Source organism: Ruminococcus sp. FC2018 (genome assembly GCF_000621805.1).
GTDB lineage: Bacteria > Bacillota > Clostridia > Oscillospirales > Ruminococcaceae > Hominimerdicola.
Map to the genome: position 1 here is coordinate 1 of NZ_JHXH01000007.1, position 57,671 is coordinate 57,671.

The following is a 57,671-nucleotide window of genomic DNA, read 5'->3' on the forward strand; positions in this document are numbered from 1 at the left end:
CTTTGTAGGACGGCCTGTCGACTTGCGTCCTCGGCGTTCAACATAAAAACCTTCTTTGCCTTCTTCAAGATAGATGCGCTCCCAGTCTGAGACTCTATTATGATTACTCACATCGAATTCCCGTGCTGCTTCCCTGTGGCTCAACTTTTCTTTGTGCATCGTTTCAACAACCTTGATTTTGAATTCCGGTGTGTATCTCTTATTTGGTATTCCTTTAGGCATAAAAATGCCCCCTTCCGTTAGATTTCTAATTGGTATATTTTTATTATACCACATTGTCTAACAAAAGGGGAGCATTTCAAGATCCGGTCTGCATAAACCTTATTGTGTCAGAGTACGCCGGCTATGTAAAGCAGGAACAGCAGCAATATTACCAGGAAGAGAATAAATACGAATTTGATCATCGCAACGCTTCTCTTCTTTTCCTTAGCCTTGTGGCTCTGATACTCGTAAACAGCATCCTGCTTGAACTGCTGAGTAAACTTTGTGGGAGAGATAGGATTGAGCATATCGTCAATGTTTATGCCCTTGTACTTTTCAGCCATGATCTTCTTGGGGTCTGTCTCGTTAGGATCAAGCTCATAGAATGAGTTGGAAGTAAGAAGCTTCTTGTCCATCTTCTTCTCATTTATAGCATCCATTTCAAGCGCAGGTTCTGTGCCTGCAACACCAAGAGCATCACCGTTATCGTAGATGTGGGAGGTGTCAACGCCCTTCATTGTCTCCGCTCTGTTGGAACGAAGCATCTTGATAAGTGCATTTGTGTAGAGGTTCTCTTCCTCTTCCTCTTCTTCCTCAACATCGATCTGTGGTTCTTCAACCTGATCTACCAGATCAGCAAGCGATCTGCTGCCCTTCTTGAAGCTTCCCTTTGGAACAGTAACAGAACCGGGCTCCACAGCAGGGAGAGTTCTCTTTTTTACAACAGGAACAGGCTGCGAAAGAACAGGTGTCTGATCTGCGCTTGTAAGAGAGCTTGAAGCTGGAGTGCCTGCACTCTTTGGAGGTATCTTGACTCTCTGTCTTCTTGTAGGAATGAGCATATCTCCGTCGTCGTCCACTGCAGGTGCAGCTTGCTTGATTTGTGACGGAGGAGGAGCGACCGGCTTCGGAGCAGCAGAAGGCGGCGTAAGAGGTACCTGTTCTGCCTGTTCCTGCGGCTGATCCACTGCAGGTTCTTCACTTTTTGGAACGATATTAGCAGCAGGTCTCAGCGGCTGCTTCGGCGGGATAGGCTTGATCTTTTCAAGCTGATCTGCTTCCGGAGGAGCAGGCTCAGTGTGATCCGGCTCAGGAGGAATAATATCGCTCATATCTGCCGGTGCCTTGTCGCCGATAATATATGCTGCGGAAATGGAGGATGTGCTTGTATCGAAGCTGTTGGACTCAACTGCCTCTGTGTCGGTCTTGAAGCTGACCATCTGCCCCTGAGCAACATCGAAATACTCCTCACCGTCTTTAACAGCTATCTTCAGAAGAGGAGGCTGCTCACCGGGCTTTGGAAGATTAGCCTGAGGAATCTCAACGAACTCAAATTCTTCGTCAACGTCAACTCCTGCGATCTTAAGTATCTCCGTTGCGGTGGAGCATCTCATGGAGCCTCTTACCATTTCCTTGATAGGAAGCAGAATGATGTCGCAGAATGTTGCGTAAAGGGTCCTGAGCGTAGAAACCTTGTCTCCGGGCATATTCTCCGGGAAACGGTGGTCAAAAAGCTTTCCCCACTGATCGGGAGTTGAGATGATCATGCTGTCGATGTGCTTGCAAAGAAGTATCCACAGCTCATGCTCCTCAAAGCTCCTGTCGTTGGTTATAAGCCACATATAGCATCTCAGAAAACAGTCGTAGCAGGTAATATCACGAAGGTTGAGCATGATGTCGTCAACGTTCAGCGGCGCAGAGAACTGCTCGCTTGAATAAGCAAAGCATCTGTAACCGTTGCTGGCGATCTTTGCATAGGCTGTTTTAAGATCACCCACGCCTCTTTCAAAAGGCGGAAGTGAACCGTCAAAATCAAAATCAGTCTTATACTGGCTTATAGTGCCACCTTCAGCCATAGAGATGAGCTTGTCGTACAGCTCTGTGATCTTCTCCGCAGGAGTATCAACAGCTGTTCCAAGCACTCTAAATGGGTTAAAGGTGAAAAGCTCTGTAGCGGTTACTCCAAGTTTCAAGTTCGGCACCCAAAAGCCCTCCTTTTTCTTTCGTAATTACTTCATTTACCGCTGTATATCCCGAGTTTTATGCAGATGAGGCATTCACCTGTCAGCCAAATTTAAAATTTCAAAAATTTAAAAAAAGGCATAATTTGCTCAAAAGAATACAACTTTATGTTATTATAACAAATTCTTTTCGTTCATATATCAACAAAATAATAACATTATATGTCTAAAAGGTGAATGTGTAACGTAATGCACAAAAAACTACCTGAAAATTATACGGTCTGTTATCACTAAAGTATTTGCAATTTCATGCGAAATATAGTATAATGTAATAGAATAAATGCGTATATGTGGATATTGTTTGCTTATTGCGCTCACAATATATAGTTATTTCCGACCTCTCCGGGTCGATATGCAGACGTGTTTTTTCAAATATGCTCCCCAAATCATAATCGGAGGTAAAATATATGGGATTATTCGGAAAGAAGAAAGAGGAAATAAAATCGCCGTCCGCACCTGTGAACAAGGTCAATGCCGACGACATCTGGAATGCACCGATAAAGAAAAAAGAGACCGTTTCCATAAAGGAATCAAAATATGACGATGCAAGGGAAGAAGTGGTTGACGGCGTAACGCCTGTTGACCCTGAGGTCCTTAAAAAGAATATGGCCGAGCTTGATAAGTTTGTTGAGGAGCGTGATGCACGTCCCGCAGTTACTTATCATGACTTTGATACCGACCCTGTGCATCAGGACGAGGTAACAAAGGCTCAGGAGGGCTTTGAAAAGGACTATGCTATTTCTCATAAGGCGTTTGTGGATTCACATAAGGAAGACATATCCGTGGCTAATCTTGAGGAGATCGACGATAAACTCAAGGTGATGATCGAGGAGCATAACAATAAGCTCCATGAGCTTGAAACTATGGACTATGATTTCAAGACCGTATCTGACAGCGAGGTGCAGGAGAAAATGGCTGATCTGCCGTATGCCCTCAAAGAGGAGGAGTACGAGCATTATAAAGACATCAAGGGTGTCAGCGTGTCTCAGGACGAGGTGGATAAGCTTGGTTCCATCGACCATAGCAACGATCCCGATGAGATTGGCGAGGTGACCGCTGAACAGCTGGCTCAGGCCACCGACGAATTTGAGAGAAGCCGCCGGGATAAGAAATAAGCACATTTTAATTTTAGGAGAGACTTAAATTGGAGATCAATACCGATAACGCAATAGTAAAGTTTTCAGCTAAAGGAAAGCCGTTCCCTTATGATAAGCTTTTTTATGAAACAGTGAATAAATACATCCTGGAGTATAAGAACGCACGCCTTGATAAGCTCACCGAGAAGGACGCTTCCATTTGTCTTGCAAGGATAATCAGAAAAATGGAGGTCAATGACGTTCCCGTACAGCAGTTTTTCAAGCAGGAGCTTGACAGCTGGATTGATGAGTCCAACTATCAGCGTGTGCTGAAGCTGGTGGATCTTATGGCAAAGGATATTTTCTGCTGCTTTGATAAGAACAGAGACCTGCCTAACGGCGACTTCTGCCGCACCGACAGGATCTACTGTGTAAACAATGACGGCGAAAGGGACTATATCGTGTGCAACGATATGCATAAACAGGGTATGTTCAAGAAAGTCCCCACAGCATACACATTGTACTTCAACGAGCTTATGGAGCGTAATAAGCGTGGAATGCTGCCTAAGTCAAAATAAATCACCCTTTAAGGAGTAATAATATGGTTGTAATCGAAATGGAAAACGGCAAAAAGATCAGGATCGAGCTTTATCCCGATAAAGCCCCTATAACCGTTGCAAACTTTGAAAAACTGGTGAATGAAGGCTTCTATAACGGACTGACCTTCCATAGAGTCATCAGCGGCTTTATGATCCAGGGCGGAGACCCTCTGGGCAATGGCACAGGCGGCTCAAAGGAAAAGATAAAGGGCGAGTTTGCATCAAACGGTGTACCAAACGATATAAAGCACGTCCGTGGCGTTTTGTCCATGGCAAGATCCATGAACCCCAACTCTGCAAGCTCTCAGTTCTTTATCATGCATAAGGACGCTCCTCACCTTGACGGTCAGTATGCCGCATTCGGAAAGGTAGTGGATGGCATTGAGGTAGTTGACGAGATCGCAGCCGTTGATACCGATTTTCGTGATAAGCCTGTGATCCCACAGGTCATGAAGTCTGTGACCATTGAATAAACAAACAGCCTGTCCTCTGTGAGATGTTCTTTCAGAGGATTTGTCATGCAATAAAAATACGATTGGATAATAGTATGAAGCTTTTGAAAAATCTTATTGCTATTACAGCAGCCGCTGCGTGTATCTTTTCCGTGAGCATTTGCTGCTTTGCCGAGCCCGATGAAAAAGATGAGGGCAGGGATGATGAAAACTATGTTATAACTACCACCACAGGAACCTCTGCCAAGGGCAAGGACGTTGTCTGGACACAGGTTACCGAAAAGAAACAGGTCAACGGGCTGGATAACGACGCCGTGCAGGTCAGTGTGAATGTTACCGCCGTTGAGGGCAAAAAGTTTACCGCCGTTATCGACGTTCAAAGTCCTAAGCACAGCATAACTTATGCCGAAGGTTCTGTGGGATACGAAAAGACCGCTTTCAAACTTGTTTCCGCCTCTGTTTCCGAAAAAGCAGGAGGCAGCCTTGAGGATACAAAGGAAGAGGGAAAGTACAGCTTTAAGTATTCAAACCCACAGGGAAGCAGCTATAAAGGCGAGTATATCGTAATGGAGTTTGAAACACTCAGCGAGGAGAAAAAGGACGATGTGCTTTTTCTTACCGTAAACTATATACTTGATGAGCAGAGCAACGCTGTAAGCTTCAATAAAACCGACGGCATGGTCAAGCTTACCGAAACTCCCGACGTTTCATCGGATGTGAAAACTATCCGACTTTCTACCAACGCCGAGCCGTATACCTTTGAGCAGCTTGGATTTAAAGACATTATCAACTGCGAGATAGAGGATTCCCAGGTCGCTAAGTATGCCGACAACGGTATAGTTGCCATGATGCCGGGAAAGGTGCAGGGCAAGCTTATAAATAAAGATTACAGCATACAGAAGATAACCATAGAGGTCTTCCGTTCCGACGGGGATACCGGTGAAAATGCGCCGGCGGACACCGAGGACGGTAAGAGCGATGATAAAAAGCAGATGCCTGCCAAAAAGAGCGTTAATCTGGGAGTACCTGTCCTGCTTATAGTTTTCGGAGCGTTTGCTTATTACCTTACACTGCGCAGAATGAAGATCCAGAGGATCCATTCGCCACGCCAGACACCGCCGAGAGGGGCTTATGATCCAAGAGCATATGCTCGTCCGCAGCGACCTGCGCCTTACCGTAGAGCGCAGAATAACAGCTACCAACGCCGCAGACCTGCATCGCCTCCTTCGAGGAATGTTCCCAGAGACAATAACAGACCTCCGTACGATTATTATTGATCACAAATAGCTCTCCCGTTTATAAGCGGGGGAGCTTTTTTATAAAAATCAATCAATGTACTTTACAAATTATTTCTTTTGTGTTATAATAATGTGTATAATCTGTACAATAAATATAGACTTATTGGAAGTGAGGTGACTGCTATGGATTGGATAGAGGCGGAAATAGCCACATCTACAACGGGTATCGAGGCTGTGACAGGACGTCTGCTGGAGCTGGGGATAGACGGCTTTGTTATAAAGGACCCCGGGGATTTTCAGGCGTTCCTTGACGATAAGGAGGGCAACTGGGACTATATCGACGACGACCTTATGGGCTTGAAGGACTGCGAAACAACGGTCACAGTCTACCTTGAAAACAACAGCAGCGCACCGGAAATGATAAGCGCAATACGGTCTGAGCTTGATGTGCTCAAGTCTCTTGGAGAGGATATGGGAAGGCTGGAGCTTGAGCTGAAAAATATCCGTGAGCAGGACTGGGCAAACAACTGGAAAAAGTATTTCAAACCTCTTTGTGTAGGCGAGAAGCTGCTTATTAAACCCAGCTGGGAAACTGTGGCGGAAGACGAAAAAAGAAAGATAGTGGAGATTGATCCTGCCGCATCTTTCGGCACCGGTCAGCACCATACCACGCAGCTTTGCCTTGAACTTCTGGAAAAGAATATCACCGACGGGTGTTCGCTGCTTGATCTTGGCTGCGGAAGCGGTATACTTTCCATAGCCGCCATGGTTATGGGCGCAGGCAGTGCCGCTGCGGTGGATATTGACGAAAACTCAGTGAGGATAGCCGCAGAGAACGCAGGGAAAAACAATATCGCACCTGACAAGTATAAAACCTTTGCAGGCAATATTGTTACCGATAAAGCCCTTGTTGAAAGCATAGGAACGGGCTACGACGTGGTATGCGCCAATATCGTCGCAGACGTGCTCGTGGCGATGAGCGGTCTGTTTGGAAGGTTCCTGAAGCATGGCGGAAAGCTTGTCGTTTCGGGCATTATTGATTCCCGTAAAGATGAGGTGCTTGACAGGATAACCTCGCAGGGATTTGAGCTTATCGAGGAGAAAAATAGGGACGACTGGAACGCAGCGTCCTTTGTATACAGATAAAAAAGAAAGGATGAAACAAATATGCAGCTTTTATTTTTGGTAATTAAGAGGGTGGAGCTTGTAGACGAAATAATGATAGCTCTTGCCCAGGCAGGTGTCAGAGGCGGCACAAGCATTGATAGCGTTGGAATGGCAAAATCCATAAGCGGTGCTGAAAATCTGGCAACTATCGGTCTGCTCAGCTCTATACTCAAAGGTGTGGACCCAACGCAGAAAGGCAAAACAGTCTTTGTTGTGGTCGACGATGAGCAGGTACAGTCCGCTATCGCAGCTATCAAAAGCGTAACGGGCGAACTTACACAGCCCAATGCAGGCGTACTTTTCACGGTACCTATAACCTATGCTGAGGGTATAAACTAATAATTTGCAAAAGAAAAGACTGCTGCGCTGTGCAACAGTCTTTTTTGTTTGTCTTTAGTACTGAGCCGCAGTGGTGACCTTTGCCGTTTCAAAAAACTGGTTCCATGCGTAGCCGGTAACATTGTTATATTTTATAAGATACCAGCCGTTTTCGTCTTTGATAAGGTCTACAACAGCGCCGGTAGGTATTGTGCCGATGTCACCTGATTTTGAGTTTGGCTTAGGGTGGACAAGTACAGCCGATATGCACTTTATACGCTGTATAGCAGCAGCCCCTCCGCCTTCACCGGTTTCGGTTTTGCTGTCAACATTGTACCTTACCCGCTCCTTGGTGGTCTTAGCCTGATGCTCAACACCGGTTGTGGTGGCAACAGTAGTACCTGTTGGAAGGGTGACGGTTATCGTTCCTGTCTTAGCCGATACGTTCGCATCGTGAAGAAAAAGCACCTTTGCAAAAAACAGAATTACCAGCATTACAAGCGCAAGAGCCACAAGCATACCGATTATTCCCTTGGTGGTCTGGGAGAGCAGAGGAGCCTTCTCGGCGTAATCAGCATCAGCCTGTGCCAGCCCGTCATGGAAATGCCTTCCCGCATCTCTTGCGTTTCTTCTGCGCTGAGCAAAATCACCTGCTCTGTCGCTTCCGCCTGCCGAGTCAAGGTTTTTATCTATATCCTTTTGATAATTAGGATTGTCTGACATTTTTTTCTTCCTCTCATAGGGTTTTGTTCATATACATAATTATTATACTTTTTTCCGCACTTTTTGTCAAGCCTAAAAACGGATATTTTATCCCGCTTTTGGAGTTTTGTCCTTTGATCGTCAAGTTAGTCAATATAGGAGAAATAAAGCAGGCGTAAGTTGTATTTATCGCAGAAAAATAAAAAATCGTGCCGATCTGCTTGAAAAATAATCTGTATATGTTATAATAAATAAGAAAGACCTGTAAAATAAAATGAAGGATAAAAGGTGAAGAATATGAATATTGCAGTTGCACAGTCCGGCGGTCCCACCAGCGCAATAAACGCCTCCCTTGCAGGCGTGGTAAAAGAGGCACTCAGACACCCTGAGATAGAGAACATCTATGGTTCGCTCAACGGTATTGAGGGAGTTCTGTCCCGGAGAATGGTGGACCTTAAAGAGGCTCTGTCCGCCCCTGAAGATATGGAGCTGCTGAGAGTGACCCCTTCAACGGCACTGGGTTCCTGCCGTTATAAGCTTCCCGATGCAGACAGCGGAAGCGACGTGTATAAGAAGATAGAGGACTGCTTTGAGGAGTATAGTATCGGTGCATTTTTCTACATAGGCGGCAACGATTCCATGGATACCGCCGCAAAGCTTTCCGATTATTTCAAGTCCAGGGGGATAAAGATAAAGGTCGTTGGGGTGCCAAAGACAATAGACAATGACCTGCCGGGTACAGACCATACCCCGGGCTTTGGAAGCGCAGCAAAATATGTTGCAGCCACAATGTCGGAGATAATCTGTGACAGCACCGTTTATGCCCTTGAATCTGTTACCATAGTTGAGATAATGGGCAGACACGCAGGCTGGCTCACCGCATCTTCCTGCGTTCTCAGAGCAGCAGGAGAGTGTGCGCCCCACCTTATCTACCTGCCCGAGTGCAAGTTTTCCGCACAGGGCTTTATCGAGGATATAAAACAGCAGCAGAAAAAACATAAAGCGGTCATCGTCGCCGTTTCCGAGGGTGTACAGTTAGAGGACAGCAAGTGCCTGCGCAATGATAAGCTGGATGTTTTCGGTCACCAGCAGCTTTCAGGTATAGGCAAGACACTTGAGGAGCTTGTGAGGGACAAGATCGGCTGTAAAGTACGCTCGATAGAGCTTAATGTAATGCAAAGATGCTCGGCGCATATCTGCTCCAAAACGGATATAGACGAGGCAGAGACTATCGGAATGGAAGCCGTAAAGGCAGCCATTGTGGGCAACAGCGGCATAATGATGGTCTTCAAGAGAGTATCCGATCAGCCGTATGCTGTTGAAATAGGCTGTATTGATGCCCACGATACAGCTAATAAGGAGCAGTTTTTCCCGGAAAAGTGGATCAGCGAAAGCCACAATAATGTCACCGACGATGCTGTAAACTATTTTCTTCCGCTTATCCAAGGCGAGATCCCCGTACCTATGAAAAACGGTATGCCCGTGCATTTCAGGATCAAATAAGCAAATGGCTTACTGTACAATAAAACGTACAGCAAGCCATTTTTGAGAGGTCATAATATGGGAAAGAAACTTGTTTTTCTTGATATCGACGGAACGCTTGTGGATAAGCTTGAAACGATACATCCGTCAACGATAAAAGCTTTGGAGCTTGCAAGAAAAAACGGCCACAGATTGTTTATAAGCTCCGGCAGGTATAAGGGGATCGTGCCTCGCTGCCTTGCCCCGCTGCATATTGATGACGGCGTATTTGCTGCGGGCGCAAACGTCTTTTGCGGCGGGGAAGTGATCTTCAACAGCACATTTGAGCCCGGTGCTTATGACAGAATAATTGACGTGCTGATAAAACACCGTGCCATGATAGTCGCTGAAACGCTGGAAAGCGAAATGCTCTTTGGCGAGAACTGGCGCAGCGAGTTTGAGGGAATGAAACAGTGGATACTCAGCCTTGGCGGAAGCTTTGTCCGCCGTGCTCCGAAAGGTCTTTCCACCGTGGGCAAATTCGTGTACAAATCAGCCGACTGTTCAAATGAGCAGCTTCGCAGTGAGCTTGCTGATATCTGTAATGTCATAACCCTTAGTTACCCTGATTCTTCCACCGGCGGCGAGATAATGCAGCCCGGTGTCAATAAGTCTGTGGGAATACAAAAGGTGCTTGAATATTACGGCGCTGATATTTCGGACACTATTGCTGTGGGTGACGGGGCGAATGATATTGAGATGCTTGAATTCTGCGCTGTGGGAGCTGCTATGGGCAACGCTTCCGAAATTGTAAAAGCTCACGCCGATATAGTAACCGACAGGATCGAAAACGACGGACTGTACAAGGCTTTTGAGCTTTGCGGACTGATATGAAAACAGGGAGAACCGTTTGTGAGTTCTCCCTGTTTCTTTACTTATCAAAGCTTGGGTTGAATGCGTAGAAGTTCTTAGAATCAAGCATCTCCTGAACCATTCGCTGTGCCTCACCGAAGCGCTGGAAATGCACGATCTCCCTTGCACGCAGGAACTTGATCGGGTCACGTACATCCGGATCGTCTGCAAGACGCAGAATGTTGTCGTAGGTCACTCTTGCTTTCTGCTCTGCGGCAAGGTCTTCGTTGAGGTCTGCAATAGCGTCGCCTGTGCTCTGGAAGGTCGCCGCCGTGAAAGGCACGCCCGAGGCTGCGATAGGATAAACCCCTGTGGTGTGGTCCACAAAGTAAACGTCAAAGCCGCTTTCCTTGATCTCCTTCATGGACAGGTTTCTCGTCAGCTGGTAGAGGATAGTGCCTATCATCTCCATGTGGGAAAGCTCCTCGGTACCGATGTCCGAAAGCACTGCCTGTACCTCACGGCAGGGCGCAGAGTACCTCTGATTGAGGTAACGCAGAGCAGCACCCAGCTCACCGTCCGGACCGCCCAGCTGGCTGACAATTACCTTTGCAAGGGCAGGGTTAGGGTTCTTGATGTTTACAGGATACTGTAATTTCTTTTCATATTGCCACATCAGCTTTCACCCCTTTCCCATGGGAACGGAGTGGTTACCCAGCCCCACTTTTCCTCGGTGCTTGACTGTTCAGCCCTTATTGGACCGTATTTTTCAGCGTATTCGTCCATAAGCTGCTCGTGCTCCTTTTTGTGCTGTGCATAGTATTTCAAACCATAGGGACAGGTCGGGTGGCTGTCAAGATACAAATTGGCTTCCACAAGTGCAAAGGAAGCCTGTTGGATCTTGCGCATAAGCTTCTGTTTGTCATTTAGCAGGGGCATTTTTCACAGCCTCCTCTCCTATGAACGGTTTGTCAAGGGCAGCAAATATCGTACCTCTGCATAGTGCCGTCTCCTCGTCGTAAGGTTCTTCCCATGTCTGGAAGGGCACATAAGCCATGGCAAGGGGAGTGCTTTTTGGGAAAGCCCCCGTAACCACAGGGCAGCTCATGACCGGCTCGCTCTCTTCCTTTTTGCCGAAAAGCTCAAAGAAAACTTCTTTTTCGTTTTCCAAATACATTCATCTCCTTAACTGAAAACAAAGGTCTTAAAAGCCTGCGGAAGCAACCGTACGGCTTTGGAACATAATATGCAGATGCCACGGAAAATGTAACTTTTGTAGTATAGCGCTATAAAGCTTTAATGTGAAAAATAACCAATTATTGATTTGCGTTATAAGTATCTTTGTTTTTTTTGACATTGACAAAGTGCGTAAATAGGTGTTATATTTATATTGACCAGTAATATGCGGTCTTTTTAAGTTTATAAAGGAGTGAATTAAAAATGAAATTGGCTAAGAAATTTATGGCACTTTCACTTGCTGCTGTTATGGCAGGTTCGTGCCTTACAGCCTGCGGCGATTCCAGTAAGTCCGACGGCAAGGGCGGCGACGAGAACACTATCGTCATTGGCGGAAGCGGTCCTTTAACAGGTGATGCTGCGCAGTACGGCGTTGGCGTAAAGAACGCTGCTCAGCTGGCAGTTGACGAGATCAACGATGCAGGCGGAGTGAACGGCGTAAAGTTCAAGCTCGTTTTTGAAGACGATGAGGCTGATAAGGGCGATAAGGCTGTAAATGCCTACAATGCACTTAAAGATAAGGGTATGCAGATAATGCTGGGTACCGTTACAACAGGTTCCTGCCTCGCAGTTATCGACAAGACAAAGCAGGATAACATTTTCCAGATCACACCTTCCGCATCTGCTCAGGACGTTATCAAGAACGATAATACATTCCAGATCTGTTTCACAGACCCTAACCAGGGTAAAGCTTCTGCTGACTATATCGCAGAGAACAACGTAGCTAAGAAAATCGCTGTTATCTATGACAGCTCTGACGCTTATTCTTCCGGTATCTTCAATACCTTCAAGAGCGAAGCTTCTGAAAAGGGACTTGAGATCGTTGCAGAGCAGTCCTTCACAAGCGATTCCAAGACTGACTTTTCTGCACAGATCACAGCTGCAAAGAACGCAGATGCAGAGCTTCTCTTCCTGCCTATCTACTATCAGCAGGCATCTCTTATCCTTGCACAGTGCAAGTCTGCAGGTTTCGCACCTAAGTTCTTCGGCTGCGACGGACTTGACGGACTGCTTGACGTTGAAAACTTTGACAAGTCACTTGCTGAGGGCGTAATGCTTCTTACACCGTTTGCAGCTGACGCTTCCGACGATGCAACTCAGAAGTTTGTAAAGGCTTACAAGGAAAAGTATAACAACGAGACTCCTAACCAGTTCGCAGCTGACGCTTACGACGGAATCAAGATCATCGCAAAGCTGGTTGAGAAGGAAAGCATCAAGGGCAACATGAGCACAAGTGATATCTGCGATAAGCTCAAAAAGGCTATCAGCAGTGACGACTTCAGCTACGACGGACTTACCGGTGTAAGCATGAAGTGGGGCGCTGACGGTGCAGTTTCCAAGAATCCTAAGGCTGTTGTTATCAAGGACGGCAATTACAGCGCACTTTAATATTCAGCATTTATATCAGATGAGCTGCTGCATTTTTGCGGCGGCTCATTTTTTTGTATAAAAAAGTGATTTATTTATAATAAAAGTGTTGCAAAAATATGGGTTATGTGGTACAATTATAAAAGATTGTGTCCTATGTCGTTCCGACGTGGGGTATCACTCTTTTAAACTATGGAAGGATGTTTTATATGGCTTTTCTTGAGACCCTGATAAACGGCATAAGTCTTGGAAGTATTTACGCCGTTATTGCATTGGGTTATACGCTTGTTTACGGAATTGCAAAAATGCTGAACTTTGCCCATGGAGATGTAATAATGGTGGGCGGCTATGCGGTGTTTACCGCCATGGTCACATGGAACTGGTCACCCTGGCTGGCAATGCTCTTTGCAGTGGTTGTTTGTACACTGCTTGGTATCACTATCGAAAAGGTGGCTTATAAACCACTCAGAAAGGCAAGCAGCTTGTCTGTGCTTATTACAGCCATTGGCGTGAGCTATTTTCTTCAGAATATGGCTTTGCTTATTTTTAAGGAAAAGCCAAAGGTATTCACATCTGTTGTCAATATCCCGAAGATCACCCTTTTTGACGGTAAGGTCGTTATCAAGGGCGAAACAACAGCCGCTATAATCACATCGGTTGTGATCGTTGTGGCACTTTCACTTTTTATAAACCATACACAAAAGGGAAGAGCTATGCTTGCGGTCTCCGAGGATAAGGACGCAGCCCAGCTTATGGGTATAAACGTCAACAGCACCATCTCCCTGACCTTCGCCATTGGCTCGGGACTTGCCGCAGTGGCAGGTATGCTGCTTTGCTCCTCTTACCCTACCCTTACCAATACCACAGGCGCAATGCCGGGCATCAAAGCCTTTGTTGCAGCTGTTTTCGGCGGTATCGGTTCTATCCCCGGAGCAATGATAGGCGGAATTCTTATCGGCGTCATCGAGATACTGGGAAGAGCCTATATCTCCCCTCAGCTTGCAGATGCTATCGTCTTTGCAGTGCTTATACTGGTGCTTATGGTAAAGCCTACCGGCATCATGGGCAAGAAGATAAATGAAAAGGTCTGATAGAGCTATACAGCCTTAATCTATGGAAAGGATCGATCAAGTGTGAAGAAAAAGATCAAACCGATGACCAGAAAAAGCTTTATTACATATGGCTTGTTGCTCATCGTTTTTGTGGCTGTGGAGATTCTTATCTCAACAGGTAATATATCAAGTATGCTCAAGGGACTTCTTGTGCCCATATGTGTGTATTCAATCCTTGCTGTGTCCCTTAACCTTACGGTAGGTTTTCTGGGCGAGCTCAGCCTGGGACAGGCAGGATTTATGTGTATAGGTGCTTATTCAAGCGCAATTTTCTCCAACCTGGTGAAGGAAACCATTACACAGCCGCTTATAAGATTCCCCCTTGCAATACTGGTGGGCGGCATTTTTGCAGCTCTTTTCGGCATCATAATCGGAATACCTGTGCTCAGACTCCGTGGTGACTACCTGGCTATCGTTACCCTTGCATTCGGCGAGATAATTAAAAACGTATTTGCCGCACTCTATATCGGCTACGACAGCGCAGGACTGCATATCTCCCTGAAGAGTCAGGGCGACCTGGGGCTTGCACCCGACGGCAAAATGATAATCAACGGTGCGTTGGGTATAAGCGGTACCCCAAACGATTCTACGTTTGAGATCGCCGCAGCAATTTTGTTTATTACCCTTATTATAGCCTATAATTTTGTTAATTCACGTACCGGAAGAGCGGTAATGTCCATAAGGGATAACCGTATCGCTGCCGAGTCCGTGGGACTGAATATCACCAAGTATAAGCTTATGACCTTTGCCCTTACTGCCTTTCTGGCAGGCGTTGCAGGCGTGCTCTATTCCCACAATTTCTATTCACTCCAGGCGTCGAAGTTCGATTACAACCTGTCCATACTGGTGCTTGTTTTCGTGGTGCTGGGCGGAATCGGAAATATAAGAGGAAGCGTTATCGCAGCAATAATTCTGACAATGCTCCCGGAGCTTCTGAGAAGTATAAACAACTATCGTATGCTTATGTATGCAATAGTTCTTATCGTAATGATGATTTGTACATCCAACGAAACCATAAGGTCCTTCTTTGTGCGTAATATTGAAAAGTTCAAAGGACTTTTCAAAAAGAATAAAGCACAGACCGAAACGGTAAAGGAGGGTGAATAAAATGGCTCTTCTTGAAGTAAAAAAACTTGGTATATCCTTTGGCGGTCTGCGTGCAGTGGATGAGTTTTCCGTTAAGATAGAAAAAGGAGAGCTTTACGGTCTTATCGGACCAAACGGCGCAGGAAAGACCACCGTGTTCAACCTGCTCACAGGCGTGTATAAGCCCACCGACGGCTCTATTATCCTTGACGGCGTGGATATCACAGGCAAAAACACAATTCAGATAAACCATGCCGGAATTGCAAGAACATTCCAGAATATCAGGCTTTTCAGCAATCTGAGCGTTATAGATAACGTTAAGGTCGGACTGCATAATCATTATAAGTATTCTGCCGCAACAGGTGTTTTCCGTCTGCCTAAGTATTTCAGGACCGAAAAGGAAATGGACAAAAAAGCTCTTGAGCTTTTGAAGGTCTTTGACCTTGATAAGCAAGCGTATCTTCCTGCTTCTGGACTGCCATACGGTAAACAGAGAAAGCTGGAGATAGCAAGAGCGCTTGCTACCGAGCCAAAGCTTCTGCTTCTGGACGAGCCTGCGGCAGGTATGAACCCCAACGAAACAGCAGAGCTTATGAATACCATTAAGGCTGTCAGAGACGAATTTGATATGACGGTGCTGCTTATCGAGCACGACATGAGCCTTGTTTCGGGTATCTGTGAAAAACTGTCGGTGCTTAACTTCGGACAGCTCCTTTGCCAGGGCAAAACCGGCGAGGTGCTTTCAAATCCCGAGGTAATCACCGCATATCTTGGAGAATAAGGAGGGCGATATTATGGCAATGCTTGAGATAAAAGACCTTTGTGTCAACTATGGCGTTATCAAAGCCCTCAAAGGTATAACATTCGAGGTCAACGAGGGAGAGGTCATCGCTCTGATCGGTGCAAACGGCGCAGGTAAGACCACTACGCTGCACACCATCACAGGACTTCTCAATGCCAGATCCGGCTCGATAGTCCTTGACGGAAAGGATATAACCAAAACACCCGCCCATAAGATAGTTAAAATGGGTATCGCCCATGTTCCCGAGGGCAGACGCATATTCCAGAACCTTACGGTTCTTGACAATATCCGCCTTGGTGCCTTTACAAGAAAGGATAAAGACGGTATCGCACAGGATATCGAGAAGGTCTATAAGCTTTTCCCAAGGCTTGAGGAGAGAAAGACCCAGATCGCAGGAACGCTCTCCGGCGGCGAACAGCAGATGCTGGCAATGGGCAGAGCGCTTATGTCCAAGCCAAGGATCGTGGTAATGGATGAGCCTTCAATGGGACTTTCCCCGATACTCGTAAGCGAGATATTTGATATAATACAGTCTATAAGACAGCAGGGAACAACTGTGCTGCTTGTGGAACAGAACGCTAAAAAAGCCCTTTCCATAGCAGACAGAGCTTATGTTCTTGAAACAGGAAAGATAGTGCTTTCCGGCAAGGCGTCGGATCTTATAAACGATGAGTCTGTTAAGAAGGCTTATCTTGGAGAGTAGGAGGATAGCCATGGCAAGGATAATAACTATTGCAAGAGGAATGGGAAGCGGCGGAAGAACCATCGGTAAAATGCTTTCCGAACAGCTTGGAATGAAGTATTATGATAAGGAGCTTATAAGGCTTGCAAGTGAGGAAAGCGGAATAAACGAGGCGTTTTTCGGAAGAGTGGATGAAAGACTGAAATCTTCCTTTATCCGCAAGAACGGAGTGTATAAAGGCGGTCTTATTGACCCGGCAAGCAAGGATTTTACCAGCGATGCCAATCTTTTCAATTTCCAGGCAAAAATAATAAAACAGCTTGCTGATATGGAGCCTGCGGTGATCGTGGGCAGATGCGCAGATTATGTCCTTAAAGACTATGACAATGTGATAAGGCTGTTTATCTTCTGCGATATCCGGACCGCTGTTCATAACGTTATCGAGGCTTACGGCGGAAATGAAAAGGACGCAAGAAAGCTTATTGAAAAGACAAACAAGGACAGGTGCGCCTATTATAAGCATTATACAGGCAGGGACTGGGAGGACGCCAGAAACTATAATATATGCCTTGATACCAGCCATATGGATTACCAGACCTGCGTTGACGTTATCAAGGGCTATATAGATATAATCGACAAAAAATCTGAATAAGCATAAGCTCAGGGAGGGATAGTTCGTGACTTTACAGGAAATGATAAATGATTCAAAAAGCATTGTGTTCTTCGGAGGGGCAGGTGTTTCCACCGAGAGCGGGATACCTGATTTTCGTTCCGTTGACGGACTGTATAACCAGAAATACGATTATCCCCCCGAACAGATCCTGTCCCATACCTTTTTTGTTCAAAATACAAAGGAGTTTTACGACTTTTACCGTGACAAGATGATATGTCTTGACGCTAAGCCCAATAAGGCGCATCTGAAGCTTGCAGAGCTTGAAAAAGCGGGCAAGCTCACTGCCGTTGTTACCCAGAATATTGACGGTCTGCATTCTCTTGCAGGCAATAAAAAAGTCTATGAGCTCCACGGAAGTGTCCACCGCAACTATTGTACCAAGTGCGGAAAGTTTTTTGGTATTGAAGCCATAACAAATTCCACCGGCGTTCCCACCTGTGAGTGCGGAGGGGTCATAAAGCCGGATGTGGTGCTTTATGAGGAAGGGCTTGACAATGATACTATCCAGGGCGCAGTCAAAGCTATAGCAGGCTGTGATATGCTTATTATCGCAGGTACTTCAATGACCGTTTATCCCGCCGCAGGGCTTGTGCGCTATTTCCGTGGCAAGTACCTTGTGGAGATAAACCGTGATCCCACCGCAATAGACGACCGGTGTGACCTTGTTATTCACGGCAAGGTGGGGGAGACACTTGATAAGATAGAGGTTTGAAAAAAGCTTGGATATTAAGTATATACATGAGCCTACCGACCTCCAGTGCGGGCAGGCTGTGCTGGCAATGGTGCTGGGCAGGACCGTTGAGGAGATAGTCGGATATCTTGATAATGACAAAGAAACTACGCTGAAACAAATGCGCCTTTGCTTTGAAAACGGCGGGTTCAGACTTTCGGATAGGCGTATGCAGGCGCAGGATAAGACCGACCTGCCGCAGCTATGCCTGTTGAGCCTGGAAACTCCCCGCTGCTGGCATTGGTCTCTTTTCTGCCAAGGTACATTCTACGATCCCGAGCATGGGGTAATGGAGGATTTCCCTGCTTGTGATCGCAAATACTATTGGGAGATAACACATATTTGAGGTGAAACATAATGAAACTGTTTGATTTTCTCACGGCTGCACCGCCAAAGCCTGAAAAGCATGGGATAATTATAGGCAGCGTCATTATGTTTTTGTTTTCTGCTGCATCGGTTTATCTTTCCTATTCATATGAACTTCCCCTCGCAGCTGTCCTTGTATTCTTAGCAGGCTTTGGATTTGTGTATTATAAGTCAAAGCTCTATATGCTGTATTTCCGCCTGCCGGTCATATTCCATATCATAATGCTGCTGGTGTCGTCGTATGTTTCCTTTATCGGATTTAAAAGCTATGCCGGCGATACAGCTGCAAAGGTCCTGACATCGGTCTCATGCGGCATTTTTATTCTGACGCTTGCCGATATCTTTTTATCTGTTATACTCAGACCCCTTTGCGGAAAAAGGGCTGTGCGTAAAGGCTTTGTCAAAGCACTTGCGGCATTCTTCCCATTGTTTTTTACTATCTTTGCATACCTGCCGTTAGAGCTGTTTTTAAATAACCGCAAAGACTTTTTTGTCAGCTTCCCGGACATCGCACCTTATTTTTTCGTTAAGACTATTGTGTTTACCCTGCTGGCATCAGTGGCAGCCTGCGTGTTCAAGGAAAAGGTTTTCCGTGTTGTCTGTGCCATTGCAGTGGGGCTTTCACTGGGATGCTATTGCCAGTATGTGTTTATGAACAGCGTGCTTCCGCAGACTCTTGGCGAGCCTGTGGACTGGGATTCCATGACCACAAGAAAGTTGATCAATGCAGTTATCTGGCTCGTTATTCTTGTCCTTCCCACAGTGTATGTTATTGTCTGCAATAAGGTCAAAGCAATGGGTAAAAATGCGGCGGTTAAAAACGGTCATCTGATCCTCAATGCCTTTGTTGGGGGAGTGCAGGTGCTTTCCCTGGCAATTCTCATGATATCATCCGCAAGTTCCCTTTTTTCCAGCGAAAAGTATATCCTGGATAATTCACAGCAGTTTACCGTTTCCTCAAAGAAAAATGTAATAACCTTTATCCTTGATGCATCCGACAGACATTATTTTGATAAAGCCTTTGAGCAGTCACCTGAGAAATTTGACTTTTTAAAGGACTTTACATACTATACAAATGCCTGCATGATGTATGATTCAACCTATCTGTCCATACCTCAGATGCTCTCCGGTACGACCGAGCTTCCGCAAACGACGATCAAAAGCTGGTTCACTAAAGCCTGGTCCTCCGAATCCTGCGAGGCATTCTATTCCCGTCTGCATGATGCGGATTATCAGGTGAATTTTTACGGCGATTTCTGCTACGGATACGAGTATGATCCCCTTGCAGGAAAGGTGGATAACTGTGTAAAGATGTCTGATGACGATATGAAGATAGATAAGCAGGCTCTTTTTGACAGCTTCAACTCTCTTTCTTCATACAGATTCATGCCCCTTATGTTTAAGAAAAATTATGAGATCACAACAAAGGATCTTAATAGTTCTGTAGATATAGAAAACTCATGTATTATGGACAATAACGAGTACCTGTCTGATCTTGAGCTGAAAAAATCCGATTCGGATAAGAATTACTTTATTGTCGAGCACCTTATGGGTACACACCTTGAAGCAGGTAAAACATCGGATAACGTTTTGGTTTGCCTTGATATTCTTAAAAGCTATATTTCACAGCTGAAAGAAATGGGCGTGTACGACGACAGCGTAATAATTATTACCGGTGACCACGGTACTCACGGATCGGCTGATAATATGCCTATATGGTATATTAAAACAGCAGGAGCAAAGAACGATAAAATGCAGTATTCAACTGCTCCCATACACCATATGGATTACGTTGCCACCTGCGTTGATGCCGCAGGGATCAAAAAGGACGGAGATGACAAACTGTTCGGCAGGTCTATCTTCCAGATCGGTGAAAACGAAAAAAGACAGCGTCTTGTGTTTCAAAGATCGGAATTTGAGTATGTGGGACCTGTAAACTGGGAAAAATATTCCGACAGCTCCCATAGGTGTGCAGCCTTCGGGTATTATTTCACAGGTGACCGTGAAGACCTTGTAAAGCATGAAAAGACCGATCCGCCTGATATCCTGCTGGAGCTTGACGAATACTACTAAGCTCTTGACACAGCTTTTTACAGGTGCTATAATATTTGACATACAGACGTATTATATGTGTTAAAGAAGGTATTTCAATGAAAAGATTTGTCCCGTCAACCGTAAGGTTTGCGTTTTATCTGATAGGTTCTGCCGTTATTCTAACCCCAACAGTTCATGCGTATGTTGACCCGGCTACCACAAGCTATGTGGTGCAGATAATTGCCGGCATAGTTATTGCCTGCGGCACGGGTATAGGTATCTTCTGGAATCGCATGAGAAGAAAGATGAAAAAGAAAAAAGAGGACGGAGCGGATCAGATCCCGGAGAATGCAGAAAGAAAAACTCAGGGCGGTGTCCTTACCGCTTCTGATCTTCTTGATGATGAATCTGAAAACAAAGATGAGTAAATGGAAAAACCGTACTGTATTGATGCAGTACGGTTTGTTTTTTTCTTTATCAGCTATATGCCTTTGCAGTTTCCCGGTGTTTAAGTTTTGAGGAGCCCAAGCCCAGTTTTTTGCGGGTGATGTAGAAGTATGCGCACACGTTAAGAGTAAGTGCTCCCGTCCATGCAGCGATCTCTGCAAATGATGTTGCCATGAAGCCGGCACGCTTTATGAATATCATTATCACGCCAACTCTCATTACCATTTCCATAATACCCGAAAGCATCGGGATAAGAGGTCTGCCCAGACCCTGTACGCAGCTTCTGAAAACAAACAGGAAATCCACAGTGAAAAGTGCTGCACCGCAAAGTCTGAAATAACCTGCGGCAATACTTATCGGCTCATCGCCGTCAAGGAGTATGTTGCCCAGAAACTCAGGAGCAAATACCATTATTGAACCAAGAATAAAGTAGGATATGCTTGCAATGATAATACATACGCACATTCCGTCCTTAATGCGGCTGTATTTTTTAGCTCCGTAGTTCTGGCTTGCAAAAGCGGACATTGTGTAACCTGCTGTGCAGGCAGGCTGCATGAACATATTTATAAATCTGCTGCAAGCGGAGAATGCAGACGTGTAAGCAACGCCCAGTCCGTTTACGAAGTACTGTACTGTCATGCACCCGATAGCTGTGATGGAGTTCATAAGTGCCATGGGAACGCCGTTTTTCAGAAGCATTCCGTCCAGTCTGAGGGAAAAGGAAAAGTCCGAACGGCTTAATCTGAGAAATTCTATCTTTCTGAGCTTGTAAAGACAAACAGCCGATGAAAGTACCTGTGACATTATCGTTGCAGCGGCTGCGCCCCATACTCCTGTTTTGAGTATGAATATAAAATAGCTGTCCAGCAGGATATTTACAATAGTGGATATTATTATTGCGATCAGAGGGGTCTTGCTGTCGCCCAGAGCACGGAGCACTCCTGAGCACATATTGTAAAGCAAAGCCGTGGAAAGCCCGGAGAATATCACAAGACCGTATGATAGACTGTCGTCCATAATGCTCTCGTCTGTCTGTAAAAGCACAAGTACATCTTTGAGGAAAAATACGCTGAGCGCAGTGAGGGCAGCAGCGATAAATACGCAAAGTCTTACAGACGCACCCAGGTATCTGCGCAGCTGCTTGTAGTCGCCTGCGCCGAAGCTTTGTGCCGTAAGTACGTTGAAGCCGTTGGCAAGTCCCATGGAAAATCCGATAATAAGGAACGTGAGCGAGGATATGTTTCCCACAGCCGCAAGTGCGTTGTCACCAAGTCCTTTTCCCACAATGGCAGTGTCTGCTATTGAGTATACCTGCTGCAGCATATTAGTAAGCAGCATAGGAAAGAAAAAGCTTACTATAAGCTTTGATGATTTTCCTTTTGTAAGATCATAAGTCTTTGTCATTGTTTTTGTCCCTCCGTTCACTTATCGCAGGGGCTTTCCCTCCTTTCCATTCAGATGGATCTTTAATTCATTTTACTTTTCTTACTCTTTTCTTACTGCCTACATTATATTTCATTGAGAATAATTTTTTATCAAAACTATTGTTTTTTTATCAAAAATATGATACAATATCAGAAAGTTTCATAACAAGCATTGCATTTAGTTCAGGAGGATACCATGAATACTAACCGTGACCTTAACTACCGCCTTTATATACAGAAAGAAACGGGCTTTATCCGTACCGATATAAACAGCGAATTTGCCAGATACAATAATATCGTAGAGGGCAACCTGAACGCTCTGCACGAGCATTTTCAGCGTCCCCGCTCCGAGTTCTATAACGGCAAAGGACAGCTTTCCGATGACCCGCTGCGCAACGTTATCTACCACCATGTTGTTTGCGTAGGCGTAGTAGCAAGGCTTTGCGTAGATGCCGGAATGGATATGAACGTTGCCTATACCCTGAGCGATATATATATTAAAAAAGCCGATGTAGCCAGAACTCCCGACGAGGTCCTTGATATAATGGAGGAGTTTCAGATGGATTTTGCTATGCGAATGCGTGACATTAAAAAGGGAGGGGCAGTGAGCCTTCACGTCAAACGCTGTGCAGATTATATCTATGACCACCTCCACGAGAGCCTTACCCTTGAAATGCTTGCCCGAAAAGAGGGATTGAACCCCAGCTACCTTTCTAAGCTTTTTGCAAAGGAAATGGGCATGGGTGTAAAGGACTATATTATAAATGCAAAAATAAATACTGCCAAAAACATACTTCGTTATTCCGAGTTTTCCATACTGGATATTTCCATTTCTCTGGGGTATTCCTCCCAAAGCGCATTTACCGCCGCATTCCGAAAGGCAACGGGAATGACTCCCAAGAAATACCGTGACATTATGTCCGAGTGAGTTTAATATATCAGGAGGCTTATTATGGCAAACCGATCCGATCTGAGAGCAAGGATACTTATTGTTGACGACGATAAGGAGCTGTCCTTTATTATCAAGAAGATGCTTGAAAACTATTCCTATAACGTTACCGTTACCCATACCTGTGACGATGCCTTTGAAATACTGGGCGATTCCAGCTTTGACCTTGTGCTGCTGGATGTTAATCTTCCCGACGGAACAGGCTTTGATGTGTGCAGGCAGCTGCGAAATGCCTGCAATGTCCCGGTCATATTTGCCAGCGCAAGGTGCAGCGAGGACGACAGAGTAACAGGCTTTGATATAGGCGGTGACGACTACCTTCCAAAGCCCTATTCCATGCGTGAGCTGCTGTCAAGGGTGAATGCCCTTATAAGGCGGACATTTAAAAATACCCCTGACGACAAAACAGTCTGTTTTGGAGATATAAAGGTTAATATATCCGCTCGCACCGTTGAAAAGGCAGGCAGCCAGGTGCAGCTGTCTTTGAGAGAATTTGACCTGCTGGCGTATCTGTGTGAAAACATGAATACGGCGGTAAGCAAGGAAAGCATATTAAACCGTGTGTGGGGTGCCTTTTCACGGGTTGAGCCTGCAACTCTTGCGGTGCATATCCGCTGGCTTCGTGAAAAGCTGGAAAACGACCCTGCCGACCCTGAGTTTATAAAGACCGTCCGTAAGGTGGGGTATATGCTGGAGGTGAAGGATAGTTGAGATATAAACCTTTTGTAATAGGCGTGCTTTTGTCGCTGGTGCTGATAGCTACCGCACTGCTTTCCTATACCGACACGGATAAGTATGAGCCGGACAAGCAGGCATCTGTTGCTGTGGGGGCAAACGAGGTCTATAACCTTATAAATTCAGGCGACACCAAAGCTGCCGCCGAAAGAGCAAGACAGCTTTCCGCTGAGGCAGCTCAAAAAGATACCCGGGTGCGCAGCAACTCAAAAACATGGGTATGGATACTCTGCGGCGTGGGCATCGTTTGCATAAACGGCGTGATAGCCTATGTGTGGCTGAGTATAATAAAGCCTTTTCATAAGCTTGAACGCTATGCCGACGACCTTGCAGCAGGGAAGTTCGATAACGGACTGGATTATGAGCGCAGCAACTATTTCGGCAAGTTTACCTGGGCGTTTGACAGTATGCGCCGTGAGATAATAAAGGCACGAAGCTGTGAAAGGGAAGCTATCGAAAACAACAAGACCGTTATAGCCTCTCTCTCCCACGACCTGAAAACTCCTGTGGCGTCTATAAGCGCATACTCAGAGGCGCTTGTGAACGGTTTTTATTCCGACACCGAGGAGATGTATTCCTATCTTGACGTTATAAGCAAAAAGTGTGACGAGATATCAAAAATTACAGGGGATATGCTTGTGCACGCCATAGGTGAGCTTGATGCTCTTAAAATGTCGCCTGAGCCCCTTGAGCTTTCCGGTCTTATTGAAACTACCGTAAAGGAAACAGGCACAGGTGACAGTATAAGATTTGAAAAGCCCATGTTTCCTGTGAATGTGTGTGTTGACAAAAACAGGTTTTCTCAGCTTATCGGCAACCTTATCGGAAACGCACAGAAATATGCCGACGGGGAAATGGATATAAGCGTTACGAAAAACGGCGCAGCCTATGCCGTTCACTTTTGTGACCACGGCAAGGGTATCCCCGATGAGGATATGCCTTTTGTACTTGATAAGTTTTACCGTGGCTGTAACACAGGGGATAAAAGCGGCTCGGGACTGGGGCTTTACATAGTAAGATATATCGCACAGCAGTCAGGGGGAGATGTTTTGCTTGAAAACAAGGACCCCGGGCTTGAGGTGACAGTAACTGTGCCCGAATATAAGAAGGTGTAAAAGAAATATTGAAACCTTAAAGATTTCTTAATGTTTCCTGTGTTACACTGTACTCACAGCAGAAAACTTGTGTTAATTAAAGAAAGGAAACAACGCCATGAAAGAAACCGTGCTTTCAGCAAGAAAACTATGTAAATCCTTTGCCGCAAACGGAGTGCAGAACCATGTCCTTACAGGTATAGACCTTGATGTATATAAGGGGGACCTTACCGTTGTTATGGGTGCATCAGGCTCCGGCAAATCCACCCTTTTGTATGCTCTGAGCGGAATGGACAGAGCAACTTCCGGTGAGGTCATCTACAATGACAAAGATCTTGTAAAGCTCAGCGAAAAGGAGCTTACTCTGCTTCGCCGCAAGGACTTTGGCTTTGTCTTTCAAAAAATGCACCTTGTAAGTAATATGACTTTGTTTGAAAACGTGGTGGTGCCTGCATATCTTGATAAAAGTGTACCGTCAGGGGAGACCGACAAAAAAGCAAAAGAGCTTTTTGACACCATGGGTATATCCGAAGTCAAGGATCACCTGCCCTCACAGTGTTCGGGAGGAGAGCAGCAAAGATGCGCTATTATCCGAGCTGTCATAAGTCAGCCTTCGGTGCTCTTTGCTGATGAACCCACAGGTGCTCTTAACAGGCGTAATACAATCGAAGTGCTTGACCTTCTCACAAAGCTTAACCAAAACGGACAGTCTGTTTTTATGGTCACCCATGACGTAAGAGCAGCCGTGAGAGCCACCCGCCTTATATATATCGAGGACGGCACGATAAGCGGAGAAATGACAATGCCGCCCTTTGAAGCTGAAAAGGAAAAGAGCCGTGAAACGCAGGTAAACGCATGGCTCAGCTCAATGCAGTGGTAAGGGAGGCATAAATATGAAGTCTGTACTTTACCTTGTAAAAAACAATATAAGATTTAAGACAGGAGCATTCCGGAGCGTTATTATCCTTATGGCGATAATCGTCTTTTCCTACTCCTGTTCGGTGAGTAATTCAAAGAACTTGAACACAGCTCTCAGTCAGTCCCTTGACCATTATGGCGTGGGCGATCTGGTAATGACTTACAAGGGCAGCGAGATACCCACCAAAGTTATCGACGGGCTTGCTGCAAACGAAAATGTAAGCTCCTGCCGCAGCGACGATATGCTTTTTGTTGCAATGGATTGCTATGGCGACGGCAAGGAGCTGGAGTTTGAAACAAGACTTATAAAGCAGAAAAAGGAGCTTAAAGTTTTTAAAGAAAACTCTGACGGATTTGAAAATGAACCTCCATTGCTATCTGAGGGACAGGTGTATGTGTCTTTCTGCTTCGGAAAAATGTATGGACTGGAGCGGGGAAGCAAGCTTGAGATACAGACATCTCCCAATACCCGTGAGAGCTTTGAAATAAAGGGCTTTGTGGAAGATCCTATCTATGGCACAAGCCTTGTGGCTTACGAGAATTTCTATATAAACGAAAATGACTGGGATCGAATTGCCGAGGGTATAAAAGAAGGCAGCGTCAATAATAACTATATCTATCCCACAAAGATGCTGCATATTTTTAAATCAGGCGATATCAAGGATTTTGAGCTTGTAAAGCAGCTCAATGACCAATGCGGACTTGTTGACGAGTCAATGCTTTATGTTACCCGCAGTGAGCTTGTGAGCTATACCGAGATATACGCCGATGTGGGCACCAGCCTGCTGTATGCCTTTGTGGGACTGCTTGCGGTCGTGGTTGGACTTATGATGCTCAACAGTATAAATTCCACAGTGGAAATGCAGTATGTAGATCTTGGCATTTTAAAGTCACAGGGGTTCACCGTGTGGCAGATAAGACTTTCTTATATTGTACAGTACGTGTTTGCCCTCATCTGCGGAACGGTCATAGGTCTGTTGGTTTCTGTGCCGATGCTTTCGGTAATGGGCAAGCTATTTATGACCGTGACCGGAATATGGACCGATTGTTCCATAGACTTTTTAAGCAACAGCATAATAGCCATTGCGATGATAGCGGTATTTGTGCTTTTTATACTTTTCTCAACACGCAAATTAAAGAAAATATCCCCTGTAAATGCCCTTAATAATGCTCATAAGGACGTCCACTTCACAGGCAGACTTAGTATGCCCATGAAGCAAAGATCCCTGCCTGTGTCCATGTCAATGCGTGCGCTCACATCAGGACTCCGCCATTATATATTTGTCTTTCTGATAACCGTTCTGCTGATGTTCTTTATGGTCACTATCTTTAATCTAACCAATGGCATAAATTTTGAAGAAATGTTCGGATACAACTGGTCAAATGTCTCCGCCAAGCTGTTCAACGAGTTTGAACAGAGTGATATGGAGCTTGTCCGTGATAAGATCAAACAGATCGACCCCAAGGCAGAGGCTGACTTTGTTGCTTACACCGATAATATCCTTGCAGATGACGTGCTTTACGGCTCAACTGCTACGGATAACCTTGAAAGATATTATAAACCCATAAAGGGAAAGCTTGCCGAGTACGACAACGAGGTGATAATTACGAAAATTGTTGCCGACGAGCTTGAAAAGGGGATAGGCGACAGTATCACAGTTTCCAATTCGGGAAACAAGGCAGACTATACCATAGTGGGTATCGTCCAGACCACAGCCCAGTCCGGAAGACTTTTCTGCACCACATTGGACGGTGCAAAGCGAATAGGGATCAAGCCTTATCTGACAAATATCTATCTTGATGATAAGAGTAAGGACGAAGAAGTAGTAAAAGCCCTTAATGAACAAATGGGCGACAGGCTCTTTGCCAAAGCGGCAAACAAAACATCTATATATGAGACCACAGAGGACTTGGTAAATATGTTCCTTGTGCTGATCGTGGTGATCGTTGTGGGAGTTTCGGCAATATTCCTGCTGGTAGCAGTAAGCCTTATCTGCAAAGTTACCTTCCTGCGTGAGCGCACCGATATAGGCATCTTCAAAGCCACAGGCTTTACAACAGGAAATCTGCGGGCACAGTTTTCTGTGAGATTTCTGATGATCGGGGTGCTTGGCTGTATCGTCGGAACAGTGATCGCTGTGTTTGCCACAAATCCACTGCTGTCAATGCTTATGAAGATCGTGGGAATGACTGATTTTATGCACTCGCTTACAGTTTTTGAGGTGATTATCCCTGCCGCAGTAATATGCCTTTGCTTTGCAGGCTTTTCTTATATGTCCTCAAGGCGCATCAGGACTGTACAGACCACTGAGCTTATATGTGAGTAAACTAAAAAAGAGTACCTTTAAACAGGCAATATCATTAAGCTAACGAAGAGTTCACATCAAAAAGATGTGGGCTCTTTTTTTTACCGTGAGTATTAAATAACTGTAAACTTTAGCTGCAATGGCTTGACAAAATTGCGATTTTGTGCGGTTTCATTGCCTATGGCAATGAAACCCTTTGAAATAGGTATAGTAGTTTTACCATTTCAAAGGAGGACTCAAGTATGAAATTTGCAGGCAGATTGAGAAAAAAACTGAATGGTTCCATCAATCGCATTTGTACCAAGCACAGCAGCTTCTTTGTATCACCCGATAAAGACTTTACTCGCAAAGGCAAATTTAAACCTCAGGATATTTTTATGTCTTTGTTGTCTATGGAAGGTTCATCTTTGTCTCACGAACTTCTGAACTATTTCCAATTTAGCTCAGCGACACCTTCTAATTCTGCTTTTGTTCAGGCTCGCAGCAAGATATCTCCCTCTGCCTTCGAAGATTTGTTTTATGATTTTTCTAATAATGCCTGCGGTAAAGAGCTTTCCTTTTGCGAAGAATACCTCCGTCTAATGTTGAAGTACTTATTGCAGCTCACATCCTGCCGATCCGACCCGGCGGGAGCAATCCTCGTGCCCCTTCACGAAAGCACGCTGCATACTTCATTTACAGGGTAGCATAATCCCATCAATTTTGTCAAGTCATTTTGGGCAGTCGATTACTTCTTCGACGGCTTTCTTTGATATGCCTACTTTAAAATAATGCAGTCATTGGCTGTTTTTGTTTGCCAATGACTGCATTTGTTTGATTCCTTAGCTTAATGATATTGCTTTAAACAGGGTACTCTTTTTTTGGGGGGAAAACCAATATCTGATAAAATAAAAGTACCGCCTGCCGATGCAAACGGTACTAAAGGGTGAGTAGAGAGATTTGAACTCTCGGTCTTCAGAGCCACAATCTGACGCGTTAGGCCAGCTACGCTATACCCACCATAAAAATAATACCTGACACAAAATCAGGTAAACACGCCATACTGGATTCGAACCAGTGACCTACCGCTTAGAAGGCGGTTGCTCTATCCAACTGAGCTAATGACGCATACATTAGCATAAAAAATGCACTGCGGAGTTACCGGAAGTGCAAGCTTGTGCTTAAAGCGGGTGATGAGAATCGAACTCACATGACCAGCTTGGAAGGCTGGGGTTCTACCACTGAACTACACCCGCAAAAGTATCAAATCTCAGGCATTGCCTCAATCGACGCTATTTATTATAACACACACGCCTTAATTTGTCAAGCACTTTTTATCTATTTTCAACTATTAACAAAAAGTTCATCATAACCGGAACACAAGCTATGATGAACTGTTATTTTTTCCTCAATATCTTTTTTCTGAACCAGTTTACATAAAGATCTATCATCTGGGTAAGGGCGACCTCGTATAGCAGAAAGAAGAAGTTTGCCGCCAGCCATAGCACAAGAATTGCATACTTTCCGAAGTTTTCCATTCCGTCCATCATATCCTGTGATACGAAGATCTTTGTGAAGATAATAAAGAACATAGCCATAGCCACGTTGAAAACCAGGAATTTGATCAGCCATCGTGTCACTTTGCTTATTTTGCTCCGGTCAAGACCAAATTTCAGTATAGGGTAGTATCCCATGAAGATTATGAACAGCACCGAAGCCTGTATGTTCGGGGTTATGAGCGGGCAAAGCAGAGCCACAGCAACATATGTGGCGATAGCCCAGTTGCGGTCCACCTCAACTATCATGACCACCATGAGAAAGCCTGCAAAGGTGGGAATAGCGTAGTCCAGCATGGGAAGAAAGCCCGAACAGAACATTGAAAGCAGACAAACTGCGCTGATAATGCCGCCAAGAGCCACCTTGAAGCTTATCTTTTTTTTCTTTTTATCCATTTATGATTATCTCCGTTGATAATGTCCGTGTGAAGTCTTTGCTGTCCGTAACAGTCCGTCGTATAGCATTAACAGCAGGGGATAAGGTCACCGCCCATACATTCACAGCAGGAATCAAGGCATATCAGATCACAGCAGCAGTTCATAGCATCTGCGTTACTGTTGCGGTATGTACCCATTGGATTGCCCGCCATTGAGCCGCTGCGCTGGGAATTGAGCTGATTGAGTGCAGCAGCGTATTCTGCGTTGCCCGGATTTATGGAAGCAGCACGGCTGAAATTCTCGTAGGCCTCGTTGAACCAACCACGCTTGTAGCAAACCGAGCCTTTAAGGAAGTACCATTCCGCATCACGGCGTGTGGGGTCAACCGCCGAAAGCATATCGTCCGCTTGGGTAATGTTGCCTGATTGTATAAGATATCTGATCTGCTGACTGTCGAAATTTGCGCTTGCAGAGTATCTGCTTGAAGCCTCGCTGTTTCTGATGTTGTTGATTATCTCGTCGTAAGCCTGATTGACCTCGGACATCTTCTCGGCTGCAACATCTTTCAGCGGGTTGTTTTCGTACTGGTCAGGATGATATTTTTTTACAAGTTCCTTGTATGCCGCCTTTACCTCTTCCTCTGTGGCACTTCTCTGAACACCCAGTATAACGTATGGGTCTTTTCCGTTTATCATATTACTGCCTTTCCTTTCTTAGGTTTATTTCTTTTGTTGAATTTTTCCTCTTTAACAAGATCATATGTGTTTTTAAGCCCAAGGTATACAATATTGTCAAGAATATCCCTGAACCGTTTAAGCCTGAGAGCATAGTAGCTGTCCGCCAGGACTCCAAGCGACATATTGACCGTCCAGTTGCAGAACTGCTTTACCTCCCGGGGAACCTTTCCACCATCGGTGAGCTTAATGCCTTTTTGCTGCATATATATCCTCAGCGGATTGTAGTTATCCTGCTTTATGTCGTCTTTAAGGTCGTCAAGAGCGTCTGTAACATAGATATACCGTCCAAGACAGTAACCGAAACGTCTGAGCAGCTCTCTTTCCTTACTGTTTCTTCCCAGCCCTTCAAATACCGCCTGCATCATCAGTGCCGTAGGTTCACAGGCAGCATCTATCCCTGCGGTCTTTTGCTTTTCTATTTCATTCTGAAGCTTCATAGCCTTGGCAATGCTCTTACTTATTTCCTTATGCGCAGCGCAAGCTTTTTTGTAAGGCTTTATGAAAAACGGCAGCGCAATGGCAGATAACAGCTTTTTGCCAAAGCCCTTGTCGGAAAAGTCGTCCCTGAGCTTGTGATATGTGAGCAATACCGACATATCCGACGCATAGGAAAGATCGTTCTCACAGCCTGCACACATAGTCTTTTTCCATGGGTGTGCGATACACCTTTCGCTTTTTTCCACAAGCTTTCTGTCATGTACCGAAAGGTCCATAAGAGCAAGAAATGCTGCATCGTAGGATAGGGTGAAGCGGGTAAAAAAGCCGAATCGGCGGTGCATATCCTTGCATATCCCGCAATAGATGCTGCGGTAGATCTCAAATTCATACACACGCATATAGGGCTTGTACGCACGTATATACCCGAACATATCCTCTACCTCCTTGCAGGCATTCATACACCCATACATTATACAACCTTTTAATAGCTTTTGTCAACACCTAAAAAAGTCCCTGCATAGCTTTCGCTGCAGGGACTTATCAAAATCATTCTGTTTTTCATGTGCAGATCCTACTTTATTTCCTCCACTCTGACATTTGAGATGTGGATCGTTGCAGTTGATCCGCACTTGCCCATGTTGAACTCAAGTCTACCGTTGGGATCGGTTTTTGCCGTCATGTCAAACTCATAGGTGAATTTCTGTTTTTCCTTTGTAAGTTTGAGCTTGGTGTCTTTAAGATATCTTACCCAGCCTGCGGTGGGAGCAGAAACGCATACGATCATGTCTCTTGGCTCATCCGCATATGCCTCAAAGGTCGCACGGTATTTCTTGCCTTTTATCATAGGCAGCTCTGGCTGTACCAGCTGTACGGAATATTCCTCTGTGCCTTCCTTGCTTGAATTTATAACGATCTCGTTGTTCTCGATTTTTGCAGCTCCTTCGCCGCCGTTGAACAACAGGAACTTCCAGTTTTTATCGTCAGTCAGATCCTCAGCCTCTGCAAAGCTGCCGTTGTAGATGTAGTTGCCGTCTTCAAGAGCCTGTCGCATGGTCACCTCGGGCTTCTTTACATTCTTATCGTAGTTTGGCTTCTGATATACTCTTACGTAGTCTATCTCGAATTCTGCCTTATCGAAGTTGGTGTCCGCATCGGGGTTGCCCGGCCAGTCGCCGCCAACTGCAAGGTTCATCTGAACAAAGAACGGCTGATCGAATGGAGCAGGATAAGGCTTGTCGTCCTCACCCTCAACAGCGGTAAACCAGTCGTTTACCTTGAGGTATTCGTGACCGTCAATGTACCATCTTATCTCGCCCGGTTCCCATTCAACAGAGAATTCATGGAACTCTTTTTCAAAGTCGCTTTCAATAAGCTTGTATGTCTGCTGCTGTTCGGAATGAGGCTCGCCGTAGTGAACTGTTCCGTAGGCTGTGGAAACGTCATTTCCCAGCACTTCCATTATGTCTATCTCGCCGCATTTAGGCCACTGACCGTAGTGCTGCTCGTCTGTGGGCATCATCCACAGTGCAGGCCATAAACCCTTTCCGAATGGGACCTTTGCGCTTATGGAAACCTTGCCGTATGTAAAGTCCTTCTTGTTTTGTGATTTTATCTTTCCCGAGGTGTAATAGTCCTTGCCGTCTTTTTGGGACTTTATTGCCTTGAGTATTACCTTGCCGTCCTTTACAAAAACATTGTCTGTGGACGTGGTGTACTCCTGAAGCTCGTTGTTTGTCCAGCCCGGCTCGTGGGGATCGTAGCTCCAGATGTCCTCGTTGAGCTTGTCACCGTCAAATTCATCGCTCCACAAAAGCTCGTATCCATCAAGCTTTGGGGCCTCGGTCTTGTTTTGTGATGCGTTTGATGAACCTGATGAGGAACTGTCGCCATCAGAGCTGGAGCTGCCGCAGGATGCCATTGAAAGTGCCATTGTACAGGCAACGATCAGGGAAAGCAGTTTTTTGCTTTTCATATCTCTTAACCTCCGTATAATTACAGTTTCAGTTTTTTCCTTGATATAATTGTATTATAAGCGTGAAAAGAATTATATAAAAATCGTTGCTTTTTTATAATAATTATGCTATAATACCGGTGATACAATGCGCTTGAATGACGGGACGATGTCCCATATCGAAAGGTGGACTGAAAATGGCTTTGAATATAGATAAGGAGCTTACTGTGCGTGAGTATGCCTTGAGAGAAAACTCTGCCTTTCATGCACCCTATATCCCCGAGTTTGACTTTTATTACGCTGTTAAAAACGGCGACATTGAAAAGGTCTCACGGCTTTGTGCGGAGGATTTTGATAAAAAGGGAGGCTTTGGGAAGCTTTGCGAGGATAAGCTCCAGAATTTGAAGTATCATTTTGCCATAACCGCAGCCATGGTGGCGAGATACTGTATCGAAGCGGGAATGGAGCATGAAACTGCGTACAGCCTCAGCGATCTTTATATACAAAGCTGCGACAGGTGCACCACCCCACGTGAGATATCCGGTCTGCACCGTAATATGTGCATGGACTATACCAAGCGAATGAGAGAGCTGCGCAAGGACAGGGTATATTCAAAGCAGATAGTTCTGTGCATCAACTATATTTATAATAACCTGCATAAAAAGGTGAGCACAAATGAGCTCGCACAGTACACAGGTCTTAGCCGAAGCTATCTATCACGCCTTTTCAAGAAGGAAACAGGGGAGAGCATAACCGATTATATCATAAGACGAAAGATCGGAGCAGCAAAGAATATGCTTAAATACTCCGGGTATTCTCTTTCGCAGATCTCCGAGACACTGGCTTTTTCCTGTCAGAGCTATTTTACAAAGATATTCAGAGTTTATGAGGGCGTGACACCGAAAAAATACAGGAATATGTTTTCCTTTAATACGGAAATATCTCAGGGCAGGAAAGAATAAACGATGTAAGAGGTTTTTTATATGGAAGAAAGATTTGAACGCCTGGAAATGCTGTATTCACAGCAGGGCATAGAAAGATTGAAAAGCGCAAAGATAGCCGTGTTCGGCGTTGGGGGAGTAGGAGGCTATGTTGTGGAAGCCCTGGCAAGAAGCGCCGTGGGCAGGATAGATATATTCGACAATGATACCGTGGCAGAGTCAAACCTTAACAGACAGATAATCGCCACCACCCGTACCATCGGCATGAAAAAGACCGATGCGGCAGCAGAGCGTGTGAAAAGCATCTCGTCGAACTGTGATGTGCGGGGCATGGATATATTTTATGCTCCCGACAACGCAGACAGCATTGACCTTTCACAGTATGACTATGTGGTGGACGCAGTGGACTTTGTCCCTGCAAAGATCGAACTTGCCGTGAGATGCGAAAAACTTGGAGTGCCCCACATTTCAGCTATGGGTGCAGGGAATAAGCTTTTCCCCCAGCTGCTTGAAGTTGCGGATATATACAAGACATCTGTCTGCCCCCTGGCGAGAGTGATGAGAAGGGAGCTGAAAAAACGTGGAGTAAAAAAGCTCCTTTGCGTTTATTCCAAAGAGGAACCTGTAAGACCCACCGTCAAGGACGGGGAAAAGCTTTGTCCCGGAAGTAATGCCTTTGTTCCTCCCACAGCCGGTCTTATCATCGCTTCTCAGGTTGTAAATTCCATAACAAAGGGACTGTAAGTGCAATTTTCATAAAATACTTGACAAATCTTAGTGCATAGTGTATAATAGGGTTACAAATGAGTTACAAAGTATTACAATTTGAATAAAGTATTAACAGTTTGGAGAGTATTTTATGCGAAAGTTACGATTTTTTAAAAGCGTTGTTGCGGCAACCGCTGCTGTGGCAATATCTGTAACTGCTATCGGTTCATATAACGATAGCTTTGCGGATAAAGAATCTCTTATGACAGAGATGAGCAGCATCGAAAGTGAGCAGGCTGATGTAAATGCAAAGATATCCTCTGCCGACAGCGAGCTTTTAAAAGAAAAGGACAACCTGGCAAGTATAAATAAGGACTATGCACAGGTCCGTGAAAAGGTTGAAAAGGTACAAGCCGAGGCAAGCGAACTGGAAAAGAAGATAGCTGACCTTGACGAGAAGATGCGTGATAACGAGCGTTCTATTGAAAGCAAGACACAGCAGATAAAGGTTGAAACAGACGAGTTTATGAAGCGCATAAGAGCAATGTATGTTGCAGGCGGTTCAGATACATATATGAGCGTTCTTGCAGGCTCTGACGATTTTTATGACATCCTTATGAGGCTTGAGCTTATGAAGCGTGTGGCTGCTCACGATAACGAACAGCTTGACAAGCTTATCCAGCAGAAGAAGGAGCTTGAGACGCTCAAAAAGCAGTACAGCGACCAGAGAAAAGAACTTGATACTTCTATGGTCCGCTACGGCGATAAGCTTAAAGAGCTTTCCGAGCAGGAAAAGAAGCTTGCCGACCTTCAGGCAGCATCAGGAAAGAATATTGACAAAATAGAGTCCGAAAAACAGACCCTTGTTTCCAGAGCAAACGACCTGGAGCAGAAATATTCCCAGGTAAGCTCACAGCTTCTTACCACAACTACAACAACAACTTCTGCCACAACCAAGCAGACTACCACCGCAAAGCCGCAGACAACTACCACAAAGAAGTCTTCTGTTCAGACACAGGCTGCTCCCGCAACCCAGAGAACACAGGCTGTAACCCGGAAGACGCAGGCTACACAAAAGACAACACAGAAAACACAGCCTGCCACCCCTGCTTCAAGCAACGAAAAGATCAATAAGGTAATTGCTTATGCAAAGAGCAACGTTGGCGGTGCTTATGTCTGGGGAGGTGCAAGATACCGTGCAACTGACTGCTCAGGTCTGACAATGCTCTCATATGCACAGGTAGGCATTAGCCTTCCTCACTATGCACAGTCACAGGCTTCCTGCGGAAGAGCCGTAAGCTACAATCAGATGCAGCCGGGTGATATCATAACCTTCGGAAGTGCTTATAATGTATACCATGTTGCAATGTATATCGGCAACGGACTTATGGTACACGCTGAGAACTCAAACACAGGAATAGTTATCTCAAACGTTGCATCTTTCTCAAGATACAACCCAATTTATAACATCAGAAGAATTATCGGCTGATAAGATTTTAAGCTGCAAGTTTTCACCTGCAGCTTTTTCTTTTTGAATAATTGTATACTAATTGTATTGCGCTTGTTGACAATTTTGGCTCGGTGTGGTAAAATCAATTCAGAAGGAATGATGAACTTGAATGAGAAAAAAGTTTTCACCACACGTAATCTTGTTTTTATGGGACTTTTCGCAGCTGTAACAGCAGTTTTGTCACAGATATCCCTGCCGCTGCCAACAAATGTTCCACTGACCCTCCAGACCTTTGCCGTGGCACTTGCGGGATATTTTCTCGGCTGGCTTAAAGGGGGTATATCCATTTTGGTCTATGTACTTGTGGGAGCAGTTGGCGCACCTGTCTTTGCGGGTTTCAAAGGCGGTTTCGGCGTTATCACCGGTCCTACAGGCGGCTTTATAATCGGATTTGTTATCATGGCTGTGCTTTGCGGACTTGGAAGCAATTTTTTTAATAAAAAGAATGCGATTTCCGTGATTGCGGGAATTCTGTTTGGTATTGCCGGACTTGCCGTTTGCCATGCCTTTGGCTGTGTCCACTTTGCAATAACCTCGGGACAGAGCCTTTGGAATGCGTTTCTTGTTGTATCGGTCCCGTATCTTGTAAAAGATGTTATATCTGTTGCGGCGGCTTATTTTATATGCCGTGAGCTCAGACACCGACTCATTAAATCAGGTGCGTGATCTCAAAAGAACGCCTGATATAAATACACCCTCCATTATCCCCTTTGGAGGGCGTTTTTTTGAAAAAAAGCACAATACCTCTTGACAATAAAGGAATTATAGTGTATAATATATAACTGTTGCAGATACTTCTGCTTGCTGTTATAGCTCAGTTGGTAGAGCACATCCTTGGTAAGGATGAGGTCACCGGTTCAAATCCGGTTAACAGCTTTCAGGCTCCCGATGATCGGGAGTTTTTTTTGCCATAATAAAAAGGACAGTTTTAAGCTGTCCTTTTGTTATTTTGAAATTTGCTGAACAGATCAGTTTTCAAGCTGTGTGTCAACAAAAATGCTGTAAATTGCCTGCATAGCCTTTTCAAAGTCGCTCTCGCTTACTCCGATAATAATGTTAAGCTCGCTGGAGCCCTGGTCTATCATCTTTACGTTGACCCTTGCGTGTGCCAGCGCAGAGAATATCCTGCCTGCTGTACCTCTGTTGGACTTCATGGCTCTGCCCACAACGGCGATAAGCGCAAGGTCTGTTTCGATATCTACAACGTCAGGCTTGCAGTTTCTGTGGATACCTGCAAGTATCTCCTGCTCCTTGGGAGCAAATTCCTGCTGGTGAACAACAATGGACATTGTGTCGATACCTGAAGGCATATGTTCAAAGCAGATGCCGTTTTTCTCGAACACTTCAAGCACTCTTCTGCCAAAGCCAAGCTCAGCGTTCATCATGTCCTTTTCAATGTTGATGGCGGTAAAGCCCTTTTTACCCGCAATACCTGTAATGGTGAACTCAGGCTTCTGTGATGTAGACTCAACAATGAATGTTCCGCTGTCCTGGGGAGCATTTGTGTTTTTGATATTGATAGGGATACCTGCTTTTCTTACAGGGAAGATAGCGTCCTCGTGAAGTACGGTAGCACCCATGTAAGAAAGCTCACGAAGCTCTTTGTATGTGATGATCTTAATGGTCTGAGGATCATTTATTATTCTTGGGTCTGCAAAAAGAAATCCGGAAACATCTGTCCAGTTTTCATAAAGATCTGCGCCAACAGCTGCTGCAACGATAGAACCGGTTATATCCGATCCGCCTCTTGAGAAAGTCTTTATTGTGTCGTTTGGCATGGAGCCGTAGAAGCCGGGAATAACGGCGTTTTCAACTCCTTCAAGCCTTTCTCTGAGAGCCTTGTTTGTCTTTTTGGAGTCAAAGTGACCCTGCTCGTCAAAGAAGATAACGTCTGCTGCATCGATAAAACCATATCCAAGATAGTTTGCAAGCACGATACCGTTGAGGTATTCACCCCTTGAAGCGGCATAGTCACGTCCTGCCTTGCCGATAAAGCAGGCATTGATTATCTCAAACTCCTGATCCAGCGACAGGTCAAGCCCAAGCTCACTGATTATCCCGTTGTATCTCTCTTTTATTTTATCAAATGCGTCCTTGAAGTCCTTGCCCTTTGCCGCAAGATCGTAGCAGCCGTAAAGCATATCGGTAACTTTTGTATCTTTGCTGTTTCTTTTTCCCGGTGCGCTGGGAACAACGAACCTTCTGGAGCTTTCAGCAGTGATGATAGCTTTTACTTTTTTGAACTGCTCTGCGCTGGCAAGGGAACTGCCGCCGAATTTTACAACCTTAGTCATACCAAAACCTCATTTTCAATTTAGATTGGGCGTTTATAACACATTTAAAACGCCGGTTAAACAGTACAATAAACAGTATACAAAAATAATTCTTTTAAGTCAATGTGTATTTTGACAAATAAATATTAAATTTTATCTGTTCGTTTGTGAAATACGCTTGTTCACCCTCGGCAAACACAACGTGCGTGAGCGGAGTGCAGGTGTTTGTCAAAGCAAAACATCAAGCTTAGCGCAAAAATCGTATAAAGACGGAAAACAATCATAAAGCATAGGCTTGGTGTCCCGGTCCGGCTGGGAGAGATCGGGGATCATCACAGGCTTGCAGCCGGCACGGTACGCAGACAGTATCCCGTTAGGGGAGTCCTCAAGAGCAATGCAGTTTTTACAATCAAGCCCAAGAGCCTCTGCTGCTGCCAGATAGATGTCAGGCGAGGGCTTTCCGTTTTGTATCATGTCGCCTGTAACTATTGCATCAAAATAACCTATCACACCCGTTTGTTCAAGGTATCTCCCAGTCCGTTCCCTGTTTGTGGTTGTGGCAACGGCGAGCTTTATCCTTCGCTTTGAAAGCTCGGTCAGAAGCTCATCCAGCCCATTTTTCTTTTCAACTCCGTTCAGCGCAATATATTCGTCCATAAGCTCTTTGCGCTTTTCACGTACAGCATAATAATCAAAGCTGTCGCCGAATATTCCTTTAAGATGTACACAGGCGTATTTTGCCGCCATTGACCGTATGCCCAGTATGTGTTCATCAGTCATTTCAAATCCATAATAAGCTGCTGCCTGTTTCCAGAAGCGTGTGTAAAGCTTTTCCGTGTCAAGCATAAGCCCGTCCATATCAAATATAACTCCCAGTATCCTGTCTTTCATCGTGCCGCCTCCTTGCCGCTTTTCATATTATACTTCCTTTAATGGGAAAAATCAATGGATAGTTCATTGACAACAGGTGTAAAATGTGTTATTATAAAATTTACGGTAGGAGGTGTGTAACAGTGAATTATTATATCTACGGTCTGACCTCAAAGGGCAATGTCCGTGAGAATAACGAGGACAGGATCCTTATATATAAAGATGTTGTGTCCGATGGCAGCTGTTGTACAACTCTTTCTGCACCATTTATCGCTGCTGTATGCGACGGTGTAGGCGGTGAAAACGCTGGCGAAGTGGCTGCACAGCTCTGTCTTGAACAGCTCTCGGACATAGTTTACCATGCAGATGTTGATCTGAAGCGTGAGGTGCTGAATATACACCATGACATTAAGCGAAAGGGGATAGGGGAAAGTCTTTCTGTTAATATGCAGACCACCCTTTGTGCCCTTGCGGTTGATGAAAATGGCGAAGCTATGTGCGTAAACGTGGGCGACAGCCGTATGTACAGGTTTGTAAACGCCGCAATAAGGCAGATCTCCACTGACCAGTCTTACAGACAGTTTGTCTATGAGCATGGCGATGAGGGAGCCGTGGCAAAGATCGCACCTAATCTTGAAAATGCTATCGTATCCTCTGTGGGCAGTGTTACAAATGACCCTGAGGTGGAGCTTGTTCCGCTTGTTACAAGCTTCGGAAAAGAGCCTGACGACACTATTCTTATAGTTTCCGACGGTATTTCCGATTACGTCACCGAGCAGCAGCTGGAGATAGGTATGGGACTTGACCTGCCCCTTTCTCAGAGGCTGGAAGCCATCGCACAGCTTGCCCTTGATAACGGAAGCGTGGATAATCTTTCTATCGTGGGCATCAAGCCTTATATAACAAAGAGAGAGCTTGAAAATATAACTTCTGAAAACGTGGAAAAGACCGTTAATATCCGAGATCTTATAAGAGAAACCGACGAGCTGGGCGAGATACTGACCCTTGATATCAACGAGATAATATCTCAGCCTTATGTGAGAATGGAACCTGATCCTTTGCCGGATAAGCCAAACAGAAGCGTGCAGGAGGCTGAGGAAACAATTATTCGTGAAAGCATGGCGGAACAGAAGGCTGAAATTGAGCCTCAGCCGCAGCAGGAGCCTGAAGCACAGGTCATGGCTGATGATACTGCTGTTGTGACGGCGGATGATAAACAGGCTGAGCCTGAGGAAAAGGCACAGGAAGCCGCCGAGGATACATATGAGCATAATTTACAGACCGATGACGGACAGGCTGAGGATGACCTTATAGAGGCTCTGCTGAATGCCAAGGCTGCAAAGGATTCTCAAAAGCAGGAGCAGCAGGAGATCAAAGCTGCATATGACAGCACAGACGAGCCTGAGGAGCTTGATCTGTATACCCTTGGAGAGCGTGCTGTAAGCGCAGTTGTGTCCAATGCGGAAAATACTGCCCAGACCATAAGGGAGATAGAGGTCATGGGGAGCGCAATGCCCGGACACGTTAAGGGACCTGCTGAAATGGAAAGAGAGTTCCTTGAAAGAATGTCAAAGCTTTCTCTGGGCGATTTTAACCTTGATGAGGAGGATGATGCGCCGCAAAGCTCTGAAAGTGAGTCCGGTCCGGAGCTTAATACGGTCGAGCTTCTCCACCAGTCCGCATCAAGCCTTGCAAAGCTGGAAAACCTTTTGGGAAAGAAATAATAATTGCACCGCAGTTTGTTCTGCGGTGTTTTTTGTGTACGATATTGTTGACTTTGGAGCTTGTATGAGTTATAATTATATTGTTTGATCAAGGAGGATATGTTATGAAAAAAACCAAAATAGTATGCACTATCGGTCCGTCCACCGATAATGATGATATATTGCGTGAAATGATGAAAAGCGGCATGGACGTTGCCCGTTTCAACTTTTCTCATTCCGAGCACAGCGTCCATGAAAAGCGTTTTGAACAGGTGTGCAGGCTGCGCAGCGAGCTTGGACTTAATATCGCAACTCTGCTTGACACAAAAGGTCCCGAGGTGCGGCTGAAAACCTTTAAAGAGGGCAGCGCTGTCCTTGCCGAAGGCGAAAGCTTTACCCTTACCACCCGTGATGTTCAAGGGGATAACACGATCTGCTCCATAAGCTTTGCTAACCTTCCAAAGGACGTTTCCCTTGGTACAAGTATCCTGATAGATGACGGTGCTATCGAGCTTAAAGCTGAAAGCGTGAACAGCACGGATATCGTGTGCAGAGTTATCCGAGGGGGCAAGGTGTCCGACAGAAAGGGAATAAACGTTCCCGACGTGAACCTTTCTATGCCATACATTTCTGATGCGGACATGAAAGACCTTGAGTTCGGCGCAAAAATGGGCTTTGACTATATCGCTGCATCGTTTGTAAGAACAGGTGCAGACGTTATATATCTTAGAAAATTCACCCAGTCTCTTGGCTGGTTCAATCCCAGGATAATTGCCAAAATAGAGAATGCACAGGGCGTAGAAAATATCGACGAGATACTGGAAGCTGCCGACGGAATAATGGTGGCCCGTGGCGATATGGGTGTAGAGATACCCTTTGAAAGAATACCCGCTATCCAGAAAACGCTTATAAGAAAGGCTTATAATGCCGGAAAGAACGTTATTACCGCCACCCAGATGCTTGAGTCAATGATATCAAATGCACGCCCTACAAGAGCAGAGATAACCGACGTTGCCAATGCGATCTATGACGGCAGCTCTGCAATAATGCTCTCCGGCGAGACCGCAGCAGGAAAATACCCTGTTGAAGCAGTAAAGACCATGAGCAGGATCGCAGAGACCACAGAGGGTGCCATTGATTACATAAGCCGCTTTAAAAAGCACGCTGATGAGCTTGACCCCACAATAACCGATGCTATCGCTCACGCAAGCGTTACCACCGCACACGATCTGAACGCAGCTGCTATACTTACCGTAACAAAGAGCGGAGGAACGGCAAGGACACTCTCCAAGTTCCGACCAAACTGCCCGATAATTGCCCTGACTACGGACGAAACGACCTGTCACCAGCTTAATCTCAGCTGGGGCATAAAGCCGGGACTTATGGACGAAAAGACCAATACCGACGAGCTTATCGAGCACGCAATAAAGGTATCTCTGGAAAAGGGCTACCTTAAAAAAGGCGACCTTGTTGTTGTCACAGCAGGCGTTCCCCTTGGAGTAAGCGGAACTACCAACCTTCTGAAGGTGGAGAGAATAGACTGATAAAAAGCGAAACGGACTGTTGCATATCGCAGCAGCCCGTTTTTTTGTTACTCACCCGTTTTGCTTTCGTCTGTCCCGGATCGTTCCTTTTGTTCATTGGCGTTTTCGGCGTTTTGGCTGTTGTCACCTTCCCGGTAAACAAGCTCGTAGCCTTTGCAGTTGTTCTTAACGTAATCAATAATGTTTTTCGCCTTTTCTTCCCCGATATTGAATATCAATGCCTTGTTAAGAATGTTGGTGAAAAGATAGCCGTTCTCGCTTATTGAAATACTTTTGTTCTCGCAGCCAAGTACGGGGATATTGGTGCTTATATCCAGCTTCTGTTTGAAATTCCCGTTCAACAGCAGTTTGTCGGGATCATCCACCAATGTGTATTTCTCGCCATTGGAAAAAAGAATATCCCAGACCTTCTGCTTGTCGATCCCCTGGAACTCAATAGTTTTTCCGCCGTCGGTATAGTAATACGCAGACCCGTAGGAGCCGTTCTCCTTCAGATTAGTCTCAAATCCAAGCTGATAAAGTGTGGACACCTTGTAATCCTCGTTGATATATACGTAGAAATCCGTTGGTTTATGGCTTTGTATATAGTTCCATCTCTCGACATTGAGGTTTAAATTATCATTATTTTTCTCAATTTTACGGTAGAAATCACTCATGTCAATAAAGCCAACGGCAACAGCCAGATCCGAACTAATGCCTTGTAAAATATATGTTTTCGCTATATCATAATTTTTATATTTCTCGTATCTCATCGTTAACTCATTTATATCATGATATTCGCCTATCTCTTTACCTATCAAATCCTTTTTTATTTCCTTATGTGTCGATATATATTTTGTATACAAAGACTGTTCAAAACTGTATTTATTGCGCAGGAAAATCTCTGTATAGAACTCGTTGGGTTTCTGCGCTGTTGTTTCTGAATCAAGTGCATCGGAAGAGCTGTCCGTTTTGACTATCTTTTTCTCATAATCTGTTTCCTCTGTCACAGAGGTATCCGCACTTTCCGAGGCTGTGTCCACATCTTTTCTGCTGAACACCAGAGCCATTGCCAGAAAGCAGAAAACTAAAGCTATACTCGATGCAATGGCTGCATATTTCCACGGGAAGGTCTTAACGACTATTTTCTTTTTAGGTGCAGCTTCGGTTATGAGGCTGTCGTCGATGCCGCCCAGAAGCCGTGCAAAATTCAACTCGTTCATATGTCAAACCCCTCCTTTTGCAAATGCTTGCGCAGTTTTTCCTTTGTCCTTGAAAGCCGCATCTTGACCTTGCTTTCCGTTATCTCCATTTGCACAGCTATTTCCTTTATGCTGCAAAAGTACCAGTATCTTTGCACGAATATTATTCTGGACTCTTTGTCAAGCTCTTTCAGAAAGCTGTTTATCGCCTCACGTATCGCCAGCGTCTCGGATATCTGTATATTTGACGTGCCGATAAATCCTGCAAGTTCCTCAAACACCGCCTCGGTCTGACCGCCTCCACGTTTTTGTGCACGGTTCTTTTCCAGCCTGTCAAGGGAAAGGTTGCGCACGATGCATCCTAAATATGCTTTAAGCGATTTAGGCTTTTCAGGGGGTACACTGTTCCACAGCTTCAGATATGCGTCGTTTAAACATTCCTCCGAGTCCTGCTTGTCCGAAAGGATATTTGTGCTTATGACCCTGCAATATGTATCGTATTTTTCCCTGGTCTCGTTAATAGCCTCCTGAGACCTTTTGAAAAACAGCTCTATTATTTTCTCGTCGTCCATATCCTTCACCTCGCTCCCTTGCACATAAAGACGGAGTATCTGTGCCTATGGTCACATTTTAAAAGCCCACTTAATAAAAAGCGGGCTTGTTTTATCATATGTAGAATTTCTTGCCTTCAAACTCAACTCTGCGCTTGAGGTCTGTCATCAGATCGTCAAACTGCTGCGGATTAAGTGACTGTGCGCCGTCGCACCAAGCCTTCGGAGGATCGTTGTGAACCTCGACCATGATTCCGTCCGCACCTGCGCTGACCGCAGTTTTTGCCAGCTGCGGAACCATCCATGAGATACCTGTTGCGTGGCTCGGGTCAATGATAACAGGCAGGTGAGTCTTGTGCTTGAGCATCGGTACAGCGGAAATGTCAAGTGTGTTTCTTGTGGCTGTTTCAAAGGTTCTTATGCCTCTTTCGCAGAGAATTACGTTCTCGTTTCCGCCTGCCATGATGTACTCTGCGCTCATGAGCCACTCTTCAATGGTGTTTGCAAGTCCTCTTTTGAGCAGGATAGGCTTATCGCACTTGCCAAGCTCTTTGAGCAGGTCAAAGTTCTGCATATTTCTTGCGCCGACCTGGATAACGTCAACGTCCTGGAACATATCAAGGTGAACCAAGTTCATTATCTCGGTAACGATAGGCAACCCTGTTGCCTTTTTGGCTTCCAGAAGAAGCTTCAGACCCTCGCCGGCAAGTCCCTGGAAAGAGTAAGGTGAAGTTCTGGGCTTGAAAGCACCGCCCCTGAGAAGCGTTGCACCGCTTTTCTTAACGTCCTGTGCTACCTCGATGATCTGTTCTTCCGTCTCCACCGAGCATGGACCTGCGATAACATTGAAAATGCCCTCGCCGAAGGTCACCTTGTCTGTGACCTTGATGTATGAATCATCCGGGTGCATCTTGCGGTTTGCCTTTTTGTAAGGCTCGGAAACTCTTTTTACGTCGGCAATGTAGCTTGCGCTCTTAATGTTGTCAATATCGAGCCTTGTGGTGTCGCCGATAATTCCCACCAGTGTGGTGTGGTCGCCTTCGCTGAGGTGGGTTTTAAGTCCCTTGGCGTGAATATCCGCAATAAGCTCCTGGACGTTCTCCTTGGTAGCCTGGGAGTTGAAAATAATGATCATTTCTAATTCATATCCTTTCGTTACTGTTATGCTTTAAAGCTTTTATCCTTTTAAGCTTTTATGTGTTAAAGTATATCACTCTTTCTTTAAACTGTCAAGAGTAAATTGTAATGTTTTCATTTTGTTCATCTTGTTCATCTTTTTTAGCATTTTACACAAAACAGGTCAAGCCCTGTGAATATTTAAAGCCATTGTACAAAGGCTGTTTTGTCGTTTTTGTTATAACCTGCCTGTTCATAGAATTTCAGAGTGCTTTCCTCTTTTGAGCCTGTTAAAAGCATCATTTTATAACAGTTTTTACTTTTTGCAATATCTCTTGCATAGTTAAGGCAGGCTTTTGCAAGTCCATTTTTTCTGTGATCTTTGTCTGTTATAACATTTTCTATAAATGCGTAAGGTCTTTGACCACGAGTGAGATTAGGTATTATAACGCAAACACAGGACGAAACAATAGTTCCGTCCTCATCCGCAACGATAATATGGTGGTTTTCATCATTTAAAATGCCTTCCCAAACTTCCATGACCCTTTCATCTTTTGCGGGAAAAGGGTTGTCATGGAGCTGCATATAAAGTTTGAGCAGACCGTCAAAGTCTTTATCTGTGATCTCTCTGATGATCATTTTCTCACCTTGCCTTATCTTAAAAATGGCATATTCCCCGTGAAAGCACCGAAAAAGCCCACATTTCTCTCTGTTACAAGGCACACAGCAGTTGCCGATATGCCTTCAAGATTGCCTGTGAAGCCCAGACCTTCCTCGGTAGTTGCTTTGATGGACACCTGTGAAACATCTATCCCACAGGCTCTTGCGATATTAAGCCTCATATGATTTATGTGACCGGCAAGCTTAGGCTCTTGCGCACAGATAGTGGAATCGATATTTACAATACGAAAACCTCTCTGCTCGATAAGCCTTGCAACCTGCCTCAAAAGCTCGATGCTGTTTGCACCTTTATATCTTTCGTCTGTATCCGGGAAAAGCTTTCCGATATCGCCAAGAGCAAGAGAACCAAGAAGGGAGTCCATTATTGCATGGGTGAGAACATCAGCATCGGAGTGTCCCAGAAGTCCCATATCATTTACTATCCTCACACCGCCGAGAATAAGCTTTCTGCCCTTTACAAGCTTGTGTACATCATAACCGTGTCCGATCCTCATTTCTGCACCTCCGTAATGAACTCATAGTTTCCTAAGAATTTAAAGTAGCCGAGCTCGTCCTCAAGCTGGTTTATAAGCATTGCAACTTTGGGATCTTTGATACTGCCCTGGAAATCAAGATAGAAAACCGCTTCAAAATCGGTATTTGCCAGTGGACGTGATTCTATCATGGTCAGATTCAGACCTGCAACCGAAAACTTTGTAAGCAGTCTGTAAAGCGCAGATCTTTCGTGGGGCAGCGAAAGGGAAACCGATATAACGTCCGCCTTTTCCGTGCAAAGTGTTTTCTTGGAAATTACAATAAATCTCGTGTAGTTTTCCGATGCGTTGGCAATATCATCGGCTAATATTTTCAAACCGTTGTTCAGAGCACATTCACGGGAACATATCGCTGCAACAGGACGGTCGCTTTGGGCAACGAACTGAGCGGCAAGTGCGGTATTTGCATAGTTGTGTCCTTTGTATCCGTGATGTAATATAAATTCTGAGCACTGCATAAGTGCCTGCTCATGAGAATAGACTATCTGTATATCCTCGGGATCGGTATCCTGCCTTGCAGCAAGACAATGAGAGATCCGCAGTTTTGTACCGGCACAGATCTTCAGATCATATTTTTTCAAAAGCTCATATGTTGCCGTAACAGATCCTGCTGTGGAGTTTGCAATGGGTACAACTCCAAAATCAAAACGTTTGTCGTCGACCGCTTCAAATACCTGCTCAAAACCGTTGAAGAAAGTAATTTCGCCGTTTGGAAGAAGCTTTTTGCACGCCATTTGCGAGAAAGAACCCTCCGTTCCCGGAACAGCAGCTTTGCATTTTGCGTTTAGGTCAACATACTCACTTTCAATGCTGTTTTTATCGGAAAAGAAATCCTGATACTGAAGACACTTGGAAATATCCATGATCGTCTGATAAAGTACCTGTGATGAGTTTTTCAATTCCTCCGGGAACATATCCTTCATTCTCTGAAGTATCTGTTCTTCACGTCCTTTCTGAAAAACGGGAAGATCGTTTTTGATCTTATATTCGGAAACATCCTTGCAAAGCTTCATTCTTTCAATAAAAAGCTCAGCGATCCTGTCGTCGGTAACATTTATCTTCTTTCTTAATTCTTCAAGTTCCATTTGATCTCCCCCTTGCTTTTATAAAGTTTATCACATCTATTGTGTTTTTTCAAGGGGTGAAAACAAACATTTCACAAAAGACTGTCACTTTTTTTGTATAAGTTTATTTGTAGAAATTTATTGACTCTTTGGGATAAATATGTTAAATTGGTTATATACATAAAACAAATTTGGAGGTGACTGTGTTGAAACAGATCGTGATCGAGTATCACACAAAGATAGATGTTATTTCCCAGCTCAGAGAAGTAAAGTCTGAAATGGACAGCGGGAAGTACAAAAGTCTTTTGTTTCACGTTTACAGTGGTATACTTGATGAAAAGATACTGCTCAGCCTGTGTCAGGATCTGAAATCCGGATTTCCCGGCTGTGTCCTTGTGGGATCTGTTTCTGCAGGTGAGATCATCGAAGGAAGGCTGATGGATAGGGGGATCCTTATCTCTGCTATGCTTTTTGAGCAGACAGATATCAGATTTACAAGGTTTAACGACGTAAACGGCAGAGAGAAAATGGTTGGACAGCAAATTGCCTCCATTATAAATGAAACAGAGCATATAAAGGCTGTTGAAGTGCTTTTGCCGGGTACGGAAATAAATACCCGTTTTATCTGGGAAGCTGTAAGCGCATCAAAGCAAGGTGTTCAGGTATTTGGCGGATATGCCGGGGGACACGATATGAATATCGGGGAACACTTTGTTTTTGATGAACAGGGTCTTACAGATGATACATTGTATCTTGTGTCGTATGTTGGGAAGAATTTTCATATAAACGTTGATAAATCGGTGGGCTGGCAAACTCTCGGTCATGCCTTCAAGGTAACCAAGTCTGATGAAAACAGGCTTATTGAAATAAACAATATACCTGCTGTGGAGATATATGAGAAGTATCTTCAGATCAACAGGCATGATAATTTTGAAGAAAACACCTTTGAGTTCCCGCTTATCGCCAAGACGGACGGTGATGAGCTTTTAAGACACACCCTTAATGTTGAGGAAGACGGAACGCTGAACATGGCGGGATATGTTACCGAGGGAATGGATATCTATCTTTGCTACGGTAATCCCGGACTTATTGTGGAGGGTGTAAACAAGCGACTTAAAGAGGTCGCTGAGTTCAGACCTGAGGCTATCTTGCTCTATTCCTGCTCGGTGCGTAAGTCTTTCTGGGAGAATTACGTCAACATCGAAATGATCCCGTTCCAGAAAATAGCCGAGACCGCAGGCTTCCATACCTGGGGCGAGGTAAAGAGAGATCCAAACACAGGAAATGTCTGGGAGTACAATATAACACTTTTGTCCATTGCCATGCGTGAGGGTGAAAGACCGGAGGGCGACCTTGGTGAGATCGTTGTAGACGATTCCGTTCTCAAGGGGCAGGCTTCACTTATAAAGAGATTGTCACAGCTTGTTTCGGCTACCACCAGCGAGCTTCAGAACGCCTACGATGATCTTGAAAAAGTCAATGAGCAGCTCAGGATCCTGTCTAACCATGACGCTCTGACCGGGCTTTATAACCGCAGAAGGCTGGACGAGTTTGCAAGCGATGTTATTGACAATGCAGAGCAGACGGGAGCATATGTGACAATGCTCATGCTGGATATCGACTACTTCAAGAATGTCAACGATACATATGGTCATGATGTTGGTGACGGCGTGCTTGTAGAAATAGCACACCTGCTTGATGAACACGTTTCATCACATAAATGTGCCGCTGTGGGACGCTGGGGCGGTGAGGAATTTCTTGCTGTTATCCCGGATATGGATCCGGATCAGGCTGCCGATTTTGCCGAGGAGGTTCGCAAGGCGGTGGAAGCGCATGAGTATAAAGATATACCAGAAAAAATAACCATAAGTATCGGCTGTCTTTGTTTCAGAGGAGAGGTCTTTGACAGAACAAAGCTGTTTAAGGACGTTGATGACTGTCTTTATGAGGCTAAACGCAGGGGCAGGAACCGAGTTATACAAATAAAACTGTAAAAAAATAACCCAAGGAAATACTGAATTGATCCCCAAAAGTCAGACAAACATTTTAAAGAATAATTATAAAAAGCGACTAAGAGAAATCTTGGTCGCTTTTGTTATTCAAGTGTTGTTATTGTGATGAACTGTCTGTGCTTACCTGTGGAAGATCAAGCTTTTTGGGTGGTGTAGAAAGTCCGGGATCATCGCTATCCTTTGCCTTTTGTGTCAGATCTTTTATCATCTTTTCAAGGTATTTGTAAGCTGTATCATAATTCTTTTTTGCAGTCTCAAGGCTGTCCTCTACGGTCGCCACAGGCTGCCTTATTGATATATGTACATCATTTGGCATATCCTTGTAACCTATTTTGTCGGCAACAAGCTGCATATTAAGGGAGAACCCGATCTCGTCCACATATTTGTTCCCGGGGAATTTCTCGCTTAGCTTGTGATCCATTATCTCAAGATATTGATACTCTGTGTTGGTATCTGTAATTACCAGCATACTCTCTGTGCTGTACAGATTAGCCAGGAACTTGCTGCGGGTGTCCTTCTGATCCTGGGAATTTGATGTTGGATCAAGTGGCATAACGATAACGTTCACATGAACATAACCGTTGCCGTCAATGTCATCCACATATTCCTCAAACAGCTCCTCAAGCTCCTTTTCTTTAGTGGTAAGACCGTTGTTGGCTATCATCATAACCGTAAGGTCTGCTTTTTTGATCTGAAGCTGATGATAGATTATAAATGCCGCAATAAATACAACAAAGCCTGCAAGAATAAGCCACCACTTATTCAGATAAATGAAATTCTGTATTTTCTTTTTTGGACTGAGCTTTACAGCCGTTTCCTGTGCTTCTTGGGCATCTTCCTCCTGCCCTGACTCTTGCAGCGTGGAGTCCTCTGTGTTCTTCTTTTTCATCAGCTCTATCCTCTCACGAGCAAGCTGACGCTCACGCTCCTTTATGGCTTCTTTTTCACGCTTTTTTCGTGCAGCGATCGCAGCCTGTTTTTTTGCCTCAAGCTCCTGCTGCCTGCGTTTTTCATCTTCATATATCTTTTTCTCGTATTCGTAATCGCTCTTGTCAAGTATCTCACGAGCCTTGTCATTTTTGTCGGACATTTTCTCACCTCACTGACTCGTTGATTATACATGATATTTATGAACTGCTAATTAACAAAATTGATACATAAAATTTAGTGATAATGCCAGTATACTTAAAATGAGTATTGTTTTATAATAGTTTTAAAGGAAAAATAATAAAGAAACGAGGTGCTTTTAATGCTTAATGACGTTAAACAGAACAATGTGAATAAAGAGCTTGTTTCGGAACAGATCGAGATGTACCGTGCAAGACTTTCGGGACTTGAGAACAAGATCAAAGAAAGCAAGCTTCCGGTCATAATTACTATTGACGGCTGGTCTGCCTCAGGTAAAGGCTCTCAGATCGCACAGCTTATAAAATGCCTTGACCCGAGGTTTTATAAGGTCATGTCTTTTGGTAAGCCAAACGAGGTGGAAAAAAGAAAACCATGGCTTTGGCGTTTTGCCTGTGCTATGCCGATGCAGGGCAATTTCCTGATCCTTGACCGAAGCTGGTACCGTGACACTGCAAACGCATATCTTTACGATGAGATCAGCAAATCCGAGATGCGCAAACGTCTTGACGACATCAACGTATTTGAAAGACAGCTTGCAGACGACGGCTATCTTATAGTCAAGTTCTTTTTGCATATCACCGAGGAGGAGCAGAAAAAGCGCATCAAAAAGCTTACCTCGTCAGATTATACCAGCTGGCGCATTGATGAGCACGACCTTTATAACCTTAAAAAGCGTGAGAAATTTGCAAAGTATTATGAGGAAATGATAACAAAGACAAACACTCCGAGCGGCGTGTGGAATATTATCGGCGGGGACGATAAAACAGGTGCAAAGCTTGAAATGATAAAAGCTCTTGTGCTTGCTGTTGAAGGAAAGCTTGAAGCAAAAGCCTCCGGCAGTACATTTGTGCCCAAAAATCAGTTTCCGTTTGCAGATGTTAAACCACAAGAGTTTAAAATGGCAAACGTCCAAAAAGTCAGTGAAGCTGCACTTGACAAAACACTTACTGACGAGGAATATGAAAAACAGCTGGAAAAATGCCAGGATAAGCTGTTCAAGCTGCAAAACCTGTGCTATCAGAAAAAAATACCTGTTATCATATGCTATGAAGGCTGGGATGCAGCAGGAAAGGGCGGAAATATCCGCCGTGTGGCAAACGCCCTTGACCCAAGAGGATATGAGGTCGAACCTATTGCAGCACCGGATAAATACGAGCTTGCAAGGCATTATCTGTACCGTTTCTGGATACGTCTTGAAAACGACGGACATTTTACTATCTTTGACCGTACCTGGTACGGCAGGGTAATGGTGGAGCCTATTGAGAATATAACACCGCCCGATAGGGTAGAGCAGGCTTATCAGGAGATAAACGAGTTTGAGAAGCTGCTTATACAGTGGGGCGCTGTCGTTATAAAGTTCTGGATAAATATCGACAAGGAGGAACAGCTCAAACGCTTTACCCTGCGACAGAACACTCCTGAAAAGCAGTGGAAGATAACCGATGAGGACTGGCGAAATCGTGAAAAGTGGGACATCTACGAAAAGTATATCGATACAATGATCGAAAAGACCTCGACCAAGGCAGCTCCGTGGACAATAATCGAGGGTAATGATAAAAAGTATGCCCGCATAAAAGCTATGAAAACTATAATTGAAAAGATAGAAGAAAAACTGGAGAAAAATAAATAAGCAATAAAAAAGACTTGCCGCTTTTTAAAGTGACAAGTCTTTTAATTTATAAGCCTGTGTTATTTGCTGATAAGTGCCAGAGTATCTCTTGCGATAAGCAGCTCCTCGTTGGTAGGAACGACCCAGACCTCAACCTTGGAATCTGCTGCGGAGATCTTGCAAAGCTTGCCTCTGATGGACTTGTTAACTTCCTCGTCAAGCTTGATGCCGAAGAAATCCATGTCAGCACAAGCCATTGAACGAACAAGGCTCTCGTTCTCACCGATACCGCCTGTGAACAGAACAGCATCAAGTCCGTTCATAGCTGCTGCAAAGCTTCCTATGTATTTCTTGATCTCGTATGTGAGCATATCGTTTACAAGCTCGCATCTCTTATTGCCCTCGTTAGCACCGGCAATGATGTCTCTGTTATCGGAGGAAACACCGGAGATGCCCAGGAATCCGGACTTCTTGTTAAGATAATCACTCATCTGTGAAGGTGTAAAGCCGTGCTTGTCCGCAACAAATGTTACCGCCGAAGCATCAACGCAGCCTGAACGTGTGCCCATTATAACACCGTCAAGAGGAGTAAAGCCCATTGTTGTATCAACAGATTTTCCGCCGTCAACAGCTGTGATGGAAGAACCGTTGCCAAGGTGGCAGGAAACGATCTTCAGATCCTTGACGTCTCTGCCCATAGCCTTTGCAAGAGCTGCGGAAACAAATCTGTGAGATGTGCCGTGGAAGCCGTACTTTCTCACGTGCAGCTGCTCGTAATCCTCATAAGGAAGACCAAACATATAAGCCTTCGGAGGCATTATCTGGTGGAAAGCTGTATCAAATACAACTACCTGCGGAGTTGTTGCAGGCATAACCTTTTTGCAGGCTCTCAGTGCAAGAGCGTGCGCGTGGTTGTGAACAGGAGCAAGCTCAGCCAGACCGTCGATCTTGTCTATAACTTCGTCTGTTACAAGGCAAGCCTCGGAGAATACCTCAGCACCTTGCACGATACGGTGACCTACTGCGGAGATCTCGTCCATAGAGTCGATAACCTTTGTATCACCGGAGGTAAGGACCTCTACCAGCTTTTCAAAAGCTTCTGTGTGAGTAGGGAAATCACAGTCGGCTTCAAACTTTCTGCCGTCGCCCGTCTTTGCGCTTACATGACCGCCAATGCCGATCCTGTCGCAGTTTCCCTTTGCGATAACAGACTCATCTGTCATATCAAGCAGCTGATATTTAAGGGATGATGAACCTGCGTTTACTACCAATACTTTCATCAAGAAATACTCCTCTCAAAAATGATGTACAATATTACTGTTGCTTGACTTTGAAGCTACAATATAATATAATAACAGTATAACAATTCCGGGACAAAATTTCAAGTGTATTTTTACCATTTATTCGATTTACACATTTTTAGCAATAAAATTTAGTATTCTATTAACATATTTTGCTTATAAAACATTGAGGTGACTGAGATGTTTGCCGCAGGGATAGTGGCTGAATACAACCCGTTTCATAACGGGCATAAATATCATATAGAGCAGACCAAAAAAATGGGCGCAGACCATATAGTTGTGATCCTCAGCGGTGATGCTGTCCAGCGAGGCGACACTGCGGTTTTTTCCAAATATGACAGAGCACAGATGGCAATAGATCAGGGAGCAGATCTTGTGATCGAGCTTGCTGCACCATATTCATGCGCCCCTGCACAGGTATTTGCTTTAAATGCAGTCAGACTGCTTGCCGGCTTTGGCGAGAACGTTATACAAGCTATTTCATTTGGCTGTGAATGCGCCGATCCGGACAAGCTTAACAGCACTGCTGATCTGATCGGCAGACTGGAGGAAAGCGACAGGTTTAAAGAGCTTATCTCTGCCGGTCTGACCTATCCGCAGGTCGTCAGCATTGTGGCACAGGAGATGTCCGAGGATGTAAAAGATATTCTGTCCGATGCCAATAATGTGCTTGGTATAGAGTATATCCGTGCAGCACACGCCCTTGCTCCCTGGATAGCTCCTTTGTGTATAAAAAGGACAGGCCCCGGACATGGGGATACCACAGTGTCTGAGGGATTTGCAAATGCCACACTTTTGCGTGATCGTCTGAAACACGGCGAGGATATATCTTCGTTTGTCCCCCAATTACCTGAAGTACCTGCCGCATTTATCCGAAAGGCTGACAAAGCACTTTTGTATAAGATAATCAGCGCAGATAAAAAGACCGTTGAAAACTGTCCGTTTGTTACTCAGAGTATCATAAACCGCTTTAATAAAGCAATTATGCAGTGCCCGGGATCCCTTGATGAGCTGGCAGAGCTTATAAAAAGCAAGGACATCACAATGTCAAGGGTAAGACGTTTTCTGATCCATATTGCCCTTGGAGTAACCCACAAGGATATGCTCACGCCCGTGCCTTATGGCAGGATACTTGCACTAAACGGCAAAGGTGCCCGGGTGCTTGTAAAAGCAAAAAACAGGTCGATAGACTATGATACCTCTCTTGCAAGACTGGAAAAGAATGACGAATGTAAACGAGTTGCTTTTCTTGAGTGTAATGCGGTAAGACTAAGAGAACTCTGCTCGGATGTTTCATTTTCCAACGAGTATAAACGAAAGATCGTTATTACGAAATAGTGGTGATAATTATTAAAAGAACAAGCAGAGTACTGAGCTTTCTTATAATACTTGCGTTATGTATTTCATGCTTTCCGTTGATTGTATATGCCGACGGTGATAATAAGCTTCCCGAAAAGTTTGATCCCCGTGAAAGCGGAAAGGTGACACCTGTAAGACAGTCTCCTGAAAAATATGATATCTGCTGGGCTTATGCCACCGTGGGAGCAATGGAACAAAGCATTGTTTTCAGCGGTCTGGACAACACGTCTGTTGACCTTTCCGAAAGCTCGATGGTCTGGTTTTCCGCACAGAGCGAAAAAGAGAACGTCGCCCCTCAGCAGCGTTACTCCACAAACTATATAACATCTCCCATGTTTGCCGCCGCAAGGATTCAGGGCATTGAGTACGAGGTCGATGAACCTACACTTTTGAACACACCGTATCTTAATCCTGTGTCATATTCCCAGCAGGGAGTGGCTGACTATGAGCTTGATAAGGTGGAAAGGGTAAGCGGTGACATAAACGCAATAAAAGAGAAGCTTATGGAGTACGGCGGCGCAGCAGTATGCTATCACAGCGATACGGATTATTTCAGCAGCGACCATAAGAGCTATTATCAGGATAAGGAAAAGTCTGTTAACCACAGCGTTACCGTTATCGGCTGGGATGATAATTACAGCAGGGATAATTTCGGGAGCGTAAAACCGGAAAGTGACGGAGCGTGGCTGGTAAAAAGCGTCTGGGGTACTCGCAATGAAGACGGATTTTATTGGATATCGTACTGTGAAAGTGAGCTTAAGGACTTTTACTTCTATAAGCTTCAAAGATCCGTAAGTGACGATGTCTATACCCATAATAAAGGAAATGATAAGATAATTGTCTCTGCGCAGGGTGCCGTGCAGGCTGCAAATGTGTTTACCGCCCGTGATAATGAGAGTCTTGAACAGGTCTCGTTTTTTATTGAAGGCAACGGCGGTAAGGGCACAGAGTATATGGTGCGTATTTTCAAGGATGTGAAGGATAATTCCCCTGTAAACGGCATCGAGATACTTGATAAAATAGGCACAGTTCAGTACGATGGCTATGTTACAGTTAAATTTCCCGAGCATATCAGGTTTTCCAAAGGGGACAGATTTTCTGTTGTTGTTTCATTGAAATCGGAAAACGGCAATAACTATTTTGTGGCTGAGAGTGCTGCCTGTGAGAGAAACAGGGGCGAAAGCTATTATTTCAGCGAGAAAAGCGGCTGGCAGGACAGTATACAAACCAGCTTTGCAAACGCATATATCAATGCGTATACCTCAAAAAGCTCTGCTGCGGATGTCTCGGAGCTGAAGGAAAAGATAGAGCAATATGAAAATACAAAAGGAATGCAGCGTGCGGTGGAGTATGCAAGAAATGTTGCCTACCGTTCTCAGCTAACAAATATAGTTGTCAATAAAGCTAACAGGCTGCTTGAAGCTGCTAAAAATGAGCGTGACAGCTATGTTGTAATCACAAATTCTGATGAGTGGAACGACTTTGCCAAAAGTGTGAGCGGCGGTACCGAATTCACCGATAAGATAGTTATGCTGGAATCGGATATTGACTTTTCGGATAAAGATTTTGTTTCTGCCGGCACACCGGAAAAAGGGGAGTTTAACGGATACTTTTACGGTAACGGTCATGTTATGCGAAATATACGATCCTCCTCTTCGGGAGTTTTTGCAAAGCTCGGGAATTATGCCGTTGTAAGAGAGCTTGTTATCCAAAGCAGCAGCTTTACCGCTGAATCTGTCGGGGGTATCGCAGGATCATGCGAAAGAGGGACAGTCATTGCCTGCGGATTTTACGGAGAGCTTAATGCACAGCGTAAAGGCGGTATTGTCGGAGACCTCCGAAGCGGAACAATAAGTGATTGCTATTTCTGCGTCAACGGTGTTGACAGCCCTGCAGCAAGGTATGCAGACGACGGTAAGTACAATGTCCAAAACTGCTATGCTTTGTCTGCACAGGATGTGAATGAGGCAGAACGCACAGCAAAGCTGCTTAATACAAATGGGGAAAGAAATGTTTTTACCCAGAGGTTTATTGTGTCGGATAATACTATCCTGCCAATATCAAAGGACACTAATGTTATCCATGGAGAGCTTGATATAGAAAACAAAAGTCCAAGTGTAAGAAAGGGATTTGTTATAGCTGCCGTTTCATGTGTAGCAGTTATAACAGCCGTTATCGCTATTTTGGTATTATCCGCAAGAAAAAAACACAAAAGAAAGCTTAAAAGCAAGCGTTAATAAAATATTTATATTCTTGGGTTGGCAAAAAATATAAAATATGCTATACTTATTATTTGTAAGTTAAACTGATTGAAAGGTTGGTATTGAATATGAAAGCAGTTGTAACAGTTATAGGTAAGGACGCAGTTGGTATACTGGCAAAGGTAAGTACTAAATGCGCTGAGTATAATGCAAATGTCATCGAGGTGACACAGTCTGTTATGCAGGAAATGTTCGCTATGATAATGATGGTGGATATTACTAAGCTCAACAGCGATTT

The 57,671-nt window shown here is 44.8% G+C and carries 55 protein-coding genes, 4 tRNA genes and 1 pseudogene (1 of these 60 running past the window's edge); 36 read left to right on the forward strand and 24 right to left on the reverse strand.

Annotated elements, in window-relative coordinates; all coding sequences use genetic code 11:
- Positions 1-222 (reverse strand): transposase (locus tag T494_RS0106010; protein ID WP_028505518.1); only part of this gene is annotated, 222 nt, incomplete at its 3' end.
- Between the two features lie 107 nt (positions 223-329).
- Positions 330-2,183, reverse strand: coding sequence for a hypothetical protein (locus tag T494_RS0106015; protein WP_028505519.1), 1,854 nt, complete (start codon positions 2,181-2,183; stop codon positions 330-332).
- Positions 2,184-2,629: 446 nt separating this feature from the next.
- On the opposite strand from T494_RS0106015, the gene T494_RS0106020 reads away from it, so the two are divergent.
- The 6 genes from T494_RS0106020 to T494_RS0106045 all read left to right on the forward strand — a co-directional run bounded on the left by T494_RS0106020 (position 2,630) and on the right by T494_RS0106045 (position 7,093).
- Positions 2,630-3,337 (forward strand): hypothetical protein, encoded by a 708-nt coding sequence (locus tag T494_RS0106020; RefSeq protein ID WP_028505520.1) that lies wholly within the window; start codon positions 2,630-2,632, stop codon positions 3,335-3,337.
- Between the two features lie 29 nt (positions 3,338-3,366).
- Positions 3,367-3,876 carry a hypothetical protein gene (locus T494_RS0106025; RefSeq protein ID WP_028505521.1) on the forward strand — a complete coding sequence of 170 codons (510 nt, stop codon included), beginning with the start codon at positions 3,367-3,369 and terminating at the stop codon, positions 3,874-3,876.
- A gap of 23 nt (positions 3,877-3,899) precedes the next feature.
- On the forward strand, positions 3,900-4,370 hold the full coding sequence (locus tag T494_RS0106030; RefSeq protein WP_028505522.1) for a peptidylprolyl isomerase: 471 nt from the start codon (positions 3,900-3,902) through the stop codon (positions 4,368-4,370).
- Between the two features lie 74 nt (positions 4,371-4,444).
- On the forward strand, positions 4,445-5,626 hold the full coding sequence (locus tag T494_RS0106035) for a hypothetical protein (protein ID WP_028505523.1): 1,182 nt from the start codon (positions 4,445-4,447) through the stop codon (positions 5,624-5,626).
- A gap of 144 nt (positions 5,627-5,770) precedes the next feature.
- Positions 5,771-6,733 (forward strand): 50S ribosomal protein L11 methyltransferase, encoded by a 963-nt coding sequence (gene prmA / locus T494_RS0106040; protein WP_028505524.1) that lies wholly within the window; start codon positions 5,771-5,773, stop codon positions 6,731-6,733.
- A 36-nt stretch (positions 6,734-6,769) separates the two neighbouring features.
- Entirely contained in the window at positions 6,770-7,093 is a 324-nt protein-coding gene (locus tag T494_RS0106045) for a hypothetical protein (RefSeq protein WP_242836398.1), read from the forward strand.
- Positions 7,094-7,147: 54 nt separating this feature from the next.
- Here T494_RS0106045 and T494_RS12485 read toward each other — a convergent pair whose 3' ends face one another.
- Complete coding sequence (locus tag T494_RS12485; RefSeq protein WP_051540144.1) at positions 7,148-7,795, reverse strand: SH3 domain-containing protein; 648 nt, start codon at positions 7,793-7,795, stop codon at positions 7,148-7,150.
- Positions 7,796-8,071: 276 nt separating this feature from the next.
- Here T494_RS12485 and T494_RS0106055 point away from each other — a divergent pair, with 276 nt between their 5' ends.
- Together T494_RS0106055 and T494_RS0106060 are read left to right on the forward strand one after the other, a co-directional pair.
- Complete coding sequence (locus T494_RS0106055; protein ID WP_028505526.1) at positions 8,072-9,277, forward strand: 6-phosphofructokinase; 1,206 nt, start codon at positions 8,072-8,074, stop codon at positions 9,275-9,277.
- Between the two features lie 57 nt (positions 9,278-9,334).
- A complete protein-coding gene (locus T494_RS0106060; RefSeq protein WP_028505527.1) occupies positions 9,335-10,129 on the forward strand; it encodes an HAD family hydrolase in 795 nt (264 codons plus the stop codon).
- Between the two features lie 37 nt (positions 10,130-10,166).
- On the opposite strand, the gene T494_RS0106065 is transcribed toward T494_RS0106060, so the two are convergent.
- From T494_RS0106065 to T494_RS12490, 3 genes are read right to left on the reverse strand one after another with little or no spacing between them, the layout of a single operon-like run.
- Positions 10,167-10,763: a manganese catalase family protein gene (locus T494_RS0106065; protein ID WP_028505528.1), complete on the reverse strand. Its 597-nt coding sequence runs from the start codon at positions 10,761-10,763 to the stop codon at positions 10,167-10,169.
- Positions 10,763-11,026, reverse strand: a complete 264-nt coding sequence (locus T494_RS0106070) for a spore coat protein CotJB (protein WP_028505529.1) — start codon at positions 11,024-11,026, stop codon at positions 10,763-10,765. The genes T494_RS0106065 and T494_RS0106070 overlap by 1 nt, the downstream gene beginning before the upstream one ends.
- On the reverse strand, positions 11,010-11,258 hold the full coding sequence (locus T494_RS12490; protein ID WP_347490870.1) for a spore coat associated protein CotJA: 249 nt from the start codon (positions 11,256-11,258) through the stop codon (positions 11,010-11,012). The genes T494_RS0106070 and T494_RS12490 overlap by 17 nt, the downstream gene beginning before the upstream one ends.
- Positions 11,259-11,527: 269 nt before the next feature.
- Here T494_RS12490 and T494_RS0106080 point away from each other — a divergent pair, with 269 nt between their 5' ends.
- From T494_RS0106080 to T494_RS0106125, 10 genes are all read left to right on the forward strand, one after another.
- A complete protein-coding gene (locus T494_RS0106080; protein ID WP_028505531.1) occupies positions 11,528-12,712 on the forward strand; it encodes an ABC transporter substrate-binding protein in 1,185 nt (394 codons plus the stop codon).
- A 188-nt stretch (positions 12,713-12,900) separates the two neighbouring features.
- Positions 12,901-13,782, forward strand: coding sequence for a branched-chain amino acid ABC transporter permease (locus T494_RS0106085; RefSeq protein ID WP_028505532.1), 882 nt, complete (start codon positions 12,901-12,903; stop codon positions 13,780-13,782).
- A 63-nt stretch (positions 13,783-13,845) separates the two neighbouring features.
- Positions 13,846-14,910: a branched-chain amino acid ABC transporter permease gene (locus T494_RS0106090; protein ID WP_051540172.1), complete on the forward strand. Its 1,065-nt coding sequence runs from the start codon at positions 13,846-13,848 to the stop codon at positions 14,908-14,910.
- 1 nt (position 14,911) lies between these two features.
- Positions 14,912-15,670 (forward strand): ABC transporter ATP-binding protein, encoded by a 759-nt coding sequence (locus T494_RS0106095; protein ID WP_028505534.1) that lies wholly within the window; start codon positions 14,912-14,914, stop codon positions 15,668-15,670.
- A gap of 13 nt (positions 15,671-15,683) precedes the next feature.
- Entirely contained in the window at positions 15,684-16,394 is a 711-nt protein-coding gene (locus tag T494_RS0106100) for an ABC transporter ATP-binding protein (protein WP_028505535.1), read from the forward strand.
- Positions 16,395-16,404: 10 nt separating this feature from the next.
- The gene (locus T494_RS0106105; protein WP_028505536.1) at positions 16,405-17,025 is read left to right on the forward strand and encodes a cytidylate kinase-like family protein; all 621 of its coding nucleotides are present in this window, start codon (positions 16,405-16,407) and stop codon (positions 17,023-17,025) included.
- A gap of 40 nt (positions 17,026-17,065) precedes the next feature.
- Positions 17,066-17,758, forward strand: coding sequence for an NAD-dependent protein deacylase (locus T494_RS0106110; protein WP_037344151.1), 693 nt, complete (start codon positions 17,066-17,068; stop codon positions 17,756-17,758).
- Positions 17,759-17,765: 7 nt separating this feature from the next.
- The gene (locus T494_RS0106115) at positions 17,766-18,122 is read left to right on the forward strand and encodes a hypothetical protein (protein WP_028505538.1); all 357 of its coding nucleotides are present in this window, start codon (positions 17,766-17,768) and stop codon (positions 18,120-18,122) included.
- 11 nt (positions 18,123-18,133) lie between these two features.
- On the forward strand, positions 18,134-20,215 hold the full coding sequence (locus tag T494_RS0106120) for a hypothetical protein (RefSeq protein WP_028505539.1): 2,082 nt from the start codon (positions 18,134-18,136) through the stop codon (positions 20,213-20,215).
- 77 nt (positions 20,216-20,292) lie between these two features.
- Positions 20,293-20,604: a hypothetical protein gene (locus tag T494_RS0106125; RefSeq protein ID WP_028505540.1), complete on the forward strand. Its 312-nt coding sequence runs from the start codon at positions 20,293-20,295 to the stop codon at positions 20,602-20,604.
- A 49-nt stretch (positions 20,605-20,653) separates the two neighbouring features.
- Here T494_RS0106125 and T494_RS0106130 read toward each other — a convergent pair whose 3' ends face one another.
- On the reverse strand, positions 20,654-22,027 hold the full coding sequence (locus T494_RS0106130; RefSeq protein WP_028505541.1) for an MATE family efflux transporter: 1,374 nt from the start codon (positions 22,025-22,027) through the stop codon (positions 20,654-20,656).
- A 216-nt stretch (positions 22,028-22,243) separates the two neighbouring features.
- On the opposite strand from T494_RS0106130, the gene T494_RS0106135 reads away from it, so the two are divergent.
- The 6 genes and pseudogenes from T494_RS0106135 to T494_RS14125 form a co-directional block, all read left to right on the forward strand.
- Complete coding sequence (locus T494_RS0106135) at positions 22,244-22,975, forward strand: AraC family transcriptional regulator (protein ID WP_028505542.1); 732 nt, start codon at positions 22,244-22,246, stop codon at positions 22,973-22,975.
- A gap of 24 nt (positions 22,976-22,999) precedes the next feature.
- Positions 23,000-23,707 carry a response regulator transcription factor gene (locus tag T494_RS0106140; protein ID WP_037344126.1) on the forward strand — a complete coding sequence of 236 codons (708 nt, stop codon included), beginning with the start codon at positions 23,000-23,002 and terminating at the stop codon, positions 23,705-23,707.
- A complete protein-coding gene (locus tag T494_RS0106145; protein WP_028505544.1) occupies positions 23,704-24,846 on the forward strand; it encodes a HAMP domain-containing sensor histidine kinase in 1,143 nt (380 codons plus the stop codon). Before T494_RS0106140 ends, T494_RS0106145 begins: the two co-directional genes overlap by 4 nt.
- 97 nt (positions 24,847-24,943) lie before the next feature.
- The gene (locus T494_RS0106150) at positions 24,944-25,705 is read left to right on the forward strand and encodes an ABC transporter ATP-binding protein (protein WP_028505545.1); all 762 of its coding nucleotides are present in this window, start codon (positions 24,944-24,946) and stop codon (positions 25,703-25,705) included.
- Positions 25,706-25,718: 13 nt separating this feature from the next.
- Positions 25,719-28,070: an FtsX-like permease family protein gene (locus T494_RS0106155; RefSeq protein ID WP_028505546.1), complete on the forward strand. Its 2,352-nt coding sequence runs from the start codon at positions 25,719-25,721 to the stop codon at positions 28,068-28,070.
- Between the two features lie 362 nt (positions 28,071-28,432).
- Positions 28,433-28,570 (forward strand): annotated as a pseudogene (locus tag T494_RS14125) (IS4 family transposase); the annotation flags it as partial.
- Positions 28,571-28,973: 403 nt separating this feature from the next.
- Here the strand turns inward: T494_RS14125 and T494_RS0106165 are convergent.
- The 7 genes from T494_RS0106165 to T494_RS0106195 form a co-directional block, all read right to left on the reverse strand.
- A tRNA-His gene (locus tag T494_RS0106165) sits at positions 28,974-29,048 on the reverse strand.
- Positions 29,049-29,082: 34 nt separating this feature from the next.
- Positions 29,083-29,156, reverse strand: a tRNA-Arg gene (locus T494_RS0106170).
- A gap of 57 nt (positions 29,157-29,213) precedes the next feature.
- Positions 29,214-29,284 (reverse strand) — tRNA-Gly (locus tag T494_RS0106175).
- 141 nt (positions 29,285-29,425) lie between these two features.
- Complete coding sequence (locus T494_RS0106180; protein ID WP_028505548.1) at positions 29,426-29,980, reverse strand: hypothetical protein; 555 nt, start codon at positions 29,978-29,980, stop codon at positions 29,426-29,428.
- Positions 29,981-30,048: 68 nt separating this feature from the next.
- Entirely contained in the window at positions 30,049-30,657 is a 609-nt protein-coding gene (locus T494_RS0106185) for a J domain-containing protein (protein WP_028505549.1), read from the reverse strand.
- Positions 30,654-31,568 (reverse strand): DUF5685 family protein, encoded by a 915-nt coding sequence (locus T494_RS0106190; RefSeq protein ID WP_028505550.1) that lies wholly within the window; start codon positions 31,566-31,568, stop codon positions 30,654-30,656. The genes T494_RS0106185 and T494_RS0106190 overlap by 4 nt, the downstream gene beginning before the upstream one ends.
- 140 nt (positions 31,569-31,708) lie before the next feature.
- Positions 31,709-33,109: a family 16 glycosylhydrolase gene (locus T494_RS0106195; RefSeq protein WP_028505551.1), complete on the reverse strand. Its 1,401-nt coding sequence runs from the start codon at positions 33,107-33,109 to the stop codon at positions 31,709-31,711.
- A gap of 176 nt (positions 33,110-33,285) precedes the next feature.
- Between T494_RS0106195 and T494_RS0106200 the strand changes: the two genes are divergently transcribed.
- The 5 genes from T494_RS0106200 (at position 33,286) to T494_RS0106220 (ending at position 37,123) form a co-directional block, all read left to right on the forward strand.
- Entirely contained in the window at positions 33,286-34,050 is a 765-nt protein-coding gene (locus T494_RS0106200; protein WP_028505552.1) for an AraC family transcriptional regulator, read from the forward strand.
- A gap of 21 nt (positions 34,051-34,071) precedes the next feature.
- Positions 34,072-34,773, forward strand: coding sequence for a tRNA threonylcarbamoyladenosine dehydratase (locus tag T494_RS0106205; protein ID WP_028505553.1), 702 nt, complete (start codon positions 34,072-34,074; stop codon positions 34,771-34,773).
- A 115-nt stretch (positions 34,774-34,888) separates the two neighbouring features.
- A complete protein-coding gene (locus T494_RS0106210) occupies positions 34,889-36,226 on the forward strand; it encodes an NlpC/P60 family protein (RefSeq protein ID WP_028505554.1) in 1,338 nt (445 codons plus the stop codon).
- 120 nt (positions 36,227-36,346) lie between these two features.
- Positions 36,347-36,913 carry a biotin transporter BioY gene (locus T494_RS0106215; protein ID WP_051540146.1) on the forward strand — a complete coding sequence of 189 codons (567 nt, stop codon included), beginning with the start codon at positions 36,347-36,349 and terminating at the stop codon, positions 36,911-36,913.
- Between the two features lie 137 nt (positions 36,914-37,050).
- Positions 37,051-37,123, forward strand: a tRNA-Thr gene (locus tag T494_RS0106220).
- Between the two features lie 92 nt (positions 37,124-37,215).
- Here T494_RS0106220 and T494_RS0106225 read toward each other — a convergent pair.
- Both T494_RS0106225 and T494_RS0106230 read right to left on the reverse strand, forming a co-directional pair.
- Positions 37,216-38,541 carry an aspartate kinase gene (locus T494_RS0106225; RefSeq protein WP_028505556.1) on the reverse strand — a complete coding sequence of 442 codons (1,326 nt, stop codon included), beginning with the start codon at positions 38,539-38,541 and terminating at the stop codon, positions 37,216-37,218.
- A 207-nt stretch (positions 38,542-38,748) separates the two neighbouring features.
- On the reverse strand, positions 38,749-39,411 hold the full coding sequence (locus tag T494_RS0106230) for an HAD family phosphatase (RefSeq protein ID WP_028505557.1): 663 nt from the start codon (positions 39,409-39,411) through the stop codon (positions 38,749-38,751).
- A 122-nt stretch (positions 39,412-39,533) separates the two neighbouring features.
- On the opposite strand from T494_RS0106230, the gene T494_RS0106235 reads away from it, so the two are divergent.
- Positions 39,534-41,114 carry a protein phosphatase 2C domain-containing protein gene (locus T494_RS0106235; RefSeq protein WP_028505558.1) on the forward strand — a complete coding sequence of 527 codons (1,581 nt, stop codon included), beginning with the start codon at positions 39,534-39,536 and terminating at the stop codon, positions 41,112-41,114.
- 104 nt (positions 41,115-41,218) lie between these two features.
- Positions 41,219-42,637, forward strand: a complete 1,419-nt coding sequence (gene pyk, locus T494_RS0106240; protein ID WP_028505559.1) for a pyruvate kinase — start codon at positions 41,219-41,221, stop codon at positions 42,635-42,637.
- Between the two features lie 47 nt (positions 42,638-42,684).
- Here pyk and T494_RS0106245 read toward each other — a convergent pair whose 3' ends face one another.
- The 6 genes from T494_RS0106245 to T494_RS0106270 form a co-directional block, all read right to left on the reverse strand.
- Positions 42,685-43,839: a hypothetical protein gene (locus tag T494_RS0106245; RefSeq protein ID WP_028505560.1), complete on the reverse strand. Its 1,155-nt coding sequence runs from the start codon at positions 43,837-43,839 to the stop codon at positions 42,685-42,687.
- The gene (locus T494_RS0106250; RefSeq protein WP_028505561.1) at positions 43,836-44,390 is read right to left on the reverse strand and encodes an RNA polymerase sigma factor; all 555 of its coding nucleotides are present in this window, start codon (positions 44,388-44,390) and stop codon (positions 43,836-43,838) included. Before T494_RS0106250 ends, T494_RS0106245 begins: the two co-directional genes overlap by 4 nt.
- 94 nt (positions 44,391-44,484) lie before the next feature.
- A complete protein-coding gene (aroF, locus tag T494_RS0106255) occupies positions 44,485-45,504 on the reverse strand; it encodes a 3-deoxy-7-phosphoheptulonate synthase (protein WP_028505562.1) in 1,020 nt (339 codons plus the stop codon).
- 182 nt (positions 45,505-45,686) lie between these two features.
- On the reverse strand, positions 45,687-46,121 hold the full coding sequence (locus T494_RS0106260) for a GNAT family N-acetyltransferase (RefSeq protein WP_028505563.1): 435 nt from the start codon (positions 46,119-46,121) through the stop codon (positions 45,687-45,689).
- Between the two features lie 17 nt (positions 46,122-46,138).
- Positions 46,139-46,660 carry a 2-C-methyl-D-erythritol 2,4-cyclodiphosphate synthase gene (gene ispF / locus T494_RS12495; RefSeq protein ID WP_051540158.1) on the reverse strand — a complete coding sequence of 174 codons (522 nt, stop codon included), beginning with the start codon at positions 46,658-46,660 and terminating at the stop codon, positions 46,139-46,141.
- A complete protein-coding gene (locus T494_RS0106270) occupies positions 46,657-47,784 on the reverse strand; it encodes a bifunctional chorismate mutase/prephenate dehydratase (RefSeq protein WP_028505564.1) in 1,128 nt (375 codons plus the stop codon). Before T494_RS0106270 ends, ispF begins: the two co-directional genes overlap by 4 nt.
- A 185-nt stretch (positions 47,785-47,969) precedes the next feature.
- Here T494_RS0106270 and T494_RS0106275 point away from each other — a divergent pair, with 185 nt between their 5' ends.
- A complete protein-coding gene (locus tag T494_RS0106275; protein WP_028505565.1) occupies positions 47,970-49,757 on the forward strand; it encodes a GGDEF domain-containing protein in 1,788 nt (595 codons plus the stop codon).
- Positions 49,758-49,872: 115 nt separating this feature from the next.
- Here T494_RS0106275 and T494_RS0106280 read toward each other — a convergent pair whose 3' ends face one another.
- Positions 49,873-50,865, reverse strand: a complete 993-nt coding sequence (locus T494_RS0106280) for a hypothetical protein (protein WP_028505566.1) — start codon at positions 50,863-50,865, stop codon at positions 49,873-49,875.
- Between the two features lie 159 nt (positions 50,866-51,024).
- Between T494_RS0106280 and pap the strand changes: the two genes are divergently transcribed.
- Positions 51,025-52,533 carry a polyphosphate:AMP phosphotransferase gene (gene pap, locus T494_RS0106285; RefSeq protein WP_028505567.1) on the forward strand — a complete coding sequence of 503 codons (1,509 nt, stop codon included), beginning with the start codon at positions 51,025-51,027 and terminating at the stop codon, positions 52,531-52,533.
- A 59-nt stretch (positions 52,534-52,592) separates the two neighbouring features.
- Here the strand turns inward: pap and T494_RS0106290 are convergent, their stop codons facing one another.
- Complete coding sequence (locus tag T494_RS0106290; protein WP_028505568.1) at positions 52,593-53,792, reverse strand: acetate kinase; 1,200 nt, start codon at positions 53,790-53,792, stop codon at positions 52,593-52,595.
- A gap of 201 nt (positions 53,793-53,993) precedes the next feature.
- On the opposite strand from T494_RS0106290, the gene T494_RS0106295 reads away from it, so the two are divergent.
- The 3 genes from T494_RS0106295 to T494_RS0106305 all read left to right on the forward strand — a co-directional run.
- The gene (locus T494_RS0106295) at positions 53,994-55,151 is read left to right on the forward strand and encodes a nucleotidyltransferase family protein (protein WP_028505569.1); all 1,158 of its coding nucleotides are present in this window, start codon (positions 53,994-53,996) and stop codon (positions 55,149-55,151) included.
- A 77-nt stretch (positions 55,152-55,228) separates the two neighbouring features.
- Positions 55,229-57,409, forward strand: a complete 2,181-nt coding sequence (locus T494_RS0106300) for a lectin like domain-containing protein (protein WP_242836400.1) — start codon at positions 55,229-55,231, stop codon at positions 57,407-57,409.
- 92 nt (positions 57,410-57,501) lie between these two features.
- Positions 57,502-57,671: the 5' portion of an ACT domain-containing protein gene (locus T494_RS0106305; protein WP_028505571.1), read on the forward strand. It continues 100 nt past the right edge of the window; only the first 170 of its 270 coding nucleotides appear in the window; its start codon is at positions 57,502-57,504; its stop codon lies off the right edge, out of view.

Coding starts and splice junctions, on each gene's coding strand:
- T494_RS0106105 (WP_028505536.1), top strand. CDS start 16,405: ATGGCAAGGATAATAACTATTGCAAGAGGAATGGGAAGCGGCGGAAGA.
- T494_RS12485 (WP_051540144.1), bottom strand. CDS start 7,795: ATGTCAGACAATCCTAATTATCAAAAGGATATAGATAAAAACCTTGAC.
- T494_RS0106290 (WP_028505568.1), bottom strand. CDS start 53,792: ATGAAAGTATTGGTAGTAAACGCAGGTTCATCATCCCTTAAATATCAG.
- T494_RS0106095 (WP_028505534.1), top strand. CDS start 14,912: ATGGCTCTTCTTGAAGTAAAAAAACTTGGTATATCCTTTGGCGGTCTG.
- T494_RS0106200 (WP_028505552.1), top strand. CDS start 33,286: ATGGCTTTGAATATAGATAAGGAGCTTACTGTGCGTGAGTATGCCTTG.
- T494_RS0106295 (WP_028505569.1), top strand. CDS start 53,994: ATGTTTGCCGCAGGGATAGTGGCTGAATACAACCCGTTTCATAACGGG.
- T494_RS0106225 (WP_028505556.1), bottom strand. CDS start 38,541: ATGACTAAGGTTGTAAAATTCGGCGGCAGTTCCCTTGCCAGCGCAGAG.
- T494_RS0106055 (WP_028505526.1), top strand. CDS start 8,072: ATGAATATTGCAGTTGCACAGTCCGGCGGTCCCACCAGCGCAATAAAC.
- pap (WP_028505567.1), top strand. CDS start 51,025: ATGCTTAATGACGTTAAACAGAACAATGTGAATAAAGAGCTTGTTTCG.
- T494_RS0106135 (WP_028505542.1), top strand. CDS start 22,244: ATGAATACTAACCGTGACCTTAACTACCGCCTTTATATACAGAAAGAA.
- T494_RS0106070 (WP_028505529.1), bottom strand. CDS start 11,026: ATGCCCCTGCTAAATGACAAACAGAAGCTTATGCGCAAGATCCAACAG.
- T494_RS0106020 (WP_028505520.1), top strand. CDS start 2,630: ATGGGATTATTCGGAAAGAAGAAAGAGGAAATAAAATCGCCGTCCGCA.
- T494_RS0106080 (WP_028505531.1), top strand. CDS start 11,528: ATGAAATTGGCTAAGAAATTTATGGCACTTTCACTTGCTGCTGTTATG.
- T494_RS0106125 (WP_028505540.1), top strand. CDS start 20,293: ATGAAAAGATTTGTCCCGTCAACCGTAAGGTTTGCGTTTTATCTGATA.
- aroF (WP_028505562.1), bottom strand. CDS start 45,504: ATGATCATTATTTTCAACTCCCAGGCTACCAAGGAGAACGTCCAGGAG.
- T494_RS0106190 (WP_028505550.1), bottom strand. CDS start 31,568: ATGTTCGGGTATATACGTGCGTACAAGCCCTATATGCGTGTGTATGAA.
- T494_RS0106120 (WP_028505539.1), top strand. CDS start 18,134: ATGAAACTGTTTGATTTTCTCACGGCTGCACCGCCAAAGCCTGAAAAG.
- T494_RS0106110 (WP_037344151.1), top strand. CDS start 17,066: ATGATAAATGATTCAAAAAGCATTGTGTTCTTCGGAGGGGCAGGTGTT.
- T494_RS0106215 (WP_051540146.1), top strand. CDS start 36,347: ATGAACTTGAATGAGAAAAAAGTTTTCACCACACGTAATCTTGTTTTT.
- T494_RS0106195 (WP_028505551.1), bottom strand. CDS start 33,109: ATGAAAAGCAAAAAACTGCTTTCCCTGATCGTTGCCTGTACAATGGCA.
- T494_RS0106270 (WP_028505564.1), bottom strand. CDS start 47,784: ATGGAACTTGAAGAATTAAGAAAGAAGATAAATGTTACCGACGACAGG.
- T494_RS0106035 (WP_028505523.1), top strand. CDS start 4,445: ATGAAGCTTTTGAAAAATCTTATTGCTATTACAGCAGCCGCTGCGTGT.
- T494_RS0106140 (WP_037344126.1), top strand. CDS start 23,000: ATGGCAAACCGATCCGATCTGAGAGCAAGGATACTTATTGTTGACGAC.
- T494_RS0106155 (WP_028505546.1), top strand. CDS start 25,719: ATGAAGTCTGTACTTTACCTTGTAAAAAACAATATAAGATTTAAGACA.
- ispF (WP_051540158.1), bottom strand. CDS start 46,660: ATGAGGATCGGACACGGTTATGATGTACACAAGCTTGTAAAGGGCAGA.
- T494_RS0106280 (WP_028505566.1), bottom strand. CDS start 50,865: ATGTCCGACAAAAATGACAAGGCTCGTGAGATACTTGACAAGAGCGAT.
- prmA (WP_028505524.1), top strand. CDS start 5,771: ATGGATTGGATAGAGGCGGAAATAGCCACATCTACAACGGGTATCGAG.
- T494_RS0106090 (WP_051540172.1), top strand. CDS start 13,846: ATGACCAGAAAAAGCTTTATTACATATGGCTTGTTGCTCATCGTTTTT.
- T494_RS0106210 (WP_028505554.1), top strand. CDS start 34,889: ATGCGAAAGTTACGATTTTTTAAAAGCGTTGTTGCGGCAACCGCTGCT.
- T494_RS0106085 (WP_028505532.1), top strand. CDS start 12,901: ATGGCTTTTCTTGAGACCCTGATAAACGGCATAAGTCTTGGAAGTATT.
- T494_RS0106185 (WP_028505549.1), bottom strand. CDS start 30,657: ATGATAAACGGAAAAGACCCATACGTTATACTGGGTGTTCAGAGAAGT.
- T494_RS0106150 (WP_028505545.1), top strand. CDS start 24,944: ATGAAAGAAACCGTGCTTTCAGCAAGAAAACTATGTAAATCCTTTGCC.
- T494_RS0106230 (WP_028505557.1), bottom strand. CDS start 39,411: ATGAAAGACAGGATACTGGGAGTTATATTTGATATGGACGGGCTTATG.
- T494_RS0106060 (WP_028505527.1), top strand. CDS start 9,335: ATGGGAAAGAAACTTGTTTTTCTTGATATCGACGGAACGCTTGTGGAT.
- T494_RS0106030 (WP_028505522.1), top strand. CDS start 3,900: ATGGTTGTAATCGAAATGGAAAACGGCAAAAAGATCAGGATCGAGCTT.
- pyk (WP_028505559.1), top strand. CDS start 41,219: ATGAAAAAAACCAAAATAGTATGCACTATCGGTCCGTCCACCGATAAT.
- T494_RS0106100 (WP_028505535.1), top strand. CDS start 15,684: ATGGCAATGCTTGAGATAAAAGACCTTTGTGTCAACTATGGCGTTATC.
- T494_RS0106205 (WP_028505553.1), top strand. CDS start 34,072: ATGGAAGAAAGATTTGAACGCCTGGAAATGCTGTATTCACAGCAGGGC.
- T494_RS0106245 (WP_028505560.1), bottom strand. CDS start 43,839: ATGAACGAGTTGAATTTTGCACGGCTTCTGGGCGGCATCGACGACAGC.
- T494_RS0106180 (WP_028505548.1), bottom strand. CDS start 29,980: ATGGATAAAAAGAAAAAAAAGATAAGCTTCAAGGTGGCTCTTGGCGGC.
- T494_RS0106065 (WP_028505528.1), bottom strand. CDS start 10,763: ATGTGGCAATATGAAAAGAAATTACAGTATCCTGTAAACATCAAGAAC.
- T494_RS0106130 (WP_028505541.1), bottom strand. CDS start 22,027: ATGACAAAGACTTATGATCTTACAAAAGGAAAATCATCAAAGCTTATA.
- T494_RS0106250 (WP_028505561.1), bottom strand. CDS start 44,390: ATGGACGACGAGAAAATAATAGAGCTGTTTTTCAAAAGGTCTCAGGAG.